Source organism: Streptococcus sp. HMSC057G03 (genome assembly GCF_001808745.1).
Classification (GTDB): Bacteria; Bacillota; Bacilli; order Lactobacillales; family Streptococcaceae; genus Streptococcus; species Streptococcus parasanguinis_Z.
Window position 1 is genome coordinate 1 of sequence record NZ_KV794416.1, and the last position, 57,671, is coordinate 57,671.

At 42.2% G+C, this 57,671-nt stretch carries 54 protein-coding genes, 5 tRNA genes and 2 pseudogenes (1 of these 61 running past the window's edge); 48 read left to right on the plus strand and 13 right to left on the minus strand.

The window, feature by feature from the left end:
- The first annotated feature begins 46 nt into the window (after nt 1-46).
- The 5 genes from HMPREF2686_RS00480 (at nt 47) to HMPREF2686_RS00500 (ending at nt 474) form a co-directional block, all read left to right on the plus strand.
- Nucleotides 47-127 (plus strand) — tRNA-Tyr (locus HMPREF2686_RS00480).
- 6 nt (nt 128-133) lie between these two features.
- Nucleotides 134-204: transfer RNA gene (locus HMPREF2686_RS00485), tRNA-Trp, on the plus strand.
- 12 nt (nt 205-216) lie between these two features.
- Nucleotides 217-289, plus strand: a tRNA-His gene (locus HMPREF2686_RS00490).
- A 19-nt stretch (nt 290-308) separates the two neighbouring features.
- Nucleotides 309-380, plus strand: a tRNA-Gln gene (locus HMPREF2686_RS00495).
- 10 nt (nt 381-390) lie between these two features.
- Nucleotides 391-474, plus strand: a tRNA-Leu gene (locus HMPREF2686_RS00500).
- A 74-nt stretch (nt 475-548) separates the two neighbouring features.
- On the opposite strand, the gene HMPREF2686_RS00505 is transcribed toward HMPREF2686_RS00500, so the two are convergent.
- The 5 genes from HMPREF2686_RS00505 to HMPREF2686_RS00525 are packed head-to-tail and all read right to left on the minus strand — an operon-like array spanning nt 549 to nt 4,039.
- The gene (locus tag HMPREF2686_RS00505) at nt 549-1,682 is read right to left on the minus strand and encodes a tyrosine-type recombinase/integrase (RefSeq protein ID WP_070448802.1); all 1,134 of its coding nucleotides are present in this window, start codon (nt 1,680-1,682) and stop codon (nt 549-551) included.
- A gap of 3 nt (nt 1,683-1,685) precedes the next feature.
- Nucleotides 1,686-1,880: a DUF3173 domain-containing protein gene (locus HMPREF2686_RS00510; RefSeq protein ID WP_000598356.1), complete on the minus strand. Its 195-nt coding sequence runs from the start codon at nt 1,878-1,880 to the stop codon at nt 1,686-1,688.
- Nucleotides 1,881-1,939: 59 nt separating this feature from the next.
- Nucleotides 1,940-2,326: a hypothetical protein gene (locus HMPREF2686_RS00515; RefSeq protein ID WP_049486503.1), complete on the minus strand. Its 387-nt coding sequence runs from the start codon at nt 2,324-2,326 to the stop codon at nt 1,940-1,942.
- A 2-nt stretch (nt 2,327-2,328) separates the two neighbouring features.
- A complete protein-coding gene (locus tag HMPREF2686_RS00520; RefSeq protein WP_049486502.1) occupies nt 2,329-3,525 on the minus strand; it encodes a replication initiation factor domain-containing protein in 1,197 nt (398 codons plus the stop codon).
- A 40-nt stretch (nt 3,526-3,565) separates the two neighbouring features.
- Nucleotides 3,566-4,039: a hypothetical protein gene (locus HMPREF2686_RS00525; protein ID WP_070448804.1), complete on the minus strand. Its 474-nt coding sequence runs from the start codon at nt 4,037-4,039 to the stop codon at nt 3,566-3,568.
- Nucleotides 4,040-4,360: 321 nt separating this feature from the next.
- On the opposite strand from HMPREF2686_RS00525, the gene HMPREF2686_RS00530 reads away from it, so the two are divergent.
- Together HMPREF2686_RS00530 and HMPREF2686_RS10740 are read left to right on the plus strand one after the other, a co-directional pair.
- Complete coding sequence (locus tag HMPREF2686_RS00530; RefSeq protein ID WP_048717498.1) at nt 4,361-4,813, plus strand: helix-turn-helix domain-containing protein; 453 nt, start codon at nt 4,361-4,363, stop codon at nt 4,811-4,813.
- 125 nt (nt 4,814-4,938) lie between these two features.
- A pseudogene (locus tag HMPREF2686_RS10740) lies at nt 4,939-5,043 on the plus strand (IS30 family transposase); the annotation flags it as partial.
- A gap of 132 nt (nt 5,044-5,175) precedes the next feature.
- Here the strand turns inward: HMPREF2686_RS10740 and HMPREF2686_RS00535 are convergent.
- Nucleotides 5,176-5,631: an SRPBCC family protein gene (locus tag HMPREF2686_RS00535; RefSeq protein WP_000968642.1), complete on the minus strand. Its 456-nt coding sequence runs from the start codon at nt 5,629-5,631 to the stop codon at nt 5,176-5,178.
- Between the two features lie 419 nt (nt 5,632-6,050).
- Between HMPREF2686_RS00535 and HMPREF2686_RS00540 the strand changes: the two genes are divergently transcribed.
- The 5 genes from HMPREF2686_RS00540 (at nt 6,051) to HMPREF2686_RS00560 (ending at nt 10,195) form a co-directional block, all read left to right on the plus strand.
- Nucleotides 6,051-6,488 (plus strand): zinc-dependent MarR family transcriptional regulator, encoded by a 438-nt coding sequence (locus HMPREF2686_RS00540; RefSeq protein WP_024054682.1) that lies wholly within the window; start codon nt 6,051-6,053, stop codon nt 6,486-6,488.
- Between the two features lies 1 nt (nt 6,489).
- Nucleotides 6,490-7,194, plus strand: a complete 705-nt coding sequence (locus tag HMPREF2686_RS00545) for a metal ABC transporter ATP-binding protein (protein ID WP_003013743.1) — start codon at nt 6,490-6,492, stop codon at nt 7,192-7,194.
- On the plus strand, nt 7,187-7,990 hold the full coding sequence (locus tag HMPREF2686_RS00550) for a metal ABC transporter permease (protein ID WP_049506201.1): 804 nt from the start codon (nt 7,187-7,189) through the stop codon (nt 7,988-7,990). The genes HMPREF2686_RS00545 and HMPREF2686_RS00550 overlap by 8 nt, the downstream gene beginning before the upstream one ends.
- A gap of 2 nt (nt 7,991-7,992) precedes the next feature.
- The gene (locus HMPREF2686_RS00555; RefSeq protein WP_049506200.1) at nt 7,993-9,498 is read left to right on the plus strand and encodes a zinc ABC transporter substrate-binding protein AdcA; all 1,506 of its coding nucleotides are present in this window, start codon (nt 7,993-7,995) and stop codon (nt 9,496-9,498) included.
- Between the two features lie 139 nt (nt 9,499-9,637).
- Nucleotides 9,638-10,195 carry a DUF6287 domain-containing protein gene (locus tag HMPREF2686_RS00560; protein WP_042759851.1) on the plus strand — a complete coding sequence of 186 codons (558 nt, stop codon included), beginning with the start codon at nt 9,638-9,640 and terminating at the stop codon, nt 10,193-10,195.
- A 34-nt stretch (nt 10,196-10,229) separates the two neighbouring features.
- Here the strand turns inward: HMPREF2686_RS00560 and HMPREF2686_RS00565 are convergent, their stop codons facing one another.
- Nucleotides 10,230-12,305, minus strand: a complete 2,076-nt coding sequence (locus HMPREF2686_RS00565) for a GH92 family glycosyl hydrolase (protein WP_049506205.1) — start codon at nt 12,303-12,305, stop codon at nt 10,230-10,232.
- A gap of 215 nt (nt 12,306-12,520) precedes the next feature.
- Here HMPREF2686_RS00565 and HMPREF2686_RS00570 point away from each other — a divergent pair, with 215 nt between their 5' ends.
- The 10 genes from HMPREF2686_RS00570 to HMPREF2686_RS00615 all read left to right on the plus strand — a co-directional run bounded on the left by HMPREF2686_RS00570 (nt 12,521) and on the right by HMPREF2686_RS00615 (nt 26,759).
- A complete protein-coding gene (locus HMPREF2686_RS00570) occupies nt 12,521-13,801 on the plus strand; it encodes a glycoside hydrolase family 125 protein (protein WP_049506198.1) in 1,281 nt (426 codons plus the stop codon).
- A gap of 74 nt (nt 13,802-13,875) precedes the next feature.
- Nucleotides 13,876-16,521 (plus strand): alpha-mannosidase, encoded by a 2,646-nt coding sequence (locus HMPREF2686_RS00575; RefSeq protein ID WP_070448806.1) that lies wholly within the window; start codon nt 13,876-13,878, stop codon nt 16,519-16,521.
- Nucleotides 16,522-16,607: 86 nt separating this feature from the next.
- Entirely contained in the window at nt 16,608-17,477 is an 870-nt protein-coding gene (locus tag HMPREF2686_RS00580; protein WP_070448808.1) for an ROK family protein, read from the plus strand.
- Nucleotides 17,471-19,351, plus strand: a complete 1,881-nt coding sequence (locus HMPREF2686_RS00585; RefSeq protein ID WP_070448810.1) for a beta-N-acetylhexosaminidase — start codon at nt 17,471-17,473, stop codon at nt 19,349-19,351. The genes HMPREF2686_RS00580 and HMPREF2686_RS00585 overlap by 7 nt, the downstream gene beginning before the upstream one ends.
- A 225-nt stretch (nt 19,352-19,576) precedes the next feature.
- Nucleotides 19,577-20,506 carry an ABC transporter permease gene (locus HMPREF2686_RS00590; RefSeq protein WP_003004309.1) on the plus strand — a complete coding sequence of 310 codons (930 nt, stop codon included), beginning with the start codon at nt 19,577-19,579 and terminating at the stop codon, nt 20,504-20,506.
- Between the two features lie 13 nt (nt 20,507-20,519).
- Nucleotides 20,520-21,452 carry a carbohydrate ABC transporter permease gene (locus HMPREF2686_RS00595; RefSeq protein WP_003004100.1) on the plus strand — a complete coding sequence of 311 codons (933 nt, stop codon included), beginning with the start codon at nt 20,520-20,522 and terminating at the stop codon, nt 21,450-21,452.
- A gap of 79 nt (nt 21,453-21,531) precedes the next feature.
- On the plus strand, nt 21,532-23,013 hold the full coding sequence (locus HMPREF2686_RS00600) for an ABC transporter substrate-binding protein (protein WP_070448811.1): 1,482 nt from the start codon (nt 21,532-21,534) through the stop codon (nt 23,011-23,013).
- A gap of 170 nt (nt 23,014-23,183) precedes the next feature.
- The gene (locus HMPREF2686_RS00605) at nt 23,184-23,795 is read left to right on the plus strand and encodes a DUF624 domain-containing protein (RefSeq protein ID WP_070448813.1); all 612 of its coding nucleotides are present in this window, start codon (nt 23,184-23,186) and stop codon (nt 23,793-23,795) included.
- A gap of 2 nt (nt 23,796-23,797) precedes the next feature.
- Nucleotides 23,798-25,444, plus strand: a complete 1,647-nt coding sequence (locus HMPREF2686_RS00610) for a sensor histidine kinase (RefSeq protein ID WP_070448815.1) — start codon at nt 23,798-23,800, stop codon at nt 25,442-25,444.
- Between the two features lie 10 nt (nt 25,445-25,454).
- Nucleotides 25,455-26,759, plus strand: a complete 1,305-nt coding sequence (locus tag HMPREF2686_RS00615) for a response regulator transcription factor (protein ID WP_061604263.1) — start codon at nt 25,455-25,457, stop codon at nt 26,757-26,759.
- A 154-nt stretch (nt 26,760-26,913) separates the two neighbouring features.
- On the opposite strand, the gene HMPREF2686_RS00620 is transcribed toward HMPREF2686_RS00615, so the two are convergent.
- Entirely contained in the window at nt 26,914-27,768 is an 855-nt protein-coding gene (locus HMPREF2686_RS00620) for a methyltransferase domain-containing protein (RefSeq protein WP_070448816.1), read from the minus strand.
- Nucleotides 27,769-28,003: 235 nt separating this feature from the next.
- Between HMPREF2686_RS00620 and HMPREF2686_RS00625 the strand changes: the two genes are divergently transcribed.
- From HMPREF2686_RS00625 to HMPREF2686_RS00640, 4 genes are read left to right on the plus strand one after another with little or no spacing between them, the layout of a single operon-like run.
- Nucleotides 28,004-28,870, plus strand: coding sequence for an ABC transporter ATP-binding protein (locus HMPREF2686_RS00625; RefSeq protein ID WP_070448818.1), 867 nt, complete (start codon nt 28,004-28,006; stop codon nt 28,868-28,870).
- Nucleotides 28,870-29,712 carry an ABC transporter permease gene (locus HMPREF2686_RS00630; RefSeq protein ID WP_070448820.1) on the plus strand — a complete coding sequence of 281 codons (843 nt, stop codon included), beginning with the start codon at nt 28,870-28,872 and terminating at the stop codon, nt 29,710-29,712. Before HMPREF2686_RS00625 ends, HMPREF2686_RS00630 begins: the two co-directional genes overlap by 1 nt.
- 18 nt (nt 29,713-29,730) lie before the next feature.
- On the plus strand, nt 29,731-30,186 hold the full coding sequence (locus tag HMPREF2686_RS00635) for a LytTR family DNA-binding domain-containing protein (RefSeq protein ID WP_031572580.1): 456 nt from the start codon (nt 29,731-29,733) through the stop codon (nt 30,184-30,186).
- Between the two features lie 9 nt (nt 30,187-30,195).
- Entirely contained in the window at nt 30,196-30,609 is a 414-nt protein-coding gene (locus HMPREF2686_RS00640) for a DUF3021 domain-containing protein (protein WP_070448823.1), read from the plus strand.
- Nucleotides 30,610-30,671: 62 nt separating this feature from the next.
- Here HMPREF2686_RS00640 and tyrS read toward each other — a convergent pair whose 3' ends face one another.
- Entirely contained in the window at nt 30,672-31,928 is a 1,257-nt protein-coding gene (gene tyrS, locus HMPREF2686_RS00645; RefSeq protein ID WP_003004779.1) for a tyrosine--tRNA ligase, read from the minus strand.
- A gap of 182 nt (nt 31,929-32,110) precedes the next feature.
- Between tyrS and pbp1b the strand changes: the two genes are divergently transcribed.
- The 11 genes from pbp1b (at nt 32,111) to comGB (ending at nt 49,738) form a co-directional block, all read left to right on the plus strand.
- A complete protein-coding gene (gene pbp1b / locus HMPREF2686_RS00650) occupies nt 32,111-34,567 on the plus strand; it encodes a penicillin-binding protein PBP1B (protein WP_070448833.1) in 2,457 nt (818 codons plus the stop codon).
- A gap of 351 nt (nt 34,568-34,918) precedes the next feature.
- Entirely contained in the window at nt 34,919-38,488 is a 3,570-nt protein-coding gene (gene rpoB, locus HMPREF2686_RS00655; protein WP_070448834.1) for a DNA-directed RNA polymerase subunit beta, read from the plus strand.
- 161 nt (nt 38,489-38,649) lie between these two features.
- A complete protein-coding gene (gene rpoC, locus HMPREF2686_RS00660) occupies nt 38,650-42,303 on the plus strand; it encodes a DNA-directed RNA polymerase subunit beta' (protein WP_070448836.1) in 3,654 nt (1,217 codons plus the stop codon).
- A 324-nt stretch (nt 42,304-42,627) separates the two neighbouring features.
- Nucleotides 42,628-43,782 (plus strand): non-hydrolyzing UDP-N-acetylglucosamine 2-epimerase, encoded by a 1,155-nt coding sequence (gene wecB, locus HMPREF2686_RS00665; RefSeq protein WP_070448838.1) that lies wholly within the window; start codon nt 42,628-42,630, stop codon nt 43,780-43,782.
- Nucleotides 43,783-44,571, plus strand: a complete 789-nt coding sequence (locus HMPREF2686_RS00670; protein WP_003009746.1) for an MMPL family transporter — start codon at nt 43,783-43,785, stop codon at nt 44,569-44,571.
- Nucleotides 44,572-44,580: 9 nt separating this feature from the next.
- Nucleotides 44,581-44,721 carry a hypothetical protein gene (locus HMPREF2686_RS10480; RefSeq protein ID WP_186822849.1) on the plus strand — a complete coding sequence of 47 codons (141 nt, stop codon included), beginning with the start codon at nt 44,581-44,583 and terminating at the stop codon, nt 44,719-44,721.
- Nucleotides 44,714-46,024 (plus strand): glycosyltransferase family 2 protein, encoded by a 1,311-nt coding sequence (locus HMPREF2686_RS00675; protein WP_070448840.1) that lies wholly within the window; start codon nt 44,714-44,716, stop codon nt 46,022-46,024. Before HMPREF2686_RS10480 ends, HMPREF2686_RS00675 begins: the two co-directional genes overlap by 8 nt.
- Nucleotides 46,025-46,032: 8 nt before the next feature.
- Nucleotides 46,033-47,136 (plus strand): family 8 glycosyl hydrolase, encoded by a 1,104-nt coding sequence (locus tag HMPREF2686_RS00680; protein ID WP_070448842.1) that lies wholly within the window; start codon nt 46,033-46,035, stop codon nt 47,134-47,136.
- A gap of 219 nt (nt 47,137-47,355) precedes the next feature.
- Nucleotides 47,356-47,745, plus strand: coding sequence for a DUF1033 family protein (locus HMPREF2686_RS00685; protein WP_049505981.1), 390 nt, complete (start codon nt 47,356-47,358; stop codon nt 47,743-47,745).
- An 87-nt stretch (nt 47,746-47,832) separates the two neighbouring features.
- Nucleotides 47,833-48,774 (plus strand): competence type IV pilus ATPase ComGA, encoded by a 942-nt coding sequence (gene comGA / locus HMPREF2686_RS00690; RefSeq protein ID WP_049505979.1) that lies wholly within the window; start codon nt 47,833-47,835, stop codon nt 48,772-48,774.
- The gene (gene comGB, locus HMPREF2686_RS00695) at nt 48,707-49,738 is read left to right on the plus strand and encodes a competence type IV pilus assembly protein ComGB (protein WP_186822852.1); all 1,032 of its coding nucleotides are present in this window, start codon (nt 48,707-48,709) and stop codon (nt 49,736-49,738) included. Before comGA ends, comGB begins: the two co-directional genes overlap by 68 nt.
- A 63-nt stretch (nt 49,739-49,801) precedes the next feature.
- On the opposite strand, the gene HMPREF2686_RS00700 is transcribed toward comGB, so the two are convergent.
- The 4 genes and pseudogenes from HMPREF2686_RS00700 to HMPREF2686_RS00715 all read right to left on the minus strand — a co-directional run bounded on the left by HMPREF2686_RS00700 (nt 49,802) and on the right by HMPREF2686_RS00715 (nt 52,581).
- A complete protein-coding gene (locus tag HMPREF2686_RS00700; RefSeq protein ID WP_070448970.1) occupies nt 49,802-51,247 on the minus strand; it encodes a recombinase family protein in 1,446 nt (481 codons plus the stop codon).
- A 122-nt stretch (nt 51,248-51,369) separates the two neighbouring features.
- Nucleotides 51,370-51,837, minus strand: a complete 468-nt coding sequence (locus HMPREF2686_RS00705; RefSeq protein ID WP_070448844.1) for a hypothetical protein — start codon at nt 51,835-51,837, stop codon at nt 51,370-51,372.
- A gap of 16 nt (nt 51,838-51,853) precedes the next feature.
- A pseudogene (locus tag HMPREF2686_RS10605) lies at nt 51,854-52,231 on the minus strand (ImmA/IrrE family metallo-endopeptidase).
- Nucleotides 52,228-52,581, minus strand: coding sequence for a helix-turn-helix domain-containing protein (locus HMPREF2686_RS00715; RefSeq protein WP_070448845.1), 354 nt, complete (start codon nt 52,579-52,581; stop codon nt 52,228-52,230). The pseudogene HMPREF2686_RS10605 and the gene HMPREF2686_RS00715 overlap by 4 nt, the downstream one beginning before the upstream one ends.
- 164 nt (nt 52,582-52,745) lie before the next feature.
- Here HMPREF2686_RS00715 and HMPREF2686_RS00720 point away from each other — a divergent pair, with 164 nt between their 5' ends.
- The 11 genes from HMPREF2686_RS00720 to HMPREF2686_RS00760 form a co-directional block, all read left to right on the plus strand.
- Nucleotides 52,746-52,961 (plus strand): helix-turn-helix domain-containing protein, encoded by a 216-nt coding sequence (locus tag HMPREF2686_RS00720; protein WP_070448846.1) that lies wholly within the window; start codon nt 52,746-52,748, stop codon nt 52,959-52,961.
- A gap of 37 nt (nt 52,962-52,998) precedes the next feature.
- Nucleotides 52,999-53,856, plus strand: coding sequence for a DnaD domain-containing protein (locus tag HMPREF2686_RS00725; RefSeq protein WP_070448848.1), 858 nt, complete (start codon nt 52,999-53,001; stop codon nt 53,854-53,856).
- 93 nt (nt 53,857-53,949) lie between these two features.
- Nucleotides 53,950-54,654: an ATP-binding protein gene (locus HMPREF2686_RS00730; protein WP_222560525.1), complete on the plus strand. Its 705-nt coding sequence runs from the start codon at nt 53,950-53,952 to the stop codon at nt 54,652-54,654.
- Nucleotides 54,651-54,797 (plus strand): hypothetical protein, encoded by a 147-nt coding sequence (locus HMPREF2686_RS10485; protein WP_186822850.1) that lies wholly within the window; start codon nt 54,651-54,653, stop codon nt 54,795-54,797. Before HMPREF2686_RS00730 ends, HMPREF2686_RS10485 begins: the two co-directional genes overlap by 4 nt.
- 112 nt (nt 54,798-54,909) lie before the next feature.
- Complete coding sequence (locus HMPREF2686_RS10770) at nt 54,910-55,008, plus strand: BOW99_gp33 family protein (RefSeq protein WP_398578130.1); 99 nt, start codon at nt 54,910-54,912, stop codon at nt 55,006-55,008.
- 1 nt (nt 55,009) lies between these two features.
- Complete coding sequence (locus HMPREF2686_RS00735) at nt 55,010-55,267, plus strand: hypothetical protein (RefSeq protein ID WP_070448851.1); 258 nt, start codon at nt 55,010-55,012, stop codon at nt 55,265-55,267.
- A gap of 147 nt (nt 55,268-55,414) precedes the next feature.
- Nucleotides 55,415-55,774, plus strand: a complete 360-nt coding sequence (locus tag HMPREF2686_RS00740; RefSeq protein WP_070448852.1) for a hypothetical protein — start codon at nt 55,415-55,417, stop codon at nt 55,772-55,774.
- On the plus strand, nt 55,737-56,210 hold the full coding sequence (locus HMPREF2686_RS00745) for a siphovirus Gp157 family protein (RefSeq protein ID WP_070448853.1): 474 nt from the start codon (nt 55,737-55,739) through the stop codon (nt 56,208-56,210). Before HMPREF2686_RS00740 ends, HMPREF2686_RS00745 begins: the two co-directional genes overlap by 38 nt.
- Before the next feature lie 6 nt (nt 56,211-56,216).
- A complete protein-coding gene (locus HMPREF2686_RS00750; RefSeq protein ID WP_070448854.1) occupies nt 56,217-56,834 on the plus strand; it encodes an ERF family protein in 618 nt (205 codons plus the stop codon).
- 3 nt (nt 56,835-56,837) lie between these two features.
- Nucleotides 56,838-57,269: a single-stranded DNA-binding protein gene (gene ssb / locus HMPREF2686_RS00755; RefSeq protein WP_070448855.1), complete on the plus strand. Its 432-nt coding sequence runs from the start codon at nt 56,838-56,840 to the stop codon at nt 57,267-57,269.
- 20 nt (nt 57,270-57,289) lie between these two features.
- Nucleotides 57,290-57,671, plus strand: the 5' portion of a protein-coding gene (locus tag HMPREF2686_RS00760) for a hypothetical protein (RefSeq protein WP_070448856.1). 68 nt of this gene lie beyond the right edge of the window; 382 of the gene's 450 nt are visible here — the first part of the coding sequence; its start codon is at nt 57,290-57,292; its stop codon lies beyond the right edge, outside the window.

Below are 57,671 nucleotides of genomic sequence, written 5' to 3' on the forward strand. Positions count from 1 at the left end.
TGTGTCGGCGGTTCGATTCCGTCTCGCGCCATCAATTCAATAATCAGGAAGGGTAGCGAAGAGGCTAAACGCGGCGGACTGTAAATCCGCTCCTTCGGGTTCGGGGGTTCGAATCCCTCCCCTTCCATCCTTTACGGGCATAGTTTAAAGGTAGAACTAAGGTCTCCAAAACCTTCAGTGTGGGTTCAATTCCTACTGCCCGTGTTAATAATTATGGCGGGTGTGGTGAAGTGGTTAACACACCAGATTGTGGCTCTGGCATGCGTGGGTTCGATCCCCATCACTCGCCTATTTATTATTTACATTATTGGGGTATAGCCAAGCGGTAAGGCAAGGGACTTTGACTCCCTCATGCGTTGGTTCGAATCCAGCTACCCCAGTTAAATTTATGCCGGCGTGGCGGAATTGGCAGACGCGCTGGACTCAAAATCCAGTGTCCGCAAGGACGTGCCGGTTCGACCCCGGCCGCCGGTATAGTAATAAAGACAAGGTTTTCGGACCTTGTCTTTTTTTCTTTGTTGTGTGTCGAGTTACCAATTTTTTCCATTTTAAAATAAATCATCAAGTTTATTAGCCAATGTTTTCTGTTTGCTAGGGTACAAATGGGAATAAGTATCAATTGTTGTTGTAATAGATGCGTGTCCTAATCTTTCTTTGACAACAAGATAATCTTCTCCTTGATTTATAAGTAATGATGCATGAGAGTGTCTCAGATCATGAATTCTTATTTTCTTTAAATCTTTATCCCTTTCTAGTATTTGCTTAAACTTCTTATCAATCATATTTTTTGTAATTGTTATTGGTGTACTCTGTATTATTTGAAGTTCTTCAGTATTTTTCGTAAATTCCTCAAGTTTTTCTTTTTGTTTTACTTTCCAATCTTTAAGCATTTCTGCTAATTTCTGATTTATTGTTATATTTCTAGTTCCTGAACGTGTTTTTGTTGTATTAATGTAGCTTGTATTATTGACAAAGTATACCGTTTTGGTAACGTAAATCGTATTTGTTAAAAGGTTTATATCATTCCAGTTCAATGCGAGTATTTCTCCCATTCTCATTCCAGTAAAGAAAGCAATTACGAAAAACAGGTCATAGCTAATTTCATCATCTCGAATAAGTTCTCTAAATCTTGTGAATTCTTCTATACTCCAAAATTTGATATTAGGCTTGCTAATTGGTAATTTTCTCAGATTCTCAACAGGATTTTTATCAATGAGGGATTTTCTTATACCAGTATCAAAAATTTTTTTAAGTAGAATTAGAATTTTATTAATTGTATTATAACTTAATGTTTCATTTTCATTTTGTTTTTTAGGTTTTGTTTTTAGGTATTCACGAAATTCGAATATATGGTCATACGTTAATTTATTTAAATTTGTATCTTTAAAATAAGGCTTAATATGACGCTCATAATTGTTTCTTTGTGTACTTGTGTAGCTTACTTTTCTGCCATTTTTCAAATCATCTTCTTCAAGTAAGTCGAATAACATATCCGTTGTCACTATAAAGTCAAATTGTTTCTCTTTTAATTCTACAACTCGAATATGTTGTTCTAGTTCTAGGGCTTCCTTTTTAGATTTTAATCCTTTTCGAATGATACGTATTCTTTTTTGTGTGACGGGGTGGAAACCATTAGAAACATCAACGGTCCATTTACCACTTTTAGTTTTACGAATAGTCATTCATTATGCTTCTTTCTGGAGTTCAATTCCTAGTAGTTCTTCAGCGACACTAGCTGGAATTGTACCTATCCGTTTGTTATCGTAGATGTTAAAACCACGATTAACTAATAGTAATTTGCCGGTATGGATAATCTTTCTTGCAGTTCCTGGAGCAAATCCAAGTTCGATAAGGTCATCTTTTGTTACAGTTTTAATCATGTGATCTCCTTTTCTGATTAGATTAAGTAAGGGGAGGATTAACTCCCCTTGTCTAATACTTATTTTTGTTTTACATCTACTAAATGGATAGCATCCGCCTTGTAATACATCGTTGAACTAATCATAGTGGCTTGTAAATTGTCAAATGTGACTGGTACTTGATCCATTGCTTGGATATAGTCATTATCGACTAAAGCTTCTGGATTATCTACTGAGACTTGGGTTGATTTCTTTTTGAATTGTCCATCCTTGATTGTTACATTGTATTTCCAACCGATGATTTTATCGGTATTAAAACGTCTTTCGCTACCATCTCGGTTTTTGATAATTTCTCCGTTTACATCTGCTCGGACTTCCGTTTCAAATTTTGGAATAACTTCATCCAATTCAAATTTTGTTCCAATGTTATTAAAATTCCAGTCATTTTGTGAAAGCATTTTTGCCATAGTTAATTTCTCCTTTTGATATTTTCTTTGATTGTAGGGATTAAATCCTCTCTTTTAAAGAGAATTGCCCTTTCTATTAATCCACTTGCTAAATCTGGTGGATATTCCATATTGTTGAGTGCGAGATAGTTTGATTTCTCATACTCATGCAGTAAGTTATTGTCGTATAGAAATTTATACGCTCTTAGAATAGCTCCAGAACCTTTATAGGTAAACCATTCTAATTTTTGTTCTAGTTCTGTTTTTGGTTTTGAAATAATGATAGAGACAGGTTTTGAGTGACCTAAAAACTTTTCCCAAGATCTCAAAGGTTTTGAGAAATAGCTATCACTATAGAATCTCACTTTTTCTTTGAGATATCCCTTGGTAAAGTTGAGAAGATCTATTTCTGAATGCAACCATTCTTGAATGAAGTAGTGAGCTTTTTCTTTCCTAAGTTCTAACTCAGTTCTTATCCAATTTTCTATATACCGCTTGCTGATACCGAGCTTCTCAGCTCGTTCTAAACGTTTATCGTAAATTCTAAGTCTTTCATCATCATTGGGTTTTCTCAAATATAAGGTCTGGCCGATTGTTTCATCTCCGTAGGTATTGTAGTAGGTGCTTTTTCCATATATAAAGCGTTTCTTCTGACAAATCTTTAGAAGCTGATTAGGAGTGAAATAGGGTGTTTCATTAAAATCATCTATTGCAATATCAATTCGTCTTACTGAAAATTGATTGTAATTGTAGTAGAGGTTGTTCAGAAACTGTCTTTCGGACAGACTATTTGGATCTAATACCATATCTCTAAAGAACTCGAGTGCCTGTCCTGACATGACAAGCATGTAGGACGACTCTTTCGCTCCATAGTAGATACGGATATTTCCATGATGAAGCTGGCTATCATAGTTATAGTATTTAAGGCTCCCTTTATTCTCTATAAATAGGTCATAATCAAGAAATAGAATGTCTTCGATTATTTCTCTTGGCGAAAATTCAGTCTTATCAAACTGAATTTGAATCCAGTCAAATACAGAACGTAAATGTTCATTTTTTGCCATAGATTTTGATTCAACTTTTTGCCTAATTTTGCCACCCATAAAATCTCTAAAACCCTTGATAATACTGAATTCTTTCGATGATACACCTAACTTGCAGAGGGTGGTGTTACTACACACCCTAACGGTCAAAAATGGTCCGTCCGCATTTACGCTCATTTTCGGCTTTCTGCCTCATGGCTCAGCCGAAAACTCGCTATTAGCCGAACCTATTTTTTGACCTCTTCTGAACAAACCCTAGTAAGCCGGTTTGCATCGACTCTTCAATATCTTGGATTTTCTTTTTTAGACTGGCATTCTCATTTTTTATCAACCGTATTTCTCGCTTGAATTCCTGTTTTAAGGCGCTCAGTTCATCGTAGAGCTCATCTATTACTTGGTTTAGGGATTCGTGCTCATTGTCTGCTAGACTCCCAAATATGGCTTGTATAGCCTCTTTTAGACCTATTTCAAGTTTTAGGTTAGCTAACTTTTGAAATTGTCTAAGGTCTTCGTTTGTAAAGTCATAGGCAACTGTATAATTTAATTGACGAGTTCTTGGATTTCTACTGATAGGAATTTTAATTTTTTTAAATTCCTTGCCACTTATCTCTTTAATCAGTTGAATCCAATTTTTAAGAGTAGAGGTAGAGTTTAGGCCAGAAATTTGATTGACTAACTCTTTATTGGTCATCTTTTTGTGAAACCTCCGAAATTTTCTTGTGCAACTGAAGAGTTTTCTGTGGTATAATTGTTACATAATATGTTTTGATCTTGGAACGAACGGCACATTTGTTTCAAGATTTTTTTATTTTGTCGAATCTTACCTCCTTTATTAAAATTTTTTAAATCGAACTATTAGTTACATACGCTTTTACCTCCTTTTATGATATAATATTCTCAATGGAATATTTAATCTTAAAATAAATATTCCTTATGGAATAATTCTATTTTATACCGTTTAGAATATTTTGTCAAGCTAAAATATACAGAATCGAATATTGAAGAGGAAACAATGTTTAATAATAATTCTTTTGGAGATCGTCTTAAGCAACTGAGAAAGAGTAAGAAGTTAACTCAAGTACAAGTTTCTGAGATGATTGATGTACAACAAGGTACTTATTCTCGTTGGGAAAATGGAACTTTAGAGCCTAATTTAGAAGCCGTTGTCAAATTAGCAAAATTATTTGATACCACGACAGATTACTTATTAGGAAAAACGATTTACAGTACTCTAGATGTTGTCCCACATCCAATCACTAGAATTGATTTGAAGAAGCTAAAAGGGTTTAATAAAACTGAACTAGACGATCTGAAATTTGCGATTGTTATGAATGGAATTAAAAACCATTCGACTCTACCTAAGTATTTGGATGAGCTAGTCTCTGAATATAATTTAGATGAAGAAGAGCAAGAAATATTGCATACCCTTTTTAAAGAGGTTTCTGACTATTTTAATGCAGATTGATGGTTTATTTGATTAAGTTTCAATAGGTAAAGATTAGTATATTCTTGTTGAGTGATTTTATTTTATGAAGGTTGTTTATAGTTGAAAGGGGAAAGAGTTTGACTGATATCCACTGGTAGAGAACTTCTGATGAGGCTTTGAACAAGCCCTTATATGATATCAATCACCGACAACGAAAATATTTGGCTTACAGAACTGCTTGTGAAGCTCTAGTGGATGAGTTTGAGTAAATGTTGTACTTATTCTTGCAATTTATCATTAACAAAAAGAGAGAACCGACTCAAAATCGACTCTCTCTAATCAATCACTCTAGCTAATACAGTCAATAAATTTAAAATTCATTTTTAAAAAACTAATTACTTCTATAATTTATTTTCACATGCAAATTTTAACTCTTGAAGATCTTTTTTTAGTAAGATAGGCAATTCACGTCTCATCATTTTCCTTAATAATAAGATAGACCAGCCACTTAAACTCTCTTGAACTACAACCTCAGAAGATCCATTTGATAATTTTTTTATATACCAATTATGAATTGCATGAGCTCCTATTGTATTACCTGTCCATCCAAAACATGCAGCTGAAGCTGTATGGATTTCGGATTTATATTTTAGACCTCCTGATTTCCATTCAAATTTTGCCCCCTCTTGAATGTGAGATGCTAATAATTTTATTTCTGAAATTCCATTACGCCAGTTATGCCAATTATTGATTTCAGATAATACTGCCATAATTTTATCTCTTTCTGCATGAATAATTATATGTTCTTCAGCAAAAACAAGTGCATTAAAATCACATACTACATTAAAGTCCATCATATCTAGTGCCACCTCTCTATTTAAATTAATTTCAATCAATAGTCATTTTGATGATTGACTTATATTATAGCAATTATTTTAAAAATAGTGAAGAATATAATTAAGATAGCGAGATTCTCTGATGATGATCTTAGGACGATAAGTTATGGAGTGTTACCAAAAAGTTACTAAAATTTGAAAAATGAGTCTATTTTGCAAGATTCAAAAGTCCCAAAACCCTATTAAATCAAGGATATAAGATTTAAAAAGTGTATTCATAGAACTCAAAATCCAGTGTCCGCAAGGACGTGCCGGTTCGACCCCGGCCGCCGGTATAGATTATAAAAGGAGTTTTTACTCCTTTTTTTGTTTATTTTTTTTCTTTTTTGTGATATAATTAACCGGTAAAGTTTCTGCTAGTGAATTAGAAGGAGTTTATTTTGTCTGAAGTTGCAAATAAAATCGATCGATTTTTAAATTCTATTTTATTATTATCTGAGAATCAACATGAGATTTTAGTTGGGTCTTGTACAAGTGGTGTTTCATTAACCAACACTCAGGAACATATTTTGATGCTGGTTGCTGATGAAGCTCTAACCAATTCTGTCTTAGCAAAGAAATTGAATGTTAGTCAGGCAGCGATCACGAAGGCTGTGAAGCCCTTATTAAGTCAGGGGATGCTGGAGACTTATCGCGATGAAAATGATGCACGGGTTCTCTATTACCGCTTAACTGAGATTGGTAAGCCGATTGCCTTAGAGCATCAGCACCACCATCTGCATACCCTTCACACTTATGAGGATGTTTTGTCGAAGTTTACTAAGAATGAGCAAGGGGTCATTTCGCGGTTTTTAGATTTATTGGAAGAGGAGTTATAGTTTGAGGTATATTACGGTTTCAAATTTATCGTTCTATTATGATCGAGAACCGGTTCTGGAAGGGATCAATTACTACTTAGATAGTGGGGAGTTTGTTACCTTGACCGGGGAGAATGGGGCTGCTAAGTCAACCTTGATTAAGGCTAGCCTTGGCATCTTACAGCCCAAGGTTGGGACTGTTGAGATTTCAAAGACGAATGTGAAGGGAAAGAAGTTAAGGATTGCTTATTTGCCGCAACAAATTGCTAGTTTTAATGCAGGGTTTCCAAGTACGGTCTATGAATTTGTGAAATCAGGTCGGTACCCTCGTAAAGGATGGTTTCGAAAGTTGAATGAGCACGATGAAAAACATATTCTGAAGAGTTTAGAATCTGTTGGGATGCTGGAGTTCAAGGATCGGGCGATTGGTTCTTTGTCTGGTGGTCAGAAACAGCGGGCTGTCATTGCTAGGATGTTTGCTTCAGATCCGGATATCTTTGTTTTAGATGAACCTACGACAGGGATGGATGCGACGACAAAGAGTGATTTTTATGAGTTGATGCATCACAGTGCGCATCACCATCAAAAATCTGTTTTGATGATTACGCATGATCCTGAAGAGGTTAACCAATTTGCGGATCGGAATATTCATTTGGTTCGTGACCAAAGCTCTCCTTGGAGATGTTTTAATGTCCATGATACTGAAGGGGAGGGTGACCATGCTTGATTTATTCCAGTATGATTTTATGCAACGGGCCTTGTTGGCTATGGTTGCCATGAGTCTTTTTTCTCCTGTATTAGGGATTTTCTTGATTTTAAGACGGCAGAGTCTTATGAGTGATACGCTAAGTCACGTCTCTCTTGCGGGTGTCGCTTTTGGGCTTTTCCTTGGGATCTCTCCAACGCTCTCGACCATGATCATTGTCATTATTGCTGCGGTTTTTCTTGAGTATTTGCGGACCTTATTTAAGGACTTTATGGAGATCGGGACGGCAATTTTAATGTCCACAGGTCTTGCCCTAGCTTTGGTACTGATGCGTGGTGGTGGGAAGAGCTCGATGAGCTTGGATCAGTATTTGTTTGGTTCTACCCTAACCATTACGGATGAACAGGTGATCGCCTTGTTTGTGATTGCTTTCGTTGTATTAGTGCTGACGGCCTTATTCTTGCGGCCTATGTATATTTTGACCTTTGATGAAGATACGGCCTTTGTGGATGGGCTTCCGGTCCGGACCATGTCCATCTTATTTAATGTGGTAACGGGGGTTGCTATCGCCTTGATGATTCCTGCAGCAGGATCGTTATTGGTTTCAACCATCATGGTCTTACCGGCTAGTATTGCGCTGAAATTAGGGAAGAACTTCCGTGGGGTCATGCTGCTTGCGGTCATTATTGGCTTTATCGGGATGTTTAGTGGGTTGATTTTGTCTTATATTGCAGATACACCAGCGAGTGCCAGCATCACGCTTTTATTTGTGGCCTTGTTCTTGCTTGTGAATCTTGGATCACGTTTGAGGAAGTAAATATGAAATTTAAAAAAATAGGTTTAATGTTGTTGGTGGCTTTTGCCCTTATCTTGACTGCTTGTGGCAAAAGTCAGAGTCAAAATGGAAAATTAAAAGTGATGACCACTTTTTATCCTGTTTATGATTTTACAAAAAATATTGTCGGAGATGAAGGAACGGTAGACCTGCTCATTGGAGCGGGATCAGAGCCTCATGAATATGAATTGTCTGCTAAGGGGCGGGCTATGATTCAAGATTCGGATGTTTTCGTCTATGAGAATGAAAACATGGAAACGTGGGTTCCAAATCTTTTGAAATCAATGAAGGATAAGAAAACCAAAGTGATCGATGCCACCAAGGGCATGGTCTTGCTTCCTGGATTGGAAGAGGAACATGAACACGAAGGGGGCGAAGAACACCATCATGAATATGATCCTCACCTTTGGCTCTCTCCACATCGTGCCATGAAGATGGTAGAGTCGATTCGCGATCAGTTGGTCGCAGCTTATCCAGATAAGAAAAAGACGTTTGAGAAAAATGCCCAAGCCTATCTGAAGAAATTACAGGCTTTGGATCAAGCTTATCAGGATGGATTGAAAGATGCGAAGCAAAAGAATTTCGTGACCCAACACGCGGCTTTCCGTTACTTGGCCTTGGATTATGGATTAAACCAGGTGGCCATTTCAGGGATTTCACCTGATAGCGAGCCTTCTGCTGCACGATTGCGTGAATTGACAGAGTATATCAAGAAAAATGAGATCAAGGTCATTTACTTTGAGGAAAATGCTTCTAAATCCTTGGCGAAAACCTTGTCTTCTGAAGCTGGTGTCGAATTGGCTGTCTTAAATCCTTTGGAAAGCCTGACGGAGAAAGAAATGAAAGATGGCGAAGACTACGTGTCTGTTATGAAGGAAAATCTAAAGGCGCTAGAGAAAACAACGTCACAAGCTGGTAAGGATATTCAACCGGAACATGAGGAAGAAACTAAGACGGTTCAAAAGGGCTATTTCGAGGATAACCAAGTCAAAGATCGTAGCTTAGAAAATTATGCAGGTGATTGGCAATCGGTTTATCCATACTTGCAAGATGGAACTTTGGATCAGGTCTTTGATTATAAGGCAAAATTAAATCCAACCATGACTGCTGCTGAGTATAAGGAATATTATACCAAGGGTTACCAAACAGATATTGATCGGATTAAGATTGATAAGGATTCAATGGAGTTTTATCAAAAAGGATCTTCTAAGAAATATGCCTATAAATACGTAGGTAAGCACATTTTGACTTATAAGAAGGGGAATCGTGGTGTTCGGTATCTCTTTGAAGCCAAGGAAAGCGATGCGGGAGACTTCAAATATGTTCAATTTAGTGACCATGAAATCACTCCGGTAAAGGCAGCTCACTTCCACATTTTCCATGGAGGAAAGAGTCAAGAAGCGCTTTATGATGAGTTGGAAAATTGGCCAACTTATTATCCTTCCAACTTATCTGGTTTAGAAGTGGCACAAGAAATGCTGGCTCACTGAAAGTAGTATTCAAAGAGAGATTGGGATGTATTATCCCGGTCTTTTTTTGATCCGAAATAGGAAGTAGAGCTTGTCAAATGTTTGAAAATACGTTACAATGAAGGGGCTTTAAACTAAAAAAATGTATGGGGAATTTTTAATGAAAAAAGTTGGTGCAATTCTGGTGAGTTTTCTTAGTGTGCTCCTGTTAGTGGCTTGTTCGCAACAGAGAACGAGCAAAAGATCAACCGCCTCCTCTAGTCAAACGACGACCTCTTCTGAAGTCAAAAAGACGGATGCTTCTAGTTCAGAAGTGAAGGAGAAAGAAAAAAAAGAAGAGAAAAAAGAAGTGAAGAAAATGGATCTTGAGGCTATTGCTAATGGGGATTACAGCAGTATTGCTGGTGTCTGGCAAGATGATAAAGGAAACAAGCTGGTCTTTAACGACAAAGGGTTGGTTTCACAAGAGTTGGAGGGCTATGGTGCTTCTTTGACGGATTATGGGACAGCCTCAGAAGGGATCTATGGTGGTCGTGATGGTGGTTTCTTGTTGGAGTATATCCCTGCAGGAGTAACCATTGGTGATCAGGTCGATGATCAAGGGCAAGTTGTTTTTAAGGATACATCCGATGCCTCTAAGAACCGCTTGTGGTCTGGTGTTGGAATCGCTAGTTTTGGGGAACAAGGATCGATCTACTATCATGTAGGAGATGAATAATAGAAAAAAGTCGTCTGCTTTCAGACGACTTTTTTTATGGATGTGGGGGGAGCCAAGAAAGATCGAACTGAAGCAGCTGGGCTTCAAGGAGATCTTGGTGGGCAATCTCTTGCCGCTCTTTGCCATCTAATCGGGCTTTTTGGATAAAATAGGCACCTGTAGTATGGGAGTTAGCGCAAATTTTGAGCTCATGGTTTGGAAGATGGAGAAGAACTTCTTTAAAGAGAGGGAGCCCTAGATCATAGATTGGTTTTCCTGGACAGGTTGGGTAGAGTCCAAGGACCGACCAGATGTACCAAGCAGATAGGCTACCGTTGTCCTCATCACCTGGATAGGCTTGGAAATCTTGATGGAAAGCTTGGGAACGGATCTGGTGGATAAGAAGATTGGTATAATCGGGGTGAAGACTATGGCGGAAGAGATAGGGAATGTGAAAGCTAGGCTGATTGGAGATGGCAATCTGCCCAAATGGAGCCTGGGCCATTTCACTCATTTCGTGGATTTCATAGCCATATCCTCTTACGTCAAATTGAGGTCTTTGATTGGCCAGATCCAGCAGTCGTTGGGTGAAGACTTTTTTTCCGCCCATCAGCTCTATTAGGCCGGAGAGGTCGTGTAAGGCTCCAAAAGTAGCCTGGGTTGCAGAGCATTCTGCATAATCTTCTCCCCAGCTGGTAGGAGAGAAGGGCTCTTTAAAGTTTCCATTGGTGGATCGCGCTCTCATGAAACCCGTTTGGGCATCGTACAATGTTCGGTAGGAGAGGCTGGAAGTAGCATACCGAGCGGCTGTTTCTGCATGCCCCAATTGCTTGGCAACGGTAGCAATGCAAAAATCACTGTAAGCATAATCTAGGCTGTGGCTCACACTTTCGTGAAAATCATCGGGTAGGTAGCCAAGTACTTTGTAGGCTTCATTGCCATGGCGACCAAAATGTTGCATGGGATCTGTTTTTTGGGCTGTCTGGAGCATGGCTGTGAGCATGTTTTCATGTAGGTCTGGTGCGATCCCTTTTGTGACAGCATCCGCAAAGACTCCATCGATGAGAGTGCCTGGCATCATCCCTCGTTCATCTGGGGCCAACCATTTTGGTAGAAAACCAGTATCCTGGTAAGTATTTAAAAATCCTTCGAGGAAGTGACGGTAGTAATCGGGGTAGACAAGGCTATAGAGCGGAAAAGAGGTCCGAAAGAGATCCCAAAATCCGATATTGGTGTAGGCTTTTCCTGGTTTAATTTCATTATGGGTGACATCTAGATGCCAGTCATTTCCCTCGGTATCTGTTTCATAAAAAGTTTGAGGGAAAAGGAGGAGTCGGTACAGGCAGTGGTCGAAAAAGGCTTGATCACATCCTCCGTTATCTTTCACTTCAATTCGCTTTAGTAGCTGATTCCATTGATCGGCTGCTTCTTTTTTAGCTTCCTCTAAGGGAAGGTTGGGAAGATGTCTGTGAGCCATGTCTTGGGACAGATAAGAGCTTCCTAATTGGACGGTCACTTCATTGCTAGAAAAGGTGAGAAAAAGGTCCTGATCGATGTGAGTGACAGTCTCGATTGGCTGGCTAAATTGCCACTGGAGATAGAAAGAGTAGGAAGTATCTGCGGTATGGGCCTGATCCAGAATGCGGAAGTGACAGGTGTGGTCTGTAAGGGTCAAGTCCTCTAGTTCATTTGCTGCATGAAAGCAGAGAGTCAATTTTTCTGGCGCTTGAAAGCGCAGGACAGCCCCGTAGCGGCTTGGAACCAGCTCGCTTTGAATCTGATAACGTTCCGAAAAAATACGGAGAAAGTGGGGCTGAAAAAGAGCTTCTTTGATCGAATAACTGCTTTGGCGACGGAAGAGGTCGGAACTTGTAACTTCTCCTGTGATGGGCGTGATGAGGCACCAAGCGTAGTCTCCGATCCAGGGACTAGGCTGGTGGGTGAGGCGAAAGCCCTGAAAAATAGGGAGATTAGGGTTGAAAACCCAAGCTCCTTGTTCGTGTGTCGTCTGGGGAAGAAAGTAATTCATTCCAAAAGGGACTCCGGTATAAGGGAGGGTGTTTCCGTGCGAATAGTGGGGATGATTATCACTTCCCCAGCGGGTATCGATGGTCTGGCAAGTTGTGTGCATCTGGTCTCCTTTTTCTTCATCAACCTTAAATGGTCTGTGTTTTTCTTGGAACATGCAGTGGTATTTTCTTCATTGTATCAAAGCGTTGTCAAATATGATAGCGTTTTTATCAAATGGAAAATTTTGTAGAAAAAGGGCTATAGTTTGCGTATGTATTTCCCTTTTGAAATCTTTTATACTGAATAGGAAAGAATCGATACGTGTGAGGAAAATAAATGACCTATTCAAAAGAAATTGTGCGAGAATGGCTGGACCAAGTAGCAGAACGTGCCAAGGAGTACCCTGAGTGGGTGGATGTCTTTGAACGTTGCTACACAGACACTTTAGACAATACAGTTGAAATCTTAGAAGATGGCTCGACCTTTGTGCTGACTGGGGATATCCCAGCTATGTGGTTGCGTGACTCAACGGCTCAATTGAGACCTTATCTTCATGTGGCTAAAAGAGATCCTCTCTTGCGTCAGACCATTGCAGGTTTGGTCAAACGTCAGATGACTTTGATCCTCAAAGATCCCTATGCTAACTCTTTTAATATTGAAGAGAACTGGAAGGGGCATCACGAGACCGACCATACAGATCTCAATGGCTGGATTTGGGAACGCAAGTATGAAGTAGATTCGCTGTGTTACCCCTTGCAACTGGCTTATCTCCTTTGGAAAGAAACTGGTGAGACTAGCCAGTTTGATGAAACTTTTGTTACGGCGACCAAGGAGATCCTTCATCTCTGGACGGTGGAGCAAGACCACAAGAACTCTCCTTATCGCTTTGTTCGGGATACGGATCGTAAGGAAGACACGTTAGTGAATGACGGCTTTGGTCCAGAATTTGCCGTGACAGGGATGACCTGGTCAGCCTTTCGTCCAAGTGATGACTGCTGTCAGTATAGCTATCTGATTCCATCCAATATGTTTGCAGTGGTTGTCTTGGGTTATGTGCAAGAAATCTTTGCAGAGTTGAATCTAGCTGATAGTGAAAGCATCATTGCTGATGCCAAACGCCTGCAAGCTGAGATCCAAGATGGGATCGAAAACTACGCCTACACCACCAACAGCAAGGGCGAGAAAATCTATGCCTTTGAGGTAGACGGTTTGGGAAATGCTAGCATCATGGATGATCCTAACGTACCAAGTTTGTTAGCTGCTCCCTATCTTGGTTACTGTGATGTGAACGATGAGGTCTATCAAGCCACTCGTCGCACCATTCTGAGTCCTGAAAATCCTTACTTCTATGAAGGAAAGTACGCTAGTGGGCTAGGAAGTTCTCATACTTTCTACCGCTATATCTGGCCGATTGCCCTGTCGATCCAAGGATTGACAACGACGGACAAGGCAGAGAAGAAATTCTTGCTCGATCAGTTGGTTGCTTGCGACGGTGGCACGGGTGTCATGCACGAAAGTTTCCACGTAGATGATCCGACTAAATACTCGCGTGAATGGTTCTCTTGGGCTAACATGATGTTCTGCGAGTTGGTCTTGGATTGCTTGGATATTCGCTAATGAGCTGTCGCTCAACAGATTCCTCTAAGGAATCACAAATATTTTTAAATTTAAGTTAGAATGAGGTTTTACTCATGGAAAATGTTGTTGTACATATCATCTCTCACAGCCACTGGGATCGTGAGTGGTATCTACCTTTTGAAAGCCACCGCATGCAATTGGTGGAACTGTTTGACAATCTGTTTGATCTTTTTGAAAATGATCCTGAATTCAAGAGCTTCCACTTGGATGGCCAAACGATCGTCCTTGATGACTATTTAGAAATTCGCCCTGAAAACCGTGACAAGGTGCAGCGTTATATCGACGAAGGCAAGCTCAAGATTGGTCCTTTCTATATCTTGCAGGATGATTACTTGATTTCCAGTGAAGCCAATGTTCGCAATACCTTGATTGGACAAGCTGAATGTGCCAAATGGGGCAAATCTACTCAGATCGGTTACTTCCCAGACACCTTTGGAAATATGGGGCAAGCTCCTCAAATCCTTCAAAAATCAGGGATTCACGTAGCGGCCTTTGGGCGTGGTGTCAAGCCAATTGGATTTGACAACCAAGTTCTTGGAGATGAGCAATTCACCTCTCAATTTTCTGAAATGTACTGGCAAGGGGCGGATGGTAGCCGTGTGCTGGGTATTCTTTTTGCCAACTGGTACAGTAACGGAAATGAAATTCCAGTGGATAAAGATGAAGCTTTGGCTTTCTGGAAACAAAAATTGGCAGATGTTCGTGACTATGCATCGACCAACCAATGGTTGATGATGAATGGTTGTGACCACCAACCGGTTCAACGAAACTTGAGTGAAGCCATTCGTGTGGCCAACGAACTCTTTCCTGACGTGACCTTTATTCACAGTTCTTTTGATGACTACGTGCAAGCAGTGGAAAGTGCGCTCCCTGAACAATTATCAACCGTTACAGGAGAATTGACCAGCCAGGAAACCGATGGTTGGTACACACTGGCAAATACATCTTCTTCTCGGATTTATCTCAAACAAGCCTTCCAAGAAAATAGCAACTTACTCGAGCAAGTGGTCGAACCTTTGACCATCATCACTGGTGGACATCACCACAAGGATCAGTTGACCTATGCCTGGAAGACGCTCTTGCAAAATGCGCCACACGATAGTATTTGTGGATGTAGCGTGGATGATGTTCACCGCGAAATGGAAGTTCGTTTTGCCAAGGTCAATCAAGTTGGAAACTTTGTCAAGACCAACCTTCTGAACGAATGGAAGGGTAAACTAGCGACTCAAAAAGCCCAGAGTGAGCATCTCTTTACGGTCATCAATACAGGCTTGCATGATAAGGTGGATACCGTCAGCACGATCGTCGATGTAGCGGTTTGTCCATTTAAGGAGTTGCATCCTACAGAAGGCTTCAAGAAAATGGCAGCTTTGACCTTGCCAGACTATCATGTAGAAGATTTAGACGGTCATCTTGTAGAAGCTGAGATTGAAGACTTGGGAGCAAGCTTTGGCTATACCTTGCCTAAGGATAAATTCCGCCAACCCTATATTGCACGTCAAGTGCGCGTGACGGTTCCGGTTCATTTGGCAGCCTTGTCTTGGACGACCTTCCAGCTCTTAGAAGGTAAAGCACCTCATCATGATGGTCTGTTCCAAAATGGGGTGATCGATACACCATTTGTAACCCTTAGTATCGATGAAGGTTTGACCCTCTATGATAAAACGACCAATGAGGCTTATGAGGATTTCCTTCGCTTCGAAGACCGCGGTGATATCGGAAATGAATATATCTACTTCCAACCAAAAGGGACAGAGCCAATCTATGCGGACTTAACAGCTTATGAGGTCTTGGAAAACAATGCTCGCTATGCCAAAATCTTGCTCAAGCATGACTTGACCATTCCAGTCAGCGCAGATGAACAATTGGATGCGGAGCAAAGAGGGATTATCGAGTTCATGAGACGAGATGCAGGTCGCTCAGAAGAGCTGACAACCATCCCTCTTGAAACGGAGATGATCATCTTTGTAGATGATCCGCAAATTCGCTTCAAGACGCGCTTCACCAATACAGCCAAGGATCACCGTATCCGCCTCTTGGTTAAGACTCACAATACGCGTCCAAGCAACGACTCGGAAAGCATTTATGAGGTGGTGACACGGCCAAATAAACCAGCCGCTTCTTGGAAAAATCCTGAAAATCCTCAACACCAACAAGCCTTTGTCAGCTTGTATGATGATGTCAAAGGAGTGACAGTAGCTAACAAAGGATTGAACGAATATGAAATCCTTGGAGACGACACAATAGCTGTAACACTTCTTCGTGCTTCAGGAGAACTCGGTGACTGGGGCTATTTCCCAACACCAGAAGCACAATGCTTGCGGGCCTTTGAGGTGGAATATGCAGTGGAATGCCATCAAGCTCAGGGCCGCTTCTCAGCTTTCCGTCGTGCCAAAGCCTTCCAGGTACCATTTACAGATCTTCAAGTTGCAAAACAAGAGGGTAGCGTTGCAGCAACGGGAAGTCTCTTTAACCATCCGGCACTGAACTTGCCACAAGTATGTCCAACAGCCTTTAAGGTAGCAGAAAATGAAGAAGGTTACATCCTTCGCTATTACAATATGAGCCAAGAAAATGTGCGCGTGTCAGAAGGGCAACAAACGGTTGTCGATCTTCTGGAGCAACCGTATCCGGTCCACTCAGGACTATTGGCACCACAGGAAATTCGAACAGAATTGATCAAAAAAGAAGAAATTTAATTTCAAAAAGTAAACATAAACAGAAAGGAGGAGCGAAAAAAGTAAGAACCGACTGCTTTTCTCGCTCCTTTTTGCAGGTGAAAGCAATGACCATTGCAACGATTGATATCGGAGGGACTGGGATTAAGTTTGCTAGTCTCACTCCTGATGGAAAGATTTTAGATAAGGCCAGCACCCCAACGCCAAAAACTCTAGAGGATTTGCTGGCTTGGTTGGACCAACGCTTGTCAGAACGTGACTACCGTGGGATTGCCATAAGTGTCCCAGGAGCCGTTCATCAAGAAACCGGGGTGATTGAGGGGATCAGTGCCATTCCTTATATCCATGGTTTTTCTTGGTATGAGGCGCTTGCTCATCATAAGCTCCCTGTCCATTTAGAAAATGATGCCAACTGTGTTGGACTGAGTGAATTGCTGGCGCATCCTGAGATTGAAAATGCAGCCTGTGTTGTCATTGGCACAGGAATTGGTGGGGCTATGATTATCAATGGTAAGCTTCACCGTGGTCGCCATGGTTTGGGTGGAGAGTTTGGTTACATGACAACCATCGAACCAGCAGAAAAACTCAATAACTGGTCACAATTAGCTTCTACAGGAAACATGGTTCGTTATGTGATTGAAAAATCAGGTCAGTCAGACTGGGATGGCCGTAAGGTTTATCAAGAGGCTGCAGCAGGCAATGCCCTTTGCCAAGAAGCCATTGAGCGGATGAATCGAAATCTAGCTCAAGGGCTCCTCAATATTCAGTACCTAATCGACCCAGATGTCATTAGCCTCGGTGGCTCTATCAGTCAGAACCCAGATTTTATCAAAGGGGTGCAAAAAGCGGTAGACGTCTTTGTGGAAAGATATGAAGAGTATACAATTGCGCCAGTGATCCAAGCTTGCACCTATCAGGCAGATGCCAATCTCTACGGTGCCCTTGTCAATTGGTTACAGGAGGAAAACCAATGGTAACTTTTACAGGACTTAGTTCCAAACAAGCCCAAGCTATCGAAGCATTAAAAAAGCACATTTCTCTACCAGATGTAGAAGTGGCGGTCACCCAGTCTGACCAAGCTTCTATCTCTATCAAAGGTGAGGGTGGAGAATATCAATTGACTTATCGCAAACCTCACCAACTCTATCGCGCCTTATCTGTTCTCGCAACAGCTTTAGAAGAAGGGACTAAGGTAGAGATTGAAGAACAAGCGGCTTATGAAGATTTAGCCTACATGGCTGACTGTTCGCGAAATGCAGTTCTAAATGTTGCATCTGCCAAGCAGATGATTGAAGTCTTAGCTCTCATGGGTTATTCAACCTTTGAGCTTTATATGGAAGATACCTATCAGATTGAAGGGCAACCTTACTTTGGCTATTTCCGTGGCGCTTATGCTGCTGAAGAATTACAGGAAATCGAAGCTTACGCCCAGCAGTTTGATATGACCTTTGTACCATGTATCCAGACCTTGGCTCACTTATCAGCCTTTGTCAAATGGGGTGTCAAAGAAGTCCAGCAACTTCGTGATGTAGAGGACATTCTCCTCATCGGTGAAGAAAAAGTTTACGACCTAATCGACGGCATGTTTGCCACTCTGTCTAAACTGCAGACACGCAAGGTCAATATTGGCATGGATGAAGCCCACTTGGTTGGTTTGGGACGCTACCTCATCTTAAACGGTGTTGTGGACCGTAGCCTCCTCATGTGTCAACATTTGGAGCGCGTGCTGGATATTGCAGACAAGTATGGTTTCCACTGCCAGATGTGGAGCGATATGTTCTTCAAGCTCATGTCAGCAGATGGCCAGTACGACCGTGATGTCGAAATTCCAGAAGAAACTCGTGTTTACTTAGACCGCCTTAAAGACCGTGTGACCTTGGTTTACTGGGATTATTATCAGGATAGCGAAGAAAAATACAACCGTAACTTCGGTAATCACCACAAGATTAGCCAGGATATTGCCTTTGCAGGTGGTGCTTGGAAGTGGATTGGTTTCACACCACACAACCATTTCAGTCGTCTCATCGCTATCGAAGCAAACAAAGCCTGCCGTGCCAATCAGATCAAAGAAGTCATTGTGACTGGTTGGGGAGACAATGGTGGTGAAACAGCTCAGTTCTCTATTCTGCCAAGCTTGCAAATCTGGGCAGAACTCAGCTACCGCAATGATTTAGACCGTTTGTCAGCTCATTTCAAGACCAATACAGGTCTACCGGTTGAGGACTTCATGCAGCTGGATTTGGCCAATCTTTTACCAGATCTACCAGGAAATCTAAGTGGTATCAATCCCAACCGCTATGTCTTTTATCAGGATGTTCTTTGCCCAATTCTTGATAAGCATATGACTCCTGAACAGGACAAGCCTCACTTTGCCCAGGCAGCTGAGACTCTGACTGACATTAAAGAAAAAGCTGGAGTCTACGCTTATCTTTTCGAAACTCAGGCACAGTTGAATGCCATTTTAAGTAGCAAGGTGGATGTAGGCCGACGCATTCGTCAAGCCTATCAAGCAGGTGATAAAGAGAGCTTGCAACAAATCGCTAGAGAAGAACTGCCAAAACTCAGAAGCCAGATTGAAACCTTCCACAAGCTCTTTAGCCAGCAATGGTTGAAAGAAAACAAGGTCTTTGGCTTGGATACATTAGATATCCGTATGGGTGGACTCTTGCAACGAATCAAGCGCGCAGAAAGCCGCATTGAAGATTATCTAGCTGGTTCCATCTCACGGATTGATGAGTTGGAAGTAGAGATTTTGCCATTCAACGATTTCTACGGAGATAAGGACTTCGCAGCCACAACGGCTAATCAGTGGCATACCATTGCGACTGCATCAACTATTTATACAACGTAAAAAATGCCAAGTTGGATGACAGATGTCTTATCTACGGTGGATAGGAGTAGAAGAGGAGCTGTGTTTACCATCGCCCTTTTCTACTCCTTTTTTAAAGCTATGTCATAAATTTGTAGAATTTTTTCTATAATTAGGAGTTTGAAAAGAGAAAATGGCTATCTTATAATAAGTATTGCAAACGCTACCAAAGCAAAAACACGCTCAAGGCTCAAAGGGGGGAGTTAAATGAAAAAGTTTGTAAGGACTCTGAGAGAAAATTTCATTTTTCTTTTAATGGTCTTACCTGGTGCAGCGTGGTTAATCTTATTCTTCTATATTCCGGTTTTTGGGAATATCGTAGCATTTAAGGACTATCATATTACGGGAGAGGGCTTCATTGACAGTGTCATGAAGAGTAAGTGGGTTGGCTTTGACAACTTCAAATTCCTCTTTAGTTCCAAAGATGCCTACATTATTACAAGAAACACGGTATTGTACAACTTAGGATTCATCTTCTTAGGATTGATTGTTTCCGTTGGGATCGCCATCATCTTTAGTGAGTTGAGATCAAAAAGAGTGGTCAAGGTGCTTCAAACCTCCATGCTCTTCCCATACTTCTTATCATGGGTTATCATCAGCTTCTTCACCGATGCCTTCCTTAACGTGGACAAAGGATTGGTCAACCACATCTTAGCTTCATTTGGTATGAAAGCCATCAATTTCTATTCGGAATTGTGGATCTGGCCAGCGCTTCTCCTCTTCTTAGGAATCTGGAAAGGCTTTGGTTATAGCAGTGTCATGTACTATGCAACCATCATGGGAATCGATCCAACCTTCTATGAAGCAGCGACCGTGGATGGTGCGTCTAAGTGGCAACGCATTCGCAACATCACCATTCCTCAGTTGTCTTCCTTGATTACAGTTTTGACCATTCTTGCAGTCGGAAATATCTTCCGCGCAGACTTCGGTCTTTTCTACCAAATCCCGCATAATGCTGGAGCGCTCTATAGCGTAACCAACGTTATTGATGTTTATGTCTACAACGGTTTGACCAAGTCAGGGGATATCGGGATGACAGCAGCAGCCGGTCTTTACCAATCGGTAGTCGGTTTGGTTCTTGTTTTGATCTCAAATATCATTGCCCGTCGCATTGATAAGAATGCCGCTCTCTTCTAGAAAGGAGGATCGTATGAAAAAATCAACCATTCAAAAAGAAAAAATTGATAATGTCGGGATCCATTCTTTCAGTAAGAAGAGCAACTTCTTCTTTACCTTGTTGTTGACCTTGGTCGGCTTGACCTGTGTGCTTCCCTTCATCTTCGTTGTCATGATCTCTTTGACAGACGAACAAAGTTTGGCAGTCCATGGCTTCCAATTCTGGCCAGCAAAATTTGGATTTGATGGTTATCTCTTCTTGGTACAATTCAAAGACAAAATCTTGCAAGCCCTCTTCATTACCTTGTTTGTGACCATTGTGGGAACAGCATGTAATGTCTTTATCACCACAACTTATGCTTACGCAATCTCACGGAGTACCTTTAAATACCGCAAGTTCTTTACCGTATTTTCACTCCTTAGTATGCTCTTTAGTGCAGGGTTGGTTCCAAGCTACATTGTGACCACTCAACTCTTGCAGTTAGGTGATACCATCGGGGCTTTGATTATCCCAATGTTGCTCAGTCCATTTAACATCATCTTGATGCGGACCTTCTTTAAACGGACCATTCCAGAAGCCATCCTTGAATCCGCTCGGATCGATGGGGCAAGTGAAACACGGATCTTCTTCCAAATCTGCTTGCCATTGTCTCTACCAGGGATTGCGACTATCAGTTTGTTCACTGCTTTAGGATTCTGGAACGACTGGTTCAACGCCCTCCTCTATATTAAGAGTGACAACCTTTACCCATTGCAATACCTCTTGATGCAAATCCAAAACAATATGGATTACATCGCTAAAAACGTCGGGGTATCCGGCCAATTGGCAGGAGCTGTACAATCCATCCCACGGGAAACAGGACGTATGGCCATGGTGGTTGTGGCAACAGTGCCAATCGCCATTCTCTATCCATTCTTCCAACGCTACTTTGTAAAAGGCTTGACCATCGGTGGTGTGAAAGAATAACATCGTTCATTGAAAATCAACAGGATTTTCAACTCATAACTTAGTCTAAAAAGAAAATAACATAAAGGAGATTTTTCTTATGAAAAATTGGAAAAAATATGCGTTAGCATCTGCTAGTGTCATCGCTCTTGGAGCTACTCTTGCTGCTTGTGGAAGCCTTACAGGTAACAACAAGAAATCTGCAACAACTGAAGACGGGAAACCAATCATCAAGATGTACCAAATCGGTGATAAACCAGATAACTTGGATGTTCTTCTTAAAAATGCCAACAAGATCATTGAAAAGAAAGTTGGCGCAAAATTGGATATCCAATATCTTGGTTGGGGTGACTACGCACAAAAAATGAACGTCATCATCTCATCTGGTGAAAACTATGATATTGCCTTTGCCAACAACTACGTTATCAATGCTCAAAAAGGTGCCTATGCTGACTTGACAGAATTGTACAAGAAAGAAGGGAAAGAACTTTACAAAGCACTTGACCCAGCATACATCAAAGGGAACACTGTAAATGGCAAGATCTATGCTGTTCCAGTAGCAGCCAACGTTGCATCTTCTCAAAACTTTGCCTTCAACGGACCACTTCTTGAAAAATATGGTATCGACGTTTCAAACGTCAAAGACTATGCTTCTCTTGAACCAGTCTTGAAAGCTATCAAAGAAAAAGATCCAAACGTTGTTCCATTTGCAATGAACAAGAGCTACGGTGGACCTTCAGATGACTTCGACTATGTGGCTGTTGATGGACTTCCATTCGTTGTTGACTTGAAAGGTGACACTACTAAGATCGTTGACCGTTACACAATTCCTCGTTATGTAGAAAACTTGAAGACTCTTCACAAATACTACGAAGCAGGATACATTCCAAAAGACGTAGCAACGAGCGACACTGGTTATGATCTTTCTCAAGATACATGGTTGGTTCGTGAAGAAACAGTAGGACCAGCTGACTACGGTAACAGCTTGCTTTCTCGTGTAGCAAACCGTAAGATCGACATCAAACCATTTACTGAACTGTACAAGAAAAACAACACCACTCAAGTAGCTAACTTTGTTATCTCAAACAACTCTAAGAACAAAGAAAAAGCCATGGAAGTGTTGAACCTCTTGAACACTGATCCAGAACTCTTGAACGGCCTTGTTTATGGACCAGAAGGCAAGAACTGGGAAAAAGTTGCCGGTAAAGAAAACCGTGTCAAAGTCTTGGATGGCTACAACGGAAACACTCACATGTCTGGATGGAACACTGGTAACAACTGGATTCTTTACATCAACGAAAACGTAACAGATGAACAAATTGCACAATCTAAGAAAGATTTGGAAACTGCAAAAGAATCTCCAGCACTTGGCTTCATCTTTAACACAGACAAAGTGAAATCAGAAATCACTGCTCTTACAAATACTTTGAACCAATTCGCAGGTGCGATCAATACTGGTACTGTGGATCCTGAAGTAGAAGTTCCTAAGATGCTTGAAAAATTGAAATCAGAAGGTGCTTACCAAAAAGTACTTGATGAAATGCAAAAACAATACGACGAATTCCTTGCTTCTAAAAAATAAGAACAGGTAGTGCGAAAAGGCTTTGGGGTGATCTCCAGAGCCTTTTTATTTCTTTATGAAAATGAATCCTGTAAATGAAAATCAATATTTCAATTTACTAATGCAAATATGAGGAAAGCGTTTTATTTTTATGGTATAATAGAATGACTAATTGGAAAAGAGGCTGAAAGATGGGGAAAATCATTGAATTCATTTTTACGAGAGTCTATGTTGCCATGCTGGTAACAGGGATTTTTGGGGTCTTGACGATCTGTGGGGGCATCCTTCTAGGAGTAGGACCAGCCAGTGCCACTATCATGAGCCTCTATGCGGAAAATGGCATGACCTACAAGGACTATCATTGGTCACGCGCTTGGGAACTCTTCAAAGAAAATCTGGTTCCGGCCAATCAAGTTTTTTACACCTTCTTTGCCATTGAAGGAATCCTCCTCTATGGCATGTACCTCATGGTCCAGATTCCTCACTTAAATTTCTTCCAAATTTTGGTTCTTCTGTTTAATCTAGTTTTCCTCTTGGTTGCGCCTCTAGCTTACGCCGTTTATTTGAAATTGCAAGTGCATTTTGCTCTCTCTTATGCCAACAGTATCAAGCTCAGTTTGATCGGAATGTTGCTGGACATTCGTCCAGTTCTTAAGCTCATCCTTGGAACAGCACTACTTGGTGTCATTAGCTATTATATGCCAGCCCTTCTCTTTTTTGTCTTGATCGGTGTATGGCATTTCTTTGTCAATGATATCTTTGACCCTGTTTATCAAAACATCCACGAAAAATTGGTATCCTAACGATGAAAAAAATCTGGTTAAGTACGCTTTTAAAATTCTACGCCTATGTCATGGTGGTCATTTTGACCATTATGGGCCTGGTCGTAGCGGGGATCTCTTGGAAAAACCAGCAAGCTGAAGCCGATCGGATCGCCCAACGGGTCTTGACTGAAGTCGTGACGGATCTCGAGACCTCTTATCAGCGGGTCACACAAGAAGGGCGTAGTCTCGTTGAAAACCCTGCAAAATTAGAAGGGGTTTATCGCTATTTTACCTTGTCACCATCGGAGTATGAGACTTGGCGATTGAATGCCCAGTTTCCTTCTTATATCCAATTGTCCCTACATAAGAATATTGACAGTCTCTATTTGAGCAATAAAAACATCGAGGGTATCGATGTCACCTTGTCGGATTACAAGACAGTATTTGTCTCTACCCGGCAATCGAAGGGGGGTAAGCAAGTTTCCGCGGACCATTACAAGGCTCCTGCGACAGCCATTCCGGTTCCTTTGACAGATCCGACTACGGGTGCTGGAGTTGGGATTGCTTATATGACTCTGGACCAGGAAATTTTGACGGCAGCAATTGACAATGCTAGAGGCGATCTTCCGGTCGCTGTGCGAGTCTTCACTCCCTTTGGGAAAGAGATGTACCATGAAGGAGATAAAGGACAATCAAAGGATGTTAAATGGCAAACTCGTAGCACGATCTATGGCTATAAGGTGGATGTCGTCGTTTCTGAAAGTTATTTGGTCAAGAAGGGTCTAGCTAACCTGACCACTTTTCTCTCCATTGCCTTCCTGATTTTCTTGATCCTGTACTTGTTATTACGGCAGATTTTCAAAAATTACCGGCGTCAAGTCCTCGACTTGGTCGATACCATGAATCAGATCAGTCAAGGCGATAGTGAACGTCGGATTGATACTTCGACGAAGGACCAAGAACTTTTGGTCATTGGTAATATGATCAATACCATGTTAGACAATATGGACAAGAACATTCGGGATATCTACCAGTTGCAGCTCAGCCAAAAAGATGCCAATATGCGGGCCTTACAAGCCCAGATCAATCCCCATTTCATGTACAATACACTGGAATTTATCCGGATGTATGCCGTCATGCAAGAGCAGGATGAATTGGGTGATATTATCTATGAGTTTAGTAGTCTCTTGCGCAATAATATCTCAGATGAGCGAGTGACGACGGTTGAAAATGAGCTCGAATTTTGTCGCAAATACAGCTACCTCTGCATGGTACGTTATCCCAAATCGATTGCCTATGGCTTTAAGATCGATCCAGGTTTGGAAAAAATGAAGATTCCAAAATTCACCATCCAGCCTTTGGTCGAGAACTATTTTGCGCATGGGGTGGACCATAAACGCAAGGACAATGTGATCAGTGTCAAGGTCTTGCAAGGAGAAGGGCAGGTCATCATCTTGATCACTGATAATGGGCGCGGGATGAAAGAAGAACAGCTAGAAAGCATTCAAGAGATGCTAGCCAATCGCAATCCACGCTCAGAAATCGAAGAAAAGAGTGGTCGGCAGTCCATCGGAATTGTCAATGTCCATGAACGCCTGCTGCTCTATTTTGGAGATCGCTACCATATCCAAGTCTTCTCCCAACCTCACCATGGAGTGACTTATACGATAACCATTCAAGATGAATAAAGGAGACAGAATGTACAAAGTCTTATTAGTAGACGATGAGTATATGATTACAGAAGGGTTAAAAAAATTAATCCCCTTTGACCACTGGAATATGGAAGTGGTCGCAACTGCAGAAGATGCAGACCAGGCCCTTGATTATGTGCGAGAGTATCCGGTAGATGTGGTGATCACGGATGTCAATATGCCTGGGAAAACTGGACTTCAGATGATTGCTGAGATGAAGGATTTGATCCCAGATGCTGCCTTTATCATTATGTCAGGCTATCAGGATTTTGAATATGTCAAGACAGCCCTCAATTTGCGCGTGGCAGACTACCTGCTCAAACCTGTCAATAAGGTGGAGATGGGCAATATTCTAGAAAAAATTCGGAACCAAATCCAGCAACCAAGCCAAGAGTTGGCCAACCGTTTGATTCACGATGACATCTCTGAGGAAGAGTTTTGTCGGTACATCGCAGGTCGGAATTCACTGTGGATTGGGATTGCTAAGGAGAAAAAAGGCTTTATCAGCTCGTCTTACCAAGTTCTAGGGCAAAATCTTCAACTCTTTATCTCAGATCAAGAAGAAGAAGCCATGATTGAGAAGGCCTTTGAGCCTCCGTATAAGGAGCACTTTCATCAATTTAAGGACCTAGTAGAGCGGAGCCTCTTTTATGGGGCGATCCCTCTCAATCAAGATGAAGAGGTCTTCCATTACTACGAACCGGCCTACCGGGTGATCATGCAAGGAAATATCCAACAGATCTTAGAAGAACTGGACTGGTTAGAAAAAATGATCCTTGAGAAGACACCTAAGGTTTCACTGACCAAGCAGCTCTTTATCCAATTTTTGATGGATGTCTTTCATTTGTTTGAATACCTGCAAGGAGATGATTTGGCCGATGTGGTTAAGAAAGTCCATGATGCTGCCACCTTTAGCGAGATGATTGGCTTTATCCAGGAAGAGTTGTCCCGTTTCTTATCCCACTATCGGATGAATGAAAATGTAGCGAGTGTCCTCCAAGTGATTAGCCGTGATTACCAAAAAGAGCTGTCACTCAAGGACATCAGTCAGGCTCTCTTTATCAATCCAGTCTATTTAGGACAATTGATTAAACGAGAAACCAATGCGACTTTCGCAGAACTCCTCAACAAACAGCGGATTAAGGCTGCCCAGCAGCTCCTCTTATCGACCAATGACAGCATTGAAGATATCTGCTATAAAGTCGGTTACAGTAATGTAGGCTATTTCTACAAGGTTTTCCGTAAACTCTGTGGAAAATCGCCTAAAACCTATCGCTTACAAGTCATGACAGAGCATGCAGAAGATGAGTAAAAGGCTGAGACGCTTTGTCTCAGCCTTTTTACTTTTCATCTTAAGTCCTTTGTATCTTGATTGAAATGAACACGGACTGCGGATTGTATCAAAAAGATGTATCCTCCTAGAATCTAATAATTCTTCGTCGAATACCCTATTTTGACTTTATCCGCTACGTCCTTTGTATCTTGATTTTCCCAACTAGCAGCTCAGCTTCAATGGTGATTTCTTTGAGTTGGGTCCAATCGATTTTTTCTTGGTCAACGTGAAATAGAAGGGGGGTCATGGCGAGGAGCGCCTGGCGTTCTTCAGGAGTTAAACTCTTGGTGAGGCTGACCGTTTCGGATGAGAGGATCTGGCAGTGGTCTTCAAAGTGCTCCAAAATTTCCTGGTTGGAGTAGGACTGCTTGGTCAATTGATCTTGGGCCAACTGACGAATTTCTTTTAGATGAGAAGAGGTTGGAACGACCTTAATGATGACCCCTTCAGCTTTTAAGACACGCTCAAATTCAGCGTAATTAGCCGGGGAGAAGATGTCCAAAATGACATCCATACTCTTGGATTGAATGGGTAGATGAGCCAAGTCTCCTACAAACCAATTGACCTTCCAGCTAGCGTCACTCTTGGCAGCTAGTTGCACAGATTCCTTGGAAAGATCAAAGGCATAGAAAGTAGCCTTGGGATAGGCTTCTTGTAGTTTTCGGGAGTAATAGCCTTCTCCGCAACCGATATCTAGAATTCTGGCATCACTGGTCGGAATTTTTTGTCCGATCGCTGTTAGAATCGGCTCGTAAAAACCTGCTTCCAAGATTAGCTGGCGATTCTGGAAATTTTCTTTGTCATAGTCCTTCGATTGTTTGATCTGAGGAGCTAGGTTGACATAGCCGAATTTCGCTAAATCAAAAGAATGGCCCTTGGGACATTTAAAACTGGTCTCCACAAGTTCTAGGTCCAGTTGACAGATGGGACAGGCAAAAGCAGTGGCTGTTTGAAATCGTTGTAATTTTGGTTTGATCGGTGTATTCATATTAGTAGTGTAACAAAAGAGCCTCTAGATAGCAACCGATGTTTTAATGGGACTAAGTCACACTTTTTTAACGAATCTACGCGGTATTGAATGGAACTTGAGTCTCTTTATTTAATTTCCTTATTTTAATCTCTTCTATCTCGCCACTCATCTCTTCATTTTGACCACTTATCCCCAAAAGCCGTTTTTTAAATGGCTTTTTTGTTAGACTGGTTCTATCAAAAGGAGAGAGAACATGATATTACAAGCTAAAAACATCAGTAAACGATATGGAAATCATTTAGCCGTAAACAATATTCATTTACAGTTTGAAAAGGGAACCTTTAATGCGATTCTAGGACCAAATGGGGCGGGGAAATCAACAACGATTTCCATATTGATTGGTTTGAAACAACCAACGCAAGGTGAAATCATCTATGAACCAGGTACTAAAATTGGTGTGGTCTTCCAGACTAGTGTCTTAGATGAGATGCTAACGGTTAGGGAAAATCTGACCATTCGTGCGAAACAGTATAAAGGCTTAAAACCCGATCGTGTGTCTAATCTCATTGGTCGGCTAGGCCTATCAGCTTTCCAAAAGCAGAAATACGGAACGCTTTCAGGTGGCCAAAAGCGTCGAGTTGACATTGCGCGTGCTCTACTACACAGTCCAGACCTTTTGTTCTTAGATGAGCCAACGACAGGTCTGGATATCCAAACCCGGAAGTCTATTTGGGATTTGCTCTATCAATTGCAGAGAGAAGAGGGAATGACTGTTGTTTTGACCACGCATTATCTTGACGAAGCAGATGAAGCTGATCAAATTTATATTGTAGACCATGGGGAAGTGATTGCTCAAGGATCGGCACTAGATATTAAGAGTCAGTATGCTACTAATATCTTAAAGATTCGTTTCAAGGAGATGCAGCAGATAGAAAGTCTCAAATCTTCGGGAATGTCAGTAGAGCAACAAAGTCAATTGGAGTATATTTTTCAACCCAAGAGTGAAAGGGAAGCCATTGATTATCTGGCGCAAGTTAGAGATAATCTAGCCCATTTTGAGTTTCGTCCAGGGACCATGGATGATGCCTTTATTGCACTTACAGGAAGAGAGGTCCGCTAATGCTAGCCTTACTAAAGCGAAATTTTTTATTGTATTTTAGGAATCGTTCAGGAGTTTTCTTCTCCCTGTTGGGAGCCTTGATTTCCTTTGTTCTCTATATTATTTTTCTTCAAAAAAATCTAACAGATGCTTGGGCTCAGCTCCCCAATAGTGGTCCTGTGTTAAATAATTGGTTAATGAGTGGGACGCTGGCTGTGACAGGGATTACGACAAGTCTGGCTGCCCTGACTCAGTTAGTAAAGGACCGTGAACATCAAGTAGATCAGGATCTTTATTTATCGGACCAAGGAAAGTGGCGGTTACCATTTTCGTATCTAACGAGCGCAATCATCATCTCTTTTTTCATGCAGGCCCTTATGTATGTGCTGATGTGTGGCTATTTTAGAGAAGTTCCAACCCTTTCTCTATTACCTGAGGTACTCCTCATCATGTTGCTTAGTAGCCTGCTTTCTAGTTTAGTGAATGCCATTTTTGTTTATTTTTTCCATTCCGTAGACAGTCTTGGGAAGTTTTCGACCATAGTGGGTACAGCTTCTGGTTTTTTGGTAGGGACTTATGTACCTTTAGGTGTTTTACCTGATTTTGCACAACTACTAATGGAATGTACTCCAGCAACTTATATTGCTGCACTTTATCGACAAGTACTCATGAAAGAAGCAGTGAGCGAAACCTTTAAGGGGAGGGATGATCTTCTTCGAGAATTTCAAGAAAAAATGGGTGTTCAGCTCAAATGGCAAGCCTTATTGACAAAGGAACAAACATACCTTATAGTGTTAGGTGGTATTCTTCTAGCATTGGGGATTTGGATTTCCTTAGCAAAAAGATCGAGTAAAAGAAAGTAAGTGAGAATTGGAGTAGGAATGAAGATTCGTTTTGAGGAAAAACAGGATATCCCAGAAAACGACCCCTGTGTGGTCATTCAAGCCAAGCAATTATCTGATCAAGCACGAGAGGTGATGGACTATCTTGAACAGTTTTCGACAGTGAATCAAGTAGTGATTCCTATCAAAACAGATGATCATTTGATCATGGTGAAAATTGATGACATTATTTTAGCCGAGATTGATAAGAATCAGCTAACCATTTATACGACAGACAAAACGTTTACCGTCAGAGATACTTTGACAAATTTTCAACATCGGATTAATCGTCGTAATTTTTTACAGATATCCCGCCACGCGGTGATGAATATCGACCATTTGGAATCGCTATCGGATAGTTTTTCAGGCAATATGATGGCTAAACTGACACGTGGAGTAAAATCAAGTGTCAGTCGGAAATATGTCAAATCCTTGATGGATTATTTAGGGGTATAGGAGAAAGTGATGAAACGAGTTATAGCTTATTTTGTATCTGGTATGAGGACAGGATCCTTCTTTTATTTGTGTTTGGTGTTATTATCCCATGTCTATCCCAACATCGTCTATCCCGCTGTAAATGTCCGCAACATCCTAGCGATCTTTTTGATGAGTGGGACAATGGGGGTCTTGACGTTCATTCTTGAGGAAGAAGAGTTTTTGACCTATAGTTTGCGTGTAGCCTTGCATTTAGTTGTGACAGCTACCATCTTAGCATTGACCTACTTATTTTTTGGCTGGGGGGCAGCCTTACGGAGTCCTATTCCTTGGTTGATCTTTCTAGCCATTTACGGTCTGATCTGGCTGTACCAGATTTGGCAACTCCATAAAAAAACTCAACGAATCAACCAAGCTTTGTTGCATCGCAGAAAAGGGAAATAGTCCCAGAAAAAAGTGTATAAGAAAACCACGAAGTTCATACCAAACTTCGTGGTTTTACTTTCTTAATAAGTCAAAACAAAGTATTTTTTCTTACCGCGACGGATAACGGTCAATTCATTTTCTAATTTATCGCTATCGCTCAAGACATAGTCAAGGTCTTGGATGCGTTCGCCGTTGACGTAGATAGCTCCATTTTGAACATCTTCGCGGGCTTGGCGTTTAGAATTGACCACACCAGCTGTGACCAAGAGTTCAACAATGTTGAGGTTGTCTTCTGCTTGGACCTGGTAGTTTGGCACACCACGAAGGCCTTGTTTGAGTTCTTTGACAGAAAGGTTTTTGATGTTTCCTGCAAAGAGTTGTTCTGTGATGTTGAGGGCTTCCTTGTAGGCTTCTTCGCCGTGGACAAGGGTAACCACTTCACGCGCCAAGATCTTTTGAGCCAAGCGTTCATGAGGAGCGGCCTCAAACTGTTTGCGGATCTCTTCAATCTCATCAAGTGACAAGAAAGTGAAGATCTTCAAGAAGCGCACAGCATCTGCATCCATCACATTCATCCAGAATTGGTACATTTCGTATGGAGATGTTTTGTCTGCATTGAGCCAGACCGCATTGCCTTCTGATTTACCGAATTTCTTACCAGTTGCATCTGTGATCAAAGGAACAGTCATAACATGACCAGTTTTATCTGCTTTACGACGCATCAACTCAGTACCAGCTGTCATGTTTCCCCATTGGTCAGACCCACCGATTTGAAGGGTGACATTGTGTTCTTGGTTGAGGACGTAGAAGTCATAGCCTTGCATGATTTGGTAGGCAAACTCCGTGTAAGAAATCCCTGTCTCAATCCGTTTTTTAACAGATTCTTTACTCATCATAGCATTGACCGTAAAGTATTTTCCGACATCACGAAGGAAGTCAATAAAGCTAATGCTTCCGAACCAATCGTAGTTGTTGACCATTTCGGCTTTGTTGTCACCATTTTCAAAATCGAGGAAACGAGACAATTGCCCTTGAATGGAGCGAACCCATTCTTGTACAGTTTCTTTTGTTTGGAGACTACGTTCAGCATCTTTGAAGGACGGATCACCAATGAGACCAGTCGCACCGCCAACGAGCGCATAAGGTTTGTGGCCTGCTAGTTGAAGGCGACGGCTAGTCAAGATGGCAACCAAGTGACCAAGGTGAAGGCTGTCAGCAGTTGGATCATAACCAGTATAATAAGAAACCTGACCTTCTTCCAGTGCTTTGCGTAAGGCTTCTTCATCCGTCGTTTGAAATACCAAACCACGCTCTTTTAGCTCATCAAAAATGTGCATGTATCTTTTCTCCTTTATAAGTTTATTCATTTCTCTATTCTACCATAAACCACGGAAATGGCAATGGTTTCCATCATTTTCTTGTCCTTACCCAAGCAGAATGAGTGACGATTTCTACGCTCTTGTGATTGAAAACAAAGGGTCTAATCTGCTATAATATAGGGAACAAGGAGAAAGAATCAGTGAATCAATTAAAAGAGAAGCTGCAAGAGTTTTGGAAGAAAGTCCAAAAATTCTTTGCAAAGATGTATACAGAAACTCCGAATAAGGAAAAAAATGAGGAAAGTAGCTGGTCTGTCGGCGATATTTTTGCGACCTTTTTGCGAACCCTCAAACTCTTGTGGGATGTCATGATCGCCCTGTTCGTGTGCCTCTTTTTATTTGGTGCAGGGATCGGGATTGGTTATGCGGCGAGCCTCTTTAGCAATGTCAAGGTTCCAAAGACAGAAGAATTGGTCCAGCAGGTCCGCAACGTCAGCAGTGTTTCAAAACTGACTTATTCAGATAAGAGCTTGATTGCAGAAGTGGACAGTGATTTGATCCGCACGCCAGTAGCTGGAGACGCCATTTCAGACAATGTCAAAAAGGCTGTGATCGCTACTGAGGATGAGAATTTTGAAAGCCACAAGGGGGTTGTACCTAAAGCCGTTCTTCGGGCAACACTTGGATCCGTAGCCGGTGTGGGTTCCTCTAGTGGGGGATCAACCCTGACCCAGCAGTTGATCAAACAGCAAGTCGTGGGAGACGCTCCAACCTTTACTCGTAAGGCGACAGAGATTATCGATGCCTTGGCTTTAGAGCGGGGAATGGATAAAAATGAAATCCTAACCACCTACTTAAATGTTTCGCCTTTTGGACGAAACAATCGGGGACAAAATATTGCGGGTGTGGAAGCCGCTGCTCAAGGGATCTTTGGTGTCTCTGCGAAAGACTTATCCGTTCCACAAGCGGCCTTTATCGCTGGCTTGCCACAAAGTCCGATTGTCTACTCTCCTTATGCTGCAGACGGTAGCTTAAAGAGCAAGGAGAACCTCGAGTTAGGTCTGGCGCGTGCCAAAGACGTTTTATTCAATATGTACCGGACAGGAGCCTTGTCGAAAAAAGACTACGAGACCTATGCCCAGTACGACTTGACCAAAGACTTCATCGCTCCAGATGGCATCGAGAAAACACCGCATGACTACCTCTACTTCCAAGCCATGGCAGAAGCAAAAGAGGCCATGTATGATTACTTGATCAAGCGAGACAATGTCACCAAGCAAGACTTGAAAAATAATGAAACCGTCAAGGCTTATCAAGAATTAGCGGAGAGCGAGTTGCGCGAAGGTGGCTACACCATTCAAACCACGATTAACAAACCGGTTCACAATGCGATGCAGGCCGCAGTAGCAAACTTTGGAAGTGTCTTGGATGATGGGACGGGTCTTGTAGAAGTTGGGAATGTCCTTATGGACAACCGAACGGGTGCCGTTTTAGGATTTATCGGTGGACGGAATTTTGACGGCAACCAAAACAACCATGCCTTTGATACAGAGCGTTCCCCAGGGTCTACTATCAAGCCGCTGTTGGCCTATGGGATTGCCATCGACCAAGGCTTGATGGGAAGCAATAGCATCCTTTCTAACTATCCGACTAATTTCTCAAGTGGTGAGCCGATCATGCACGTGGATAGCCGAGGAACAGCGATGATGGATCTCCGTGAGGCCCTCAATACCTCATGGAATATTCCAGCTTACTGGACTTACCGGACCCTTCGTGAAAAGGGTGTGGATGTCCCATCCTACATGAAGAAAATGGGCTATGATATCCCTGAATATGGCATTGAAAGCCTGCCAATGGGGGGAGGAATTGAGGTCACTGTTGCCCAACATACCAATGGTTTCCAAACCATTGCTAACAATGGGAACTACCTCAAACGCTACATGGTAGAGCAAATCATTGATCGAGATGGAGATGTAGTTTACAAGCACGAGGCAGATCCTGTTCGTGTTTACTCTCCAGCAACGGCAACGATTATGCAGGATCTCTTGCGCGGGGTTATTACGTCTGGTGCAACAACGACCTTTAAGTCACGGATTAGCCAAGTCAACCCAACGCTGGCAGGTGCAGACTGGATTGGAAAAACTGGTACCACTAACTCAAATGGAGATATGTGGCTCATGTTGTCCACCCCTAATGTTTCTTTAGGAGGTTGGATTGGCCATGACAACAATGCTTCCATGCAGACCTTGACTGGATACAACAACAATGCCCAATACATGGCGCAGTTAGCGAATGCGATCTACCAAGCAGATCCAAGTCTCTTTGGAATTCAGGATAAATTCACTCTCGATAAGAGTGTGATCCGTTCTGAAGTGCTCAAATCGACGGGTGAAAGACCGGGCCGCGTCAATGTCAATGGCCGGGATATCGATGTGAGCGGTCAAACGGTGACGAGTCTTTGGGCTAAAAACGGAGCGCCAACTACTCAATACCACTTTGCCATCGGGGGATCGGATAGCGATTATCAAAGTGCTTGGGCAGCGATTCTGGGTAATAGCAGTGGAAATCAGTCGAATAATAAGAACAATTCGACAACCAATAGTTCATCAAGCAATAGTTCAAATCGAAACAGCTCAAATCGTGGCAATCGACGCTAGTCTGATCCAGTAGAAAACCTAGAGAAAGCCTTGATTTTTGGAGCAAAAAACGGTATAATAGTGATAACTAATTTGTCGTGTGCTTTATTTGAAATATTGTCCAAATAAGAGCTTACAGCAGTTAAATCTTACTTGAATAAGTCGATTTAGCTGCTCTTTTTGTGCCTATTTTTCAGAAAAATCCTAGTTTGTTACACAAATTTAATTTTTCTAAAAATTACAAAAAGCGACGAATGAGGTGAAGAGACAGCTCTTCACGTGATGCAAATCACACAATTGTAGTTAAAACCGGATAGGTGGTGAAAGTCATTTTACCAAGCTATCCTAGTATGGAAAAAGGAGCTAAAAACTTTGGCAGGACATGACGTTCAATACGGGAAACATCGGACCCGTCGTAGTTTTTCAAGAATCAAAGAGGTTCTTGATTTACCAAACTTGATTGAAATCCAGACAGACTCATTCAAAGATTTCTTGGATCATGGCTTGAAGGAAGTATTTGAAGATGTGCTTCCCATCTCAAACTTCACGGATACAATGGAATTGGAATTTGTGGGTTATGAAATCCGCGAACCTAAGTATTCGCTTGAAGAAGCGCGAATCCACGATGCCAGCTACTCAGCACCAATCTTTGTGACCTTCCGTTTGGTCAACAAAGAAACAGGTGAAATCAAGACCCAAGAAGTTTTCTTTGGTGATTTCCCAATCATGACGGAGATGGGAACCTTCATCATCAATGGTGGAGAACGGATTATCGTATCTCAGTTGGTCCGCTCACCAGGTGTCTACTTCAATGATAAGGTGGACAAGAATGGTAAGGTAGGTTATGGATCAACTGTTATCCCTAACCGTGGGGCTTGGTTAGAGCTTGAAACTGACTCAAAAGACATTGCTTACACGCGCATCGACCGCACACGTAAGATTCCATTTACAACTCTTGTGCGTGCTCTTGGATTCTCTGGAGATGATGAAATCATCGATATCTTTGGGGACAGCGAATTGGTTCGCAATACCATTGAAAAAGATATCCACAAAAATCCAATGGATTCACGGACAGATGAAGCCCTCAAAGAAATCTACGAGCGTCTTCGTCCAGGTGAACCAAAAACAGCGGAAAGCTCACGTAGCTTGTTGGTAGCCCGTTTCTTTGATCCACGTCGTTATGACTTGGCACCAGTTGGTCGCTACAAGATCAACAAGAAACTCAATATCAAGAACCGCTTGTTGAACCAAACAATCGCAGAACCATTGGTAGATGCTGAAACAGGGGAAATCCTTGTAGAAGCTGGTACTGTCATGACGCGCGATGTGATCGACAGCATCTCAGAACAATTGGATAACGGTTTGAACAAAATCACCTACATTCCAAATGATGCTGCTGTTTTGACAGAGCCGGTAGAGTTGCAAAAATTCAAAGTTGTCGCTCCAACAGATCCAGACCGTGTTGTCACCATCATCGGAAATGCTAATCCATCTGACAAAGTACGCATCGTAACTCCAGCAGATATCTTGGCAGAAATGAGCTATTTCTTGAACCTTGCAGAAGGTCTTGGCCGTGTGGATGATATCGACCACCTTGGAAACCGTCGGATTCGTGCCGTTGGTGAATTGCTTGCCAATCAAGTGCGTCTTGGACTTTCACGGATGGAACGAAACGTTCGCGAACGCATGTCTGTACAAGATAACGATGTCTTGACACCACAACAAATTATTAACATTCGTCCAGTAACTGCAGCGATCAAAGAATTCTTTGGTTCTTCACAGTTGTCACAGTTCATGGACCAACACAACCCACTTTCTGAGTTGTCTCACAAACGTCGTTTGTCTGCCTTAGGGCCTGGTGGTTTGACACGTGACCGTGCCGGATATGAAGTGCGTGACGTGCACTATACCCACTATGGTCGTATGTGTCCAATCGAAACACCTGAAGGACCAAACATCGGTTTGATCAACAACTTGTCATCTTATGGACACTTGAACAAATATGGTTTCATCCAAACACCATACCGTAAAGTGGACCGTGAAAAAGGTGTAGTGACCAACGAAATCGTTTGGTTGACAGCCGATGAAGAAGATGAGTACATCGTTGCTCAGGCCAACTCTAAGTTGAACGAAAAAGGTGGCTTTGCTGAGCCAATCGTTATGGGACGTCACCGTGGTAACAACCAAGAATTCCCATCTGATCAAGTCGACTACATGGACGTATCTCCAAAACAAGTAGTTGCTGTTGCGACAGCATGTATTCCTTTCTTGGAAAACGATGACTCCAACCGTGCCCTCATGGGTGCCAACATGCAACGTCAGGCTGTGCCATTGATCGATCCAAAAGCCCCTTATGTGGGTACTGGTATGGAATACCAAGCTGCCCATGACTCAGGAGCTGCAGTCATTGCTCAACACGATGGTAAAGTTACTTATGCAGATGCAGACAAGGTAGAAGTTCGTCGGGAAGATGGATCTCTTGATGTTTATCATATCCAAAAATTCCGTCGTTCAAACTCAGGTACGGCTTACAACCAACGTACCCTTGTAAAAGTTGGCGATGTCGTTGAAAAAGGCGACTTTATCGCTGACGGTCCATCGATGGAAAAAGGGGAAATGGCCCTTGGTCAAAACCCAATCGTCGCTTATATGACATGGGAAGGGTATAACTTCGAGGATGCCGTTATCATGAGCGAACGCTTGGTGAAAGAAGATGTCTACACATCTGTTCACTTGGAAGAATTCGAATCAGAAACACGCGATACCAAGTTAGGCCCTGAAGAAATTACCCGTGAAATTCCAAACGTCGGTGAAGATGCTCTTCGTGACTTGGATGAAACAGGTATTATCCGTATTGGTGCAGAAGTAAAAGAAGGCGATATCCTTGTCGGTAAGGTAACACCGAAGGGTGAAAAAGACCTTTCTGCTGAAGAACGTCTCCTTCACGCGATCTTTGGAGATAAATCTCGTGAAGTGCGGGATACTTCTCTTCGTGTACCTCACGGTGGAGATGGAGTCGTTCGCGATGTTAAGATCTTTACGCGTGCAAACGGAGATGAATTGCAATCTGGTGTCAACATGTTGGTTCGTGTTTACATCGCACAAAAACGTAAGATCCGCGTTGGAGATAAGATGGCCGGTCGTCACGGAAACAAAGGGGTTGTGTCTCGTATTGTTCCAGTTGAAGATATGCCTTACCTTCCAGACGGTACACCAGTTGATATCATGTTGAACCCTCTTGGGGTGCCATCACGTATGAATATCGGTCAGGTTATGGAACTTCACCTTGGTATGGCCGCTCGTAACTTGGGTATTCACATCGCAACACCAGTCTTTGATGGAGCAAGCTCAGAAGATCTCTGGGATACTGTTCGTGAAGCAGGTATGGATAGCGATGCTAAGACAATCCTTTACGATGGACGTACAGGTGAGCCATTTGACAACCGTGTCTCTGTCGGTGTCATGTACATGATCAAGCTTCACCACATGGTTGATGATAAACTCCATGCCCGTTCAGTCGGACCATACTCAATGGTTACCCAACAACCACTCGGAGGGAAAGCTCAGTTTGGTGGACAACGTTTCGGGGAAATGGAAGTGTGGGCCCTTGAGGCTTATGGTGCATCAAATGTCCTTCAAGAAATCTTGACTTACAAGTCAGATGATGTCAACGGACGTTTGAAAGCTTATGAAGCGATTACCAAAGGTAAACCAATTCCAAAACCAGGTGTACCAGAATCCTTCCGCGTTCTTGTCAAAGAATTGCAATCTCTTGGTCTTGACATGCGTGTCTTGGACGAAGATGATCAAGAAGTGGAACTTCGTGACCTCGATGAAGGGGAAGACGATGATGTGATTCATGTGGATGACCTTGAAAAAGCACGTGAAAAAGCAGCCAAGGAAGCAAAAGCAGCCTTTGATGCTGAAGAATCAGAAAAATAATCAGTAAAAATGATTGTCTTGTGAGAAACGAATGCTTCTAGCAGGATGATTCGATAACAAGATATAGACACAAGGAGGAGGGGAAAGAAAGTTTCCTTTCTTCCCCCACCTAAGCTGTATCCAAATGAAACAAGTATGAAAACAAGGAAAGGTAAGAAATAGTGGTTGATGTAAATCGTTTTAAAAGTATGCAAATCACCCTAGCTTCTCCAAGCAAGGTCCGTTCATGGTCTTATGGAGAGGTCAAGAAACCTGAAACAATCAACTACCGTACATTGAAACCAGAACGTGAAGGTCTCTTTGATGAAGTCATCTTTGGACCTACAAAAGACTGGGAATGTGCGTGTGGGAAATACAAGCGGATCCGTTACAAAGGGATCGTTTGTGACCGCTGTGGGGTTGAAGTAACACGTGCGAAAGTTCGTCGTGAACGTATGGGACACATCGAGTTGAAAGCACCTGTATCACACATCTGGTACTTCAAAGGCATCCCTTCTCGTATGGGATTGACCTTGGATATGAGCCCTCGTGCCCTTGAAGAAGTCATTTACTTCGCAGCTTACGTGGTGATCGATCCAAAAGATACACCACTTGAGCACAAATCCATCATGACAGAACGTGAATACCGTGAACGCTTGCGTGAATACGGACCAGGTTCCTTTGTAGCTAAGATGGGTGCAGAAGCGATCCAAGACCTCTTGAAACAAGTGGATTTGGAAGCTGAAATTGCTCTCTTGAAAGAAGAATTGAAGACTGCAACTGGTCAAAAACGTGTGAAGGCTGTTCGTCGTTTGGATGTCTTGGATGCCTTCTACAAATCTGGTAACAAGCCAGAATGGATGGTTCTCAACATCCTTCCAGTTATTCCACCAGATCTTCGTCCGATGGTCCAATTGGATGGTGGCCGTTTTGCTGCCTCTGACTTGAACGACCTTTACCGCCGTGTAATCAACCGGAACAACCGTTTGGCACGTTTGCTTGAGTTGAATGCCCCTGGTATCATCGTGCAAAACGAAAAACGGATGCTCCAAGAAGCCGTTGATGCTTTGATCGATAACGGTCGTCGTGGTCGTCCGATCACAGGACCAGGTAGCCGTCCACTGAAATCATTGAGCCACATGCTCAAAGGGAAACAAGGACGCTTCCGTCAAAACTTGCTCGGTAAACGGGTTGACTTCTCAGGACGTTCCGTTATCGCCGTTGGTCCAACTCTTAAGATGTACCAATGTGGTGTGCCACGTGAAATGGCGATCGAGCTCTTCAAACCATTCGTCATGCGTGAAATCGTTGCGCGTGATATCGTGCAAAACGTTAAAGCTGCAAAACGCTTGGTCGAACGTGGAGATGAACGCATCTGGGATATCCTAGAAGAAGTGATCAAAGAACACCCAGTTCTCTTGAACCGCGCACCGACCCTTCACCGTTTGGGGATCCAAGCTTTTGAACCTGTCTTGATTGACGGGAAAGCCCTTCGCTTGCACCCACTTGTCTGTGAAGCCTACAATGCCGACTTTGACGGTGACCAAATGGCCATCCACGTACCGCTTTCAGAAGAAGCTCAAGCAGAAGCTCGCATCTTGATGTTGGCTGCTGAGCACATCTTGAATCCAAAAGACGGTAAACCAGTTGTTACCCCATCTCAGGATATGGTATTGGGGAACTACTACCTCACTATGGAAGAAGCTGGTCGTGAAGGAGAAGGCATGGTCTTTAAAGACCGTGATGAAGCGGTCATGGCTCTTCGCAATGGCTATGTTCACTTGCATACACGTGTCGGAATTGCGACAGATAGCTTGAACAAACCATGGACAGAAGCGCAACAACACAAGATTCTCTTGACAACTGTTGGTAAGATCCTCTTTAACGATATCATGCCTGCAGAGCTTCCATACCTTCAAGAGCCAAATAATGCCAACTTGACAGAAGGCGTTCCAGCTAAGTACTTCTTGGAGCCTGGTCAAGATGTCAAAGCAGCGATTGAGAAATTGGAATTAAACGTTCCATTCAAGAAGAAAAATCTTGGAAATATCATCGCAGAAATCTTCAAACGCTTCCGTACAACTGAAACGTCTGCTTTCTTGGACCGCTTGAAAGACTTGGGTTACCATCATTCAACCCTTGCTGGTTTGACAGTGGGGATTGCCGATATTCCGGTCGTTGAAGACAAGGCAGAAATCATTGAAGAATCTCACAAACGTGTGGAACAAATCACCAAACAATTCCGTCGTGGTTTGATCACAGATGACGAACGCTACAATGCCGTTACAGCTGAATGGCGTGCAGCCCGTGAAAAATTGGAAAAACGCTTGGTGGATAACCAAGATCCGAAGAACCCAATCGTTATGATGATGGACTCTGGTGCCCGTGGTAACATTTCAAACTTCTCGCAACTTGCCGGTATGCGTGGTTTGATGGCCGCTCCAAATGGACGGATCATGGAATTGCCAATCCTGTCAAACTTCCGCGAAGGTTTGTCAGTACTCGAAATGTTCTTCTCAACTCACGGTGCCCGTAAAGGGATGACCGATACGGCCCTCAAGACAGCCGACTCAGGTTACTTGACTCGTCGTTTGGTTGACGTGGCCCAAGACGTGATTATCCGTGAAGACGACTGTGGAACAGACCGTGGACTTGTGATCCGTGCCATTACTGATGGTAAGGAAATGATCGAGCCACTCGAAGAACGTTTGACTGGTCGTTATACCAAGAAATCTGTTAAACACCCTGAAACAGGTGAAGTCATCGTTGGTCCAGATACCTTGATTTCAGAAGACCTAGCACGTGAAATTGTCAAAGCTGGTGTTGAAGAAGTCACTATCCGCTCTGTCTTTACATGTAACACCCGCCATGGTGTCTGCCGTCACTGTTATGGTATCAACTTGGCGACTGGTGATGCGGTTGAAGTAGGTGAAGCAGTCGGAACTATCGCTGCCCAATCTATCGGGGAACCTGGTACACAGTTGACCATGCGTACCTTCCACACGGGTGGGGTTGCCTCAAATACCGATATCACGCAAGGTCTTCCTCGTGTCCAAGAAATCTTTGAAGCCCGCAATCCAAAAGGGGAAGCGGTCATCACTGAGGTCAAAGGGGAAGTCACAGCCATCGAAGAAGATGCTTCTACACGCACTAAGAAAGTCTTTGTCAGCGGAGCAACTGGTGAGGGTGAATACGTTGTCCCTTACACTGCCCGCATGAAAGTCGAAGTAGGAGATCAAGTCTCTCGTGGTGCGGCTCTGACAGAAGGGTCTATCCAACCAAAACGTCTCCTTGCCGTTCGTGATGTCTTGTCGGTTGAAACTTACCTCCTTGCGGAAGTACAAAAAGTATACCGTAGCCAAGGGGTAGAAATTGGCGACAAACACATCGAGGTAATGGTTCGTCAAATGATCCGTAAAGTACGTGTCATGGATCCAGGAGATACAGACCTTCTCATGGGTACACTTATGGACATTACAGACTTTACAGATGCTAATAAGGATGTCCTTATCTCTGGTGGAGTTCCTGCGACTGCTCGTCCAGTCCTTATGGGAATCACCAAAGCCTCTCTTGAAACCAACAGTTTCTTGTCAGCTGCTTCCTTCCAAGAAACCACTCGTGTTCTTACTGACGCAGCGATCCGTGGTAAGAAAGACCATCTCCTTGGACTTAAGGAAAATGTTATCATTGGTAAGATTATTCCTGCAGGTACAGGAATGGCTCGTTACCGTAACTTGGAACCACAAGCAGTCAATGAAGTCGAAATTATCGAAGAAGTGCCATTAACAGATGGAACAGTCGATGAAGTTCAAACAGCTGAAGTCGTAGAAGAATAAGAAAATAAGTCGGAACTACAAGTTCCGGCTTTTTTTTTTGCAAAAATTATAAAAATTTATTATTTGAAAAATAATTGTATAATTATTGAATTATTTTTTTACCAAAAATATTAGCCCGGTAAAAGTCGTGCTGTAAATACTTACAATTAGTGATTATATGGATATGTATTCTAAACACCAAAATAATAAAATGACTAACTATTAGTAATTTCTTTATAAAACCCAAAATCGGTTTGACATTTAAAGTCATTGGCGGTAGAATGAAAAAAGATGTACACAAATTAAAAAAATGTCGAATTACATGCATGTCGACGGGGGAAGTTTATGGAAAAATTGAAAATTATGGTTGTGTTTGGGACGCGACCGGAGGCCATTAAAATGGCCCCATTGGTGTTGGAGTTGCAAAAACAAAAGGAGGTTATTGAGACCATCACAGTGGTTACTGCCCAGCATCGTCAAATGCTGGACCAAGTCTTAGAAACCTTTAACATCGTACCTGATTACGATTTGGATATTATGGGGAAAAGCCAGACCTTATTGGACATTACTTCTAAAATCCTGAATCAATTAGATCCAGTTATCAAAAAAGAAAAGCCGGATATGGTGCTCGTCCATGGAGATACGACCACTACCTTTGCGGCGAGTCTGCTTGCCTTTTACAATCAAGTCCGCATTGGTCACGTCGAAGCTGGTTTGAGAACCTTTGATAAATATTCTCCATATCCAGAAGAGATGAACCGTCAAATGACGGATGATTTAGCGGATCTGTATTTTGCGCCGACGGGCGAAAGTAAGGCCAATCTCTTAAAAGAAAATCATCCGAAATCCTCTATTGTGGTGACAGGAAATACTGCCATTGATGCGCTGAAACTCACGGTTCAAGAGGACTATCACCACGAAGTACTGGATCAATTGGATCCAGCTAAAAAAGTCATCCTGGTGACCATGCATCGAAGAGAAAATCAAGGCCAACCCATGCGAGCGGTCTTTGGAGCTCTGAGAGAAATGGTGGATCAAGAACCGACTATTGAAGTGGTTTACCCAGTGCATCTTAGTCCAGCGGTCCAAGAGGCGGCAAACGATCTATTAGGAGATCATGATCGGATCCACCTCATTGAGCCTCTAGATGTACTAGATTTCCACAATTTAGCTTCTAGAAGTTACTTTATCATGTCGGATTCAGGTGGGGTGCAAGAGGAGGCACCATCATTAGGAAAACCGGTATTGGTATTGCGCGATACAACGGAACGCCCAGAAGGGGTCAAAGCGGGGACTTTGAAATTAGTTGGTACGGATCCTACCGTCGTCAAAACGACGATGACAGAGCTCTTAACCAACGAAAGCCTGTATCTTCAAATGGCAAATGCCCGAAATCCTTATGGGGATGGAAGAGCTTCTGAGCGAATCGTACAAGCCATTAAACATTACTTTGGCCAGGGAGAGGCTGCCGAAGAATTTCATGAGGGAGAGAAAGAATAAATGAAAAAAACGGAAAAGTTAAGTAGATGGTTGCTGATTTTGATTGTTTTCGAAGTACTTCTTTTACTTTACTGCTTGTTTTTTGCAAGAGAGATTCTGATTGAAGAAGGATTGTTCTTTGTTTTAGGATTATTTTCTGCTATTGTTTTATCGGATTTATTGTTGACATGGACCATCCTGTTGTCATTTGCCCTTGGGATTGTCTTTTTGGTGGCGGGTGTTGTCTATATCCCATTTCATCAAGCCTTGCTCTTGCTCTTTAGTTTTCCAATCTTGATTGGAATCTTGACCCGAATTCGCTATCACCTCTTTAAAGAGATTGCAAAAGTGAAGGATCAAGAGCCAGAAGCTTACGCAGATTATCGCAACCGCATCGCTTCTTATGGCGGACAAACCAATGATACAATTCAGGCCTTACTCATTCACTGGTCGCACGAGGAATTGTTCTTCCAATTGCAACCGAGAGAGTACAATCGGACCTTGAACCAAATCAACTATTTGTTAACGCATCATCTGAAGCCAAATGAAAGCTTGTATTATGTATCAGACGGTAATTTCTTGATCTTATCTTCTGATAGCGAGCGGGATCTGAAGAGCGATTATATGACGGTCTTAAAACCACAGTTGGAAAGTCTGGTGTTCCAAGGAGAAGATGGGGTTCAGGGCATCCAATTTCAGTCAGGATTTCTTGTAGTGGATCAATCCAATCGAACCAAATACCATCGCTATAAAGAAATGATTCGTTACTTAAAACGTCAACTTGAAACAGATATTATTGTGGAATATTAGGAGGAAAACATGTCTCTTACAAATATATTTTTTAATATAGCTGTAGGCATTAGTGTATTTTTTGCCTTGTGCTTTATTGTATTATTTGTAGCTTATATGGTGATTTACCGCCGTGTCAATAAAAACTTTAAGGCGGTGGACCATGATTAGTCAAATTGTGATGATTATTGCCTTGATTTCGATTTGGTTATCCTTAGCCTGGGGCTTAGTGATCCTCTTTTCAGCCGTTCATTTTTGGTTTAAACACAGTGATTTTCGTGTTAATACGGATCCGCTTCCTTATTATCCAAAAGTGACCATTGTCGTACCCGCCCATAATGAGGATGTGGTCATTGCACAAACAGCCAAAGCGATCCTTGATATGAACTACCCACATGATCGTGTAGAATTACTGCTCTTTGCGGATAATTGTTCCGATCGCACCTATGAAGAGTGTTTGGCGGTTAAAGCATTGCCAGAGTACGCAGGACGGGATTTGACCATTATCAATCGAAGCGGGACAGGTGGGAAAGCCGGTGTGCTAAATGACGCTTTGGCGATGGCGACTGGAGACTATATCTGCGTCTATGATGCAGATGCCATGCCTGAAAAAAATGCTCTTTATTTCCTTGTGAAAGAAGTCCTCAAAGATCCAGAACGCCATGTGGCTTCTTTCGGCCGCAATAAAACGCGGAATGCCAATCAAAACTTCTTGACCCGCTGTATCAACCAAGAGATTGTTGTCACCCAACGGGTCCACCATGTGGGCATGTGGCACCTCTTTAAGATTGGACGGATTCCAGGAACTAACTTCATTATTCAAACCGAATTTGTCAAGAGTATTGGAGGATGGAAAAACGGTGCCTTGACTGAGGATACGGATATTTCCTTCAAGATTATGCAAAGTGGGAAGTTGATTGCGCTAGCCTATAATTCAGAAGCCTTCCAACAAGAGCCAGAGACTCTGAAGAGTTACTATATGCAGCGGAAACGTTGGGCCAAAGGGAATTATGAAGTGGTTCTTTCCAACTTCAAGCATTTATTTGGTAAGGGAAATTGGCGCGTGAAGTTAGAAGTGACCAACTATTCCTGTATCTTCTTCTGGTTCAATGCAGCTATCGTGTTATCAGACTTGATCTTTTTTGCCAATATTCTGGCCATGTGTCTCCATACAGTGTTGCCAGGCGTGCAAATTCCATTTGCCTTTGATTCAGAAAATATCTATATTGCGCAATTGATGTTGTTCAATTGGATCTTGATGATTGGGCTCTACTTACTTCAGATTAATGTGGCTCTTGCCTCACAATTTGGTCAAGCAACTACCAAGCAAATTTGGTTGGCCTTAGCTGCCTACTTCACCTATTCTCAACTGTTTATCATTGTATCGATTGATGCCATCTCTTCGATTGTGATGGACAAACTATTGCACCGGAAAGAAACTAAATGGGTTAAAACAAAACGATTCGCAGGATAGGAGAAATTATGAATACGAAAAAGATGAGATATGTATGGTTTCTAGTCATCCTTTGCATTTTCTGTTTGACCTTATTTTTAGCGAGAACGAGAAGTAAAGTGGAGATGCGAAATCGAATTTATCATCAGTGGAATGAGCATTTTGTTGTTTCAAAAGGGAAAGAATCCTATGTTCGAACCACCAATGATAGCAATCAAACGGTGGTTTTATCCGAAGCGCAAAGTTATGGAATGCTCATTACTGTTGCGGCTGCTAAAAAAGGACAGGCCCAACAAGCAGACTTTGACCGACTCTATCAATATTATCTAAATCATCGCTTGGAAGGTACCCAATTGATGTCTTGGAAACAAACCATCAGAAATGGAAAAGCAAAGGATGAGGACCATAACGCCACAGATGGAGATCTCTATATTGCCTATGCTCTTCTAAAAGCTGCTCAGCAATGGCCAAAGCAAGCCAAAGACTACCAGGCTCAAGCCAAAGCGATTTTAGAAGATATTCTCGCACACAACTACAATGAAGAAACCGGTGTGTTAACGGTGGGAAATTGGGCCAATCAGGATTCGGAATTCTATCATTTGATGCGGACGTCTGATACACTGCCAGCGCAATTCCAGATCTTTTATGAAGTGACAAAAGATTCGAAGTGGTTGGACATCAAAGAAAAGATGTTGCAGCAACTCCAAACGATCAGCTCCCAAACAAAAACAGGTTTACTACCTGATTTCATCTGGGTAGATGAGCAAGGGACTCGCGTAGCGGATCCCAAGACGATTGAATCCAAGTATGATGGAGCCTACTCGTATAATGCTTGTCGCCTTCCATATAACCTTGTTCAAAGTAAGGATGCAACCAGTCAAAAATTGGTGAAAAAGATGCTTAACTTTTTCAAGAGTCAAAGAAACCTGTACGCGGGTTATGACTTGAAAGGAAAGGCCTTGAACAATCATCAGGCAGCAAGTTTTTTGGCACCGATAGTCTATGCTTCTGAACACGAAAAAGGCTATCTGAAGTTGGTGCAACAGAATAAGTATATCTTCACACAAGATCTACCTCTGAACAACTATTATGATGCAACCATGACAACCATGATTGCACTTGAATTGTTCTAAATACTTGAGAAGAGAGAGTTCCCAAGATGGCTCGTCATTTTGTTGGGACTCTCTTTTTTGATTCTCGAAAAAGGGACCCAAGAGAAATCAAGTAGTCTATTTTTGAAAAATAACTGTGAAAATCGCCTGAGAATACCTGAAAAATTATGCTCTGAGCAGAAAACTTTTATTCTCAAAGGATTTTCTATATAATAGAAGATACAAAGGATGGAAGAGTTTATGTATCGAGTGATTGAAATGTATGGGGACTGTGAACCCTGGTGGTTTTTAGAAGGTTGGGAAGAAGATATTGTCAGTAGTCGGAAGTTTGAAGACTATTACCAGGCTTTGAAATACTACAAGCAGAAATGGTTAGAGTTGAATGCACACTTTCCAAGTTATAAGAGTCGGAGTGATCTCATGACGATCTTTTGGGATACCAACGAGCAAGAGTGGTGTGAGGACTGCAGTGATGATGTGCAGTTTTTCCACTCGATAGTTCTGCTAGAAGACGAGCACAAAATCCCTAAAAGCAAGCTCCGTCCAGGTTACGAAAAGGAAAAAGGAATCCGCAAACATCGTTCTTGTCAATATACACTCGATTCAAAAAAGGGGACAACCCTGTCATAAGAGATATTTAGAAGATTTTTTAGAGCTATCTAGAAAGTCTTCTTTTTTTGTCTTCTTTTTCGAATAGTATAAGTGAGAGGAGGAACTATGGTTCAAGAAATTGCAAAAAAATTGATTCGTATGGGAAAAAAAGAAGAAGCCCAGGATCTCTACTTTATCCCTCGGAGAGAGGAGTACCAGGTTTTTATGAGGGTTGGAGATGAGAGGCGCTTTGTACAATCCTTCCCTTTTGAGGAGATGACGGCTATGATCAGCCACTTTAAGTTCGTAGCAGGCATGAACGTGGGAGAAAAAAGGCGGAGCCAGCTAGGGTCGTGTGATTACCCTCTGGAGGATGGGCTGGTTTCGATTCGCTTGTCGACGGTGGGGGATTATCGTGGCTATGAAAGCTTGGTTATTCGGCTCTTGCATGATGAGGAACGCGAATTGCGTTTTTGGTTTGATCAGCTACCTGAGTTGAAGAAGAAATTGGCTGGTCGTGGGCTCTATCTCTTTGCGGGCCCCGTTGGCTCGGGAAAGACCACTCTCATGCATGCTTTAGCGCAAGAGCGCTTTGCGGACCAGCAAGTCATGTCTATTGAAGACCCTGTCGAGATCAAGCAGGATAATATGCTTCAGCTTCAGCTGAATGACCAGATTGGCATGACCTATGACAACCTGATCAAACTCTCCTTACGCCATCGGCCGGACCTTCTCATTATTGGAGAAATCCGAGATAAGGAAACAGCTCGTGCAGTCGTACGAGCTAGTTTGACAGGAGTCACCGTCTTCTCTACGATTCATGCGAAAAGTGTTCGAGGTGTTTATGAGCGACTTTTAGAACTTGGAGTGAGTGAGGAAGAGCTCAAGATTGTTTTACAAGGTATTTGCTACCAACGATTAATTGCAGGAGGAGGTGTGGTCGATTTTGCGACGGAAAACTACCAAGAGCACTCAGCCAGCCGCTGGAACCAACAAATGGATCTCTTGGCTCAATCGGGATATATCCAGCTGGCTCAGGCGCAAGCCGAAAAAATTATCTACCGCTAAACAAAAGCAAATCATCGAATTGTTTTTGAATCTTTATTCGAGTGGTTTTCATCTGTCTGAGATTGTCGATTTTCTGGATCGCTCTCACCTAGTGGAGAGTCGTTTGGTTTCCCAGATGCGAGAGGACCTCTCGAGGGGGCGGAGTTTTTCAGAGATGATGGCGGGGATCGGTTTTTCAGATGCGGTCACGACACAGCTGTCTCTCGCTGAGCTTCATGGCAATCTTGCATTGAGCTTGGAGAAAATCAGTGCTTACCTAGAAAACATGCGCAAGGTCAAGAAAAAGCTGATTGAGGTGAGCACCTATCCTCTCATCTTGCTTGGATTTTTAGTTCTAATTATGCTTGGCTTGCGCAATTACTTGCTCCCTCAAATGGATGCTCAAAATATTGGGACGCAATTGATCAGTTCCTTCCCCCAACTCTTTTTGGCCTTAGGAGCGGGACTGGTGACCTTCTTCTTACTCGGATTTCTCTATTATCGGAAGTCAGGCAAGATCAAGGTTTTTAGAACCTTGTCTCATCTGCCTTTCGGAAAAGGCATGATTCAAGCTTATTTGACAGCCTATTATGCCAGAGAATGGGGCAATCTGATTGGGCAAGGATTGGAGTTGTCTCAGATTTTTTCCATGATGCAGGACCAAAAATCCCAGCTTTTTCAAGAAATTGGAAGGGACTTAGCTCTTTCTTTAGACCGTGGCCAGTCCTTTTCAGAGACGGTCAGGGGGTATCCTTTTTTCAAAAAAGAATTGCCCCTTATGATTGAATATGGTGAAGTCAAATCAAAGCTCGGAAGTGAACTAGAAATCTACGCTGAAAAAACCTGGGAAGATTTCTTTCGTCGGGTTCACAAGGCCATGAATGTGATACAACCTTTGGTGTTTGTCTTTGTAGCTCTTGTGATTGTGTTACTCTATGCAGCCATGTTGCTGCCGATTTATCAAAATATGGAGGTTCATTTATGAAAACATTAAAAACCTATAAGGTTAAGGCTTTTACACTTATTGAAAATAGCGTAACCTAATTTATCAAATTTTCCAGCGAATAACCACCTTGTCAGATGTGACTTGCACCTTGTCGATCAGCTCTCTGACAATAACTTTTTGATTATCGTAGGACATATCTAGTACACTACTAGCATCTAATAGCTTTTCAATTCTCTCTCTTTGGCCCGCTTGCTTATCGTTCGAGGCTTTTTTTATTTCTTCTTCCAGCGCGCTTCTTTGCTTGATAAAATCTGAAGACTTGGTTCTTAATTCGTCCAGCGTGATCCTGTCGTCCAGGTATAGATCATTCAGCTTGCTCAGTTTGAGCGTTAGGCTGTCTATCTGCTTCTGGATTGCTTGCTTGTCAACCGCTGGGCTGGTATCGTCCGAAAATAGTTCTTGTATTTTGTCCGGATCATTCTGGAGCTGGGCGATTCGTGTTAGTACATAATGCTCTAATAATTCCATGTCATAGTGTCCGGAATCACACTTTTTATTGTCGTTGTAAACCGTGACACCCCTTGTTTTTCGCGGGTGTTTTTGGTAGCACTCATACCTTTTAAAGCGTGTACCGTCTTTTCTTACAGCCCCTAAAATAACTTTAAGGGGCGCGTGACAGTACCCGCATTGTGCCAGTCCGGATAGCATATATTTAGCCTGGAATGGTCGAGGGTTTGAGAGTTCCTTTGCTGTCTGCTGCCGTTTGGCCAGCTCTCTTTGCGTTTGCTCAAAATCATCTAGCGAGATTATAGCCTTGTGTGTGCCTTGGAATGTTTGGCCTTTGTATTGATTGAGGCCACAATATACAGGATTGGCTAGTATTCCTCTGATTGTGCGATAGCTCCAAGCTGGTTGTTTTGGGTATTCCCCGTTTATCTTGTCTCTTAATTTAGTGATAGACATACCGGCCAAGTAAGAAGTAAATATTTCTTTAACTGCCAGCGCTTCATACTCGTTAACAGTCATTGATCCTGTTTCTTTGTCGTAGTTGTACCCGTAGGAGGTTTTAGCCCACATCATGGACTTTCCAGACTTGGCCCGTCCCAGCTTACCTAATTGCATACGCTCTTTTATCTGCTCTCTTTCGAGCTGAGCAAATACGGATAACAAACCTATAACGGCTCGCCCGAATGGTGTCGAGGTGTCGAAGTTTTCTAGCAGGCTTACGAACTCAATATTATTCTTTAAAAAGATATCCTCGATCAAGTAGAGCGTGTCCTTTTGGCTCCGGCTCAATCGGTCCAGCTTATATACTAGTACCGTGTCAAATAGCTTGCTCTGGGCATCTTTTATCAATTGCTCAAGTGCTGGGCGCTCGGTTGTAGAGCCGGAGAAGCCTCCGTCTGTATATACTTTGTAAACGTGCCAGTCTTTTATATCGCAGTAGCTTTCCAACTTTGCTTTCTGCTCTTCTATCGAGTAGCCCTCTTCCAACTGAGAAGTAGTTGACACGCGCACATATAATGCTACCTTATTCATTGTCTTTATACTCACTTTCTGCTAAAATAGAGTATAGAAAGACACCTTTCAAAATATTCATTTTGAAGCCTTTCCTTATCTTGACTGCCTCACGCTCAGACTCGCCAAAGTTTGAGAGCGTGGGGCTTTTTTTATTTGTCTAAAACCATTTTACCGTTTTGCTCCTGTGCAATAACCTTTGCATTAACATCTAAAACGATAAGATTTGGAGCTTTAAAGTTTGGGTCATACTGTCTAAGCTCATTCTCTCCAGACTGTTTTATTTTAAGCATACCGTCAACCATAGGTTGAGCCTGTTTAATCTGTTCATCGGTTAGGGCGTCTGAAATAGTGATTGCTATATCTTTCTCGGTTGAATTAACAGACGCTTTAGGATCGACTCCATGTACCCATGCTTTAAACTTTTCTACAAAAACATCATAAGCAGAACGTCCTTGTAAAACATCACTAGAAGAAGTTGAAGAAGTCGATACTTTACTTGATGATGAGACTTGTTCCGTGCTTTGTTCTTGACTTTGGTCTGTATCTGCTTCTTGCTGACTACACCCGGCAATAAATAAAGTGAGTAGTGCGATTGTTGCAAATGTTATCTTTTTCATATTTTCCTCCTTTTGGCTATCCCACTAGCCTATAAAATTCATCAATAACCATTAATTCGTCGGTTACTGATTTAAGTTTGTGTCGTTCCATAAAGTTTAAATAGTTAAAATCTTCCTTGTCTACTCTTTCCAGCTCCTCTCTTAAAAGCGCGTGTATCATGGCCCGGTTGGCTTCATTTTCGCACTTTATCGGGTTGATAATATAATTAGCCTTGGTGTGGTTTAAGTGGCCCAATTCGTGCAATATGACCCTTTTCTAGGCCTCTCTAGTTAGTGATTTGTTAACGAAGATAATCCTCATATCTGAGATTATCATTCCTGGCCGTGGCCATAGGTCGTTATCAAAGTAAGCAAGGGTGACTCCCTCACTATCGCATATTTCTTCTATCGTCATAATCTGCCTTTTAGATACCCCTCGATAATATTCTGTATAGCCACGATATCGCTTTCTGTTAGTGGCTTACCGTCGAAAGTCTTTGCGCTTTCGGCAAGTTTGCGCAGGTCTGTTTCAGAGTACCCTGTTTCAGTGTTTTGCTCTGCTTCATCTTCCCAACCCATAAGGTCAGCGGGTGAAATATTCAACGTTTCAGAAATCCTCTTTAGTACCTCTGGACCGACCTTTTCTATATCCCCTCTTTCGTATCTGAATATAGTTGAGCGAGAAACTCCCACGCGCTCAGCGAGGGTATCGGCAGAGATCTTCAATTCTTTTCTTCTTAATTTAATTCTTTCTCCGACGTTCATGGTTTTTTCTCCTCTTATATATTACACGTTAATTTTACATCTTTAGTTTCAAAAACGCAACAAGAAAGTTTCAAAAATGCGATTTTTTTGTTGACAAAACTTTTCGGTCATGTTATACTTAATTCAACAAGTCGCAGAAGTGCGACAAAATGAAAGGAGAATACATGGTTAATGTATCAAAGTTGAAAGGTAAAATCGTAGAACGAAATACCACGCAAGAAGAACTTGCAAGTAAAATCGGTGTTACTAAAAGTACGTTTTACCGCAAGATGAAGCGAAATGGCAACTTTTCGATCAAAGAAGTAAATTTGATCGTGTCAGCTCTTGATCTTTCGAAAGATGAAGCTATGGCCATTTTTTTTAGCGAGACAGTCGCATAAATGCGACAATCTGGCAGAGTGAATAGAAAGGAGAAGGATGGCAGAGAGAAGAATGTTATCTAAAAAGATTTTTCAAAGTCGAAAATTTTTAATGATGCCGTTTGAAGCGCAAGCTCTATATACTCACTTGATTTTATCGAGTGACGACGATGGAGTGGTTGAGGCTTTTCCAATCGTCCGAATGATCGGAGCTAAGGAAGACTCGCTGGGGTTGCTGGTTGTAAAAAAATTCATCTTACCACTAAACGACGACATGGTTTACTTTATTACTGACTTTGAAGAACAAAACAAAATCAGAGCAGACCGAGTACAACCCTCACGATACCGCGAACTGTTACTAGAAAAAACAGACTTGGTGGTTGAAGGGAAACGGGTTACAGGTCAAAAAAAATACATTGACGGACAAGTGACGGGCAAGTGTCTGACAGATGACGGACAAGTGACGGGCAAGTGTCAGCATAGTATAGGTAAGGATAGGATAGTAGAGGATAGTATAGGTGAGTATAGTCTAGTAGAGTCAAGGTCAGTTAATGATGAAGACGACGCTGGCCAAAAATCTTTCTCTAAGATTATTAAAGACAGCAACATCAAAATCAACGAGCGACACACTCAAATGTTAATGGACTATATCGCATTAGATCACTTTACAATTCCTATGATCCAATATGCAGTAGAAAAGACTGAAGATGCAGGCTCTACCAGTTTTAACTATCTAAAAGCAATTTTAGAAAATTGGAAGAAAGAGGGTTTTACCTCACTTGAAGAAGTCGAGGAGCATGACCGCAAGAGGCTGGTTAAACAAACCAAAAAAGAAGCCAGCCCTTACCCTATCAAGAACCCAGTATTCAGTCCTTACACGGACTTGCTACCCTGGGAAGAAGATGAGGAGGGATAGCCTATGGATCTACCACTTGTCTATCACATTAATGAGTCTGAAACGTGTGAAATACATCAATGTTTCAAGTGGTCGTTAAACGATGATGTACCTTTGCAGGATGAACGGAACAGAACCTTTTGCCCAGAGTGTCAGCGCGAAAAAATGGCGCGTGAGGAAGAACAGAAAATCGGTCAAGCTCACACAGCTACTATCTTGCGCAAGACTTACGACGTGCTGGATAAAAACAGCATCGTGCCTAGCGGACTAAAAGAAGCGAATTTTAAAAACTTTATGGTTACGAATCAAATCGACCGTGAAGCCAAGAACTACGCTCTACGCTTGGTATCGCACTACTTGCACGATGGGAAAGGTAACGCTCTGATAATGGGGAAAGCTGGACGCGGTAAGTCACATCTAGCTATGGCAGTAGCAAGTAAGTTGAACGCTGACTGGAAAGCAAACAAGCTACCAAAGAGCATACTATTTGTTAACTTGCCAGCCTTGTTTATCAAAATTCAAAATTCTTTCAACCGTAAAGAGGGAATGACTAGCAACGAATGGCTAGAGCTACTAAAGAAAGTTGACTATCTGATCTTGGACGACCTTGGACGATCTGATAACGCACAATGGAAGCAAGACTTTCTATACAGCCTGTTAGACGAACGAGAAGCGACAATCATCACAACGAACCTGGTAGGGTCAGAGATGAAGTCACTCTTTGAAACTGGGCTAGTCAGCCGAATTACAAAAGGCGGACGGGACCTTTACTTCAAGTACCCGGACAACGCAGAAGACAGGAGGAAATTGCCGTTTTGATTGACAAAATGATTGAGGGCTTCGAAGCTACTTGCTACGAGCTTTCAGATGAATTTAAAGCAAAGCTACTAGCTAGTGATCCGGATCGAGCGCGAGGTAAGATCATGGACCTGTACGCTTGTAGACTAGCTGGCAAGGCATAAAAAAAGACCCTTGGAGAAGGGAACTCCAAGCGGTCCAGAAATAAAACTTTTCTAAAGGAATTATAACATGACGAGATTAAAAAAGCAATGGAAACCGCGCATAATCAATATTATGGCAGACGGTAGCCAGGTAAACGATTTAACAGGGTACACAATACCAAAAGATAGCGGGTATTATAACGCTATCAGACGAATCAATAAGGAGAAGTAAAATGTATAACGATATTTTGGCCTGTATGACAATTGCAGGAACATTTTTTACAGCAGGGTTTGCTGGGGCTGTCTGGGACTTTAAACGTGCGCAACGCAAGAAAGCCCGTCAAGCTAAGCAGGACGCAATCATGCAACAGTACGAGGAAGATCTACAAGAGAAATTTAACGAGGGCTATCAAGCATTTCAAGCAGATCTAGCTTATGCACGGAAGCACTCGCACTCAGACAATGACTGGAGCACGGCAGATGTTCTTTAGGAAGTCAAAAGAAATCAAAGAATTAAAATCTTTACTTTCGATCTTCTACGAAAGAAACAAGATCCAGACCGATATGATTAGGGTACATATTAATACCAATCGACGGCTGGAAAAAGAGATAAAACAACTAAAAAAGGAGAGTAAGCTATGAACGAACGCTTACAGCTAATACTGGCCTGTATCCGTGTAGGCCGTGCTAATGTACTGACCACGCGCGACATTGCCAGAATGACGAACTTATCAGTACGAAAGGTTCGAGGGGGAATCGCAGAACTACGACTTAATTATTCAGTGCCTATCGTGGCAAGCCGGTCATTGCCTCGCGGTTACTATTTTGCAGAAAATGACGATGAGTACACGGCCTGGGTGCTACAGTACAAGAAGCAGATCAAGACTGAGCAGAAACTACTGAACAGCTTGAAATCTACAAGCTGGGATCATTACAAGAAAATCAAAAAGGAGATAAAACATGGCGACACTTTACGAACTAACAGGACAATTTCTTGACATCTACAATATGGACCTGGACGATGAAACCAAGCAGGACACGCTGGAAAGTATCGACTGGAACGAAGACTACGAAAACAAGGTAGAGGGCTATGTCAAAGTCATTAAGAACCTTGATGCAGATATCGAAGCCCGAAAAAATGAAATTGACCGTTTGAAGAAATTGAACGATGCAGACAAGGCCAAAAAGGACCGCATGAAAACCACTCTTGAAGAAAGCATGGAACTCACGGGACACGACCGAGTAGATACAACCTTATTTAAGGTGTCATTCAGACGATCTAAGGCCGTTGAAGTTGACATGGTGTTGTTGCCAGACGAGTACAAGAAAGTTGAATACAAGGCCGATAAGACGGCTTTAAAGAAACTTTTGACGGGTGGCCAAGAAATCGCTGGGGCTACGCTGGTAGAAAACAAGAATTTAAGTATTAGGTAAGGGAAAATGAAGAAATCAGAAACAATAACAGAGTTGAGCAAGGCTTTTGCTAAAACTCAAAAGGAAATGAAACAGCCTTTAAAAGATGCAAACAATCCATTTTTTAAAAGTAAGTATGTACCACTTGAAAATGTGGTAGAAGCGATCACGGAATCGGCAAGCAAGAACGGGTTATCATTCACGCAGTACCCGTCCAGCGACGAAGCTGGAAACGTGACAGTAGGAACGCTGGTTATGCATGAGTCTGGAGAATGGATTGAATACGATCTGATCAAGATGAAACCGGTCAAGAACGACCCGCAATCAATCGGGTCAGCTATCACGTATGCGAAACGGTACGCACTATCTGCTATCTTTGGGATCACTAGCGACCAGGACGACGACGGCAACAAAGCCACGCAAGCGAAGAAGCAACCAGCGAAGAAAGCTAATGATCCAGTTATCTCAGTAGAGGAAGCCAATCGCTATTTGAAGGAGATAGCTACTATCGCAGAAGCGAAAGGGAAAGAAGATGGCTCAATCGCTAAATGGTTCTTACAACACTTAAATGTGGCAAACTACAAGCAGATTAAACAATCGCAAGTAGAACAAGCAGAAATGCTATTAGGTAAATTGAAAGGATAAGCAATGTTAAATTCAGTATGTTTAGTTGGAAGGCTTACCAAAGATCCAGAACTACGATACACCCCAAACAATCAAGCAGTAGCTACTTTTAGCCTAGCTGTTAACCGCAATTTCAAGAGCCAAAATGGCGAGCGTGAAGCAGATTTTATTAACTGCGTGATCTGGCGACAGCAAGCAGAAAATCTTGCAAACTGGGCCAAGAAAGGGGCTTTGATTGGGATCACGGGACGAATTCAAACACGAAGCTACGAGAACCAGCAAGGCCAGCGTGTTTATGTGACTGAGGTCGTAGCGAATGATTTCCAACTTTTAGAAAGTCGGAAAGACCGTGAAGCTGGTCCGTCGCAAGGGTACGGCCAGCCAGATTTTGGACGTCAGGCAGAGCCTATGAATGCAAACCCTATGGACATCTCAGATGATGATTTACCGTTCTAAAAAATCAAAGGAGAAAAATAATGCCAAATTGGGCCGAAGGATCTCTTAAATTAAGAGGAAAAAAAGAGAATATCGCACAAGCATTGAAATATATGTTTTGCGCTGCTGGTAATGTTGAAATTGAAGAGGATCTTGAAATTGGATTGTTCGAATTAACAACCACAGCACCCTATTTTTATATCAATGGTACAAGAAGAGCCTTTATTCAAAATAATAAATTGAGTTTTTGGCTTGATGATGATTATTTGGTTATTGAGATAAATGACTTTAATCAGGCATGGGCAGTAGAACCAGAAAATTATCAAGAAATTTCAAGTAAGTTTGATGTTGATATTAAAATCTTTACATTTGAATGTGGAATGGAATTCACACAGGAAATTGAAATTTCCAAAGGTAAAATTG

Coding starts and splice junctions, on each gene's coding strand:
- HMPREF2686_RS00675 (WP_070448840.1), top strand. CDS start 44,714: ATGATTAGTCAAATTGTGATGATTATTGCCTTGATTTCGATTTGGTTA.
- HMPREF2686_RS00510 (WP_000598356.1), bottom strand. CDS start 1,880: ATGATTAAAACTGTAACAAAAGATGACCTTATCGAACTTGGATTTGCT.
- HMPREF2686_RS00680 (WP_070448842.1), top strand. CDS start 46,033: ATGAATACGAAAAAGATGAGATATGTATGGTTTCTAGTCATCCTTTGC.
- HMPREF2686_RS00715 (WP_070448845.1), bottom strand. CDS start 52,581: ATGAACGTCGGAGAAAGAATTAAATTAAGAAGAAAAGAATTGAAGATC.
- ssb (WP_070448855.1), top strand. CDS start 56,838: ATGTTAAATTCAGTATGTTTAGTTGGAAGGCTTACCAAAGATCCAGAA.
- HMPREF2686_RS00515 (WP_049486503.1), bottom strand. CDS start 2,326: ATGGCAAAAATGCTTTCACAAAATGACTGGAATTTTAATAACATTGGA.
- HMPREF2686_RS00610 (WP_070448815.1), top strand. CDS start 23,798: ATGAAAAAAATCTGGTTAAGTACGCTTTTAAAATTCTACGCCTATGTC.
- HMPREF2686_RS00535 (WP_000968642.1), bottom strand. CDS start 5,631: ATGATGGACTTTAATGTAGTATGTGATTTTAATGCACTTGTTTTTGCT.
- HMPREF2686_RS00595 (WP_003004100.1), top strand. CDS start 20,520: ATGAAAAAATCAACCATTCAAAAAGAAAAAATTGATAATGTCGGGATC.
- HMPREF2686_RS00625 (WP_070448818.1), top strand. CDS start 28,004: ATGATATTACAAGCTAAAAACATCAGTAAACGATATGGAAATCATTTA.
- HMPREF2686_RS00745 (WP_070448853.1), top strand. CDS start 55,737: ATGGCGACACTTTACGAACTAACAGGACAATTTCTTGACATCTACAAT.
- HMPREF2686_RS00525 (WP_070448804.1), bottom strand. CDS start 4,039: ATGACCAATAAAGAGTTAGTCAATCAAATTTCTGGCCTAAACTCTACC.
- HMPREF2686_RS00725 (WP_070448848.1), top strand. CDS start 52,999: ATGGCAGAGAGAAGAATGTTATCTAAAAAGATTTTTCAAAGTCGAAAA.
- HMPREF2686_RS00705 (WP_070448844.1), bottom strand. CDS start 51,837: ATGAAAAAGATAACATTTGCAACAATCGCACTACTCACTTTATTTATT.
- HMPREF2686_RS00575 (WP_070448806.1), top strand. CDS start 13,876: ATGGAAAATGTTGTTGTACATATCATCTCTCACAGCCACTGGGATCGT.
- HMPREF2686_RS10770 (WP_398578130.1), top strand. CDS start 54,910: ATGGCAGACGGTAGCCAGGTAAACGATTTAACAGGGTACACAATACCA.
- HMPREF2686_RS00740 (WP_070448852.1), top strand. CDS start 55,415: ATGAACGAACGCTTACAGCTAATACTGGCCTGTATCCGTGTAGGCCGT.
- HMPREF2686_RS00520 (WP_049486502.1), bottom strand. CDS start 3,525: ATGAGCGTAAATGCGGACGGACCATTTTTGACCGTTAGGGTGTGTAGT.
- HMPREF2686_RS00555 (WP_049506200.1), top strand. CDS start 7,993: ATGAAATTTAAAAAAATAGGTTTAATGTTGTTGGTGGCTTTTGCCCTT.
- HMPREF2686_RS10480 (WP_186822849.1), top strand. CDS start 44,581: ATGTCTCTTACAAATATATTTTTTAATATAGCTGTAGGCATTAGTGTA.
- HMPREF2686_RS00505 (WP_070448802.1), bottom strand. CDS start 1,682: ATGACTATTCGTAAAACTAAAAGTGGTAAATGGACCGTTGATGTTTCT.
- HMPREF2686_RS00530 (WP_048717498.1), top strand. CDS start 4,361: ATGTTTAATAATAATTCTTTTGGAGATCGTCTTAAGCAACTGAGAAAG.
- HMPREF2686_RS00580 (WP_070448808.1), top strand. CDS start 16,608: ATGACCATTGCAACGATTGATATCGGAGGGACTGGGATTAAGTTTGCT.
- HMPREF2686_RS00630 (WP_070448820.1), top strand. CDS start 28,870: ATGCTAGCCTTACTAAAGCGAAATTTTTTATTGTATTTTAGGAATCGT.
- HMPREF2686_RS00635 (WP_031572580.1), top strand. CDS start 29,731: ATGAAGATTCGTTTTGAGGAAAAACAGGATATCCCAGAAAACGACCCC.
- HMPREF2686_RS00550 (WP_049506201.1), top strand. CDS start 7,187: ATGCTTGATTTATTCCAGTATGATTTTATGCAACGGGCCTTGTTGGCT.
- HMPREF2686_RS00615 (WP_061604263.1), top strand. CDS start 25,455: ATGTACAAAGTCTTATTAGTAGACGATGAGTATATGATTACAGAAGGG.
- HMPREF2686_RS00735 (WP_070448851.1), top strand. CDS start 55,010: ATGTATAACGATATTTTGGCCTGTATGACAATTGCAGGAACATTTTTT.
- HMPREF2686_RS00685 (WP_049505981.1), top strand. CDS start 47,356: ATGTATCGAGTGATTGAAATGTATGGGGACTGTGAACCCTGGTGGTTT.
- HMPREF2686_RS00640 (WP_070448823.1), top strand. CDS start 30,196: ATGAAACGAGTTATAGCTTATTTTGTATCTGGTATGAGGACAGGATCC.
- HMPREF2686_RS00720 (WP_070448846.1), top strand. CDS start 52,746: ATGGTTAATGTATCAAAGTTGAAAGGTAAAATCGTAGAACGAAATACC.
- HMPREF2686_RS00585 (WP_070448810.1), top strand. CDS start 17,471: ATGGTAACTTTTACAGGACTTAGTTCCAAACAAGCCCAAGCTATCGAA.
- HMPREF2686_RS00620 (WP_070448816.1), bottom strand. CDS start 27,768: ATGAATACACCGATCAAACCAAAATTACAACGATTTCAAACAGCCACT.
- HMPREF2686_RS00670 (WP_003009746.1), top strand. CDS start 43,783: ATGAAAAAAACGGAAAAGTTAAGTAGATGGTTGCTGATTTTGATTGTT.
- wecB (WP_070448838.1), top strand. CDS start 42,628: ATGGAAAAATTGAAAATTATGGTTGTGTTTGGGACGCGACCGGAGGCC.
- HMPREF2686_RS00590 (WP_003004309.1), top strand. CDS start 19,577: ATGAAAAAGTTTGTAAGGACTCTGAGAGAAAATTTCATTTTTCTTTTA.
- HMPREF2686_RS00560 (WP_042759851.1), top strand. CDS start 9,638: ATGAAAAAAGTTGGTGCAATTCTGGTGAGTTTTCTTAGTGTGCTCCTG.
- HMPREF2686_RS00570 (WP_049506198.1), top strand. CDS start 12,521: ATGACCTATTCAAAAGAAATTGTGCGAGAATGGCTGGACCAAGTAGCA.
- HMPREF2686_RS00605 (WP_070448813.1), top strand. CDS start 23,184: ATGGGGAAAATCATTGAATTCATTTTTACGAGAGTCTATGTTGCCATG.
- HMPREF2686_RS00600 (WP_070448811.1), top strand. CDS start 21,532: ATGAAAAATTGGAAAAAATATGCGTTAGCATCTGCTAGTGTCATCGCT.
- HMPREF2686_RS00750 (WP_070448854.1), top strand. CDS start 56,217: ATGAAGAAATCAGAAACAATAACAGAGTTGAGCAAGGCTTTTGCTAAA.
- HMPREF2686_RS00565 (WP_049506205.1), bottom strand. CDS start 12,305: ATGCACACAACTTGCCAGACCATCGATACCCGCTGGGGAAGTGATAAT.
- comGA (WP_049505979.1), top strand. CDS start 47,833: ATGGTTCAAGAAATTGCAAAAAAATTGATTCGTATGGGAAAAAAAGAA.
- tyrS (WP_003004779.1), bottom strand. CDS start 31,928: ATGCACATTTTTGATGAGCTAAAAGAGCGTGGTTTGGTATTTCAAACG.